Annotated in this window: 39 protein-coding genes (2 of these 39 running past the window's edge); 26 read left to right on the forward strand and 13 right to left on the reverse strand. The window is 71.5% G+C overall.

What is annotated here, in order from left to right:
- The 4 genes from WMF46_RS16675 to WMF46_RS16690 all read left to right on the forward strand — a co-directional run.
- Positions 1 to 922, forward strand: the 3' portion of a protein-coding gene (locus WMF46_RS16675) for an O-antigen ligase family protein (RefSeq protein ID WP_437986510.1). Its footprint begins 608 nt before the window's first position; the window shows 922 of its 1,530 coding nt (coding positions 609-1,530); the start codon falls outside the window, past its left edge; its stop codon occupies positions 920 to 922.
- Between the two features lie 96 nt (positions 923 to 1,018).
- Positions 1,019 to 1,984: a Uma2 family endonuclease gene (locus WMF46_RS16680; protein WP_437986511.1), complete on the forward strand. Its 966-nt coding sequence runs from the start codon at positions 1,019 to 1,021 to the stop codon at positions 1,982 to 1,984.
- A 220-nt stretch (positions 1,985 to 2,204) separates the two neighbouring features.
- Complete coding sequence (locus tag WMF46_RS16685; RefSeq protein ID WP_437986512.1) at positions 2,205 to 3,338, forward strand: UTP--glucose-1-phosphate uridylyltransferase; 1,134 nt, start codon at positions 2,205 to 2,207, stop codon at positions 3,336 to 3,338.
- Positions 3,339 to 3,477: 139 nt separating this feature from the next.
- On the forward strand, positions 3,478 to 4,008 hold the full coding sequence (locus tag WMF46_RS16690; RefSeq protein ID WP_437986513.1) for a GNAT family N-acetyltransferase: 531 nt from the start codon (positions 3,478 to 3,480) through the stop codon (positions 4,006 to 4,008).
- 16 nt (positions 4,009 to 4,024) lie between these two features.
- On the opposite strand, the gene WMF46_RS16695 is transcribed toward WMF46_RS16690, so the two are convergent.
- On the reverse strand, positions 4,025 to 4,567 hold the full coding sequence (locus WMF46_RS16695) for a PadR family transcriptional regulator (RefSeq protein WP_231864867.1): 543 nt from the start codon (positions 4,565 to 4,567) through the stop codon (positions 4,025 to 4,027).
- 430 nt (positions 4,568 to 4,997) lie between these two features.
- Here WMF46_RS16695 and WMF46_RS16700 point away from each other — a divergent pair, with 430 nt between their 5' ends.
- Together WMF46_RS16700 and rpsD are read left to right on the forward strand one after the other, a co-directional pair.
- Complete coding sequence (locus tag WMF46_RS16700; protein ID WP_437986514.1) at positions 4,998 to 5,780, forward strand: class I SAM-dependent methyltransferase; 783 nt, start codon at positions 4,998 to 5,000, stop codon at positions 5,778 to 5,780.
- A gap of 156 nt (positions 5,781 to 5,936) precedes the next feature.
- Entirely contained in the window at positions 5,937 to 6,548 is a 612-nt protein-coding gene (gene rpsD, locus WMF46_RS16705; protein ID WP_437986515.1) for a 30S ribosomal protein S4, read from the forward strand.
- Between the two features lie 213 nt (positions 6,549 to 6,761).
- Here the strand turns inward: rpsD and WMF46_RS16710 are convergent, their stop codons facing one another.
- Positions 6,762 to 7,073, reverse strand: coding sequence for a transposase (locus WMF46_RS16710; protein ID WP_437987900.1), 312 nt, complete (start codon positions 7,071 to 7,073; stop codon positions 6,762 to 6,764).
- 491 nt (positions 7,074 to 7,564) lie between these two features.
- Here WMF46_RS16710 and WMF46_RS16715 point away from each other — a divergent pair, with 491 nt between their 5' ends.
- On the forward strand, positions 7,565 to 8,842 hold the full coding sequence (locus WMF46_RS16715) for a PAS domain S-box protein (RefSeq protein ID WP_437986516.1): 1,278 nt from the start codon (positions 7,565 to 7,567) through the stop codon (positions 8,840 to 8,842).
- 256 nt (positions 8,843 to 9,098) lie between these two features.
- A complete protein-coding gene (locus WMF46_RS16720; protein ID WP_437986517.1) occupies positions 9,099 to 11,798 on the forward strand; it encodes a hypothetical protein in 2,700 nt (899 codons plus the stop codon).
- 132 nt (positions 11,799 to 11,930) lie between these two features.
- Here WMF46_RS16720 and WMF46_RS16725 read toward each other — a convergent pair whose 3' ends face one another.
- Both WMF46_RS16725 and WMF46_RS16730 read right to left on the reverse strand, forming a co-directional pair.
- Positions 11,931 to 12,359, reverse strand: coding sequence for a VOC family protein (locus WMF46_RS16725; RefSeq protein ID WP_437986518.1), 429 nt, complete (start codon positions 12,357 to 12,359; stop codon positions 11,931 to 11,933).
- Positions 12,360 to 12,463: 104 nt separating this feature from the next.
- A complete protein-coding gene (locus WMF46_RS16730) occupies positions 12,464 to 13,849 on the reverse strand; it encodes an aldehyde dehydrogenase family protein (RefSeq protein ID WP_437986519.1) in 1,386 nt (461 codons plus the stop codon).
- A 57-nt stretch (positions 13,850 to 13,906) separates the two neighbouring features.
- Between WMF46_RS16730 and WMF46_RS16735 the strand changes: the two genes are divergently transcribed.
- Together WMF46_RS16735 and WMF46_RS16740 are read left to right on the forward strand one after the other, a co-directional pair.
- Positions 13,907 to 14,698, forward strand: coding sequence for a Stp1/IreP family PP2C-type Ser/Thr phosphatase (locus WMF46_RS16735; RefSeq protein WP_437909473.1), 792 nt, complete (start codon positions 13,907 to 13,909; stop codon positions 14,696 to 14,698).
- Positions 14,699 to 14,805: 107 nt separating this feature from the next.
- Positions 14,806 to 15,066 (forward strand): hypothetical protein, encoded by a 261-nt coding sequence (locus WMF46_RS16740; protein WP_437986520.1) that lies wholly within the window; start codon positions 14,806 to 14,808, stop codon positions 15,064 to 15,066.
- A gap of 41 nt (positions 15,067 to 15,107) precedes the next feature.
- On the opposite strand, the gene WMF46_RS16745 is transcribed toward WMF46_RS16740, so the two are convergent.
- Positions 15,108 to 16,184, reverse strand: coding sequence for a glycosyltransferase family protein (locus tag WMF46_RS16745; protein WP_437986521.1), 1,077 nt, complete (start codon positions 16,182 to 16,184; stop codon positions 15,108 to 15,110).
- Positions 16,185 to 16,298: 114 nt separating this feature from the next.
- On the opposite strand from WMF46_RS16745, the gene WMF46_RS16750 reads away from it, so the two are divergent.
- A complete protein-coding gene (locus tag WMF46_RS16750; RefSeq protein ID WP_437986522.1) occupies positions 16,299 to 17,291 on the forward strand; it encodes a hypothetical protein in 993 nt (330 codons plus the stop codon).
- Positions 17,292 to 17,573: 282 nt separating this feature from the next.
- Here the strand turns inward: WMF46_RS16750 and WMF46_RS16755 are convergent, their stop codons facing one another.
- The 3 genes from WMF46_RS16755 to WMF46_RS16765 are packed head-to-tail and all read right to left on the reverse strand — an operon-like array spanning position 17,574 to position 21,237.
- A complete protein-coding gene (locus WMF46_RS16755) occupies positions 17,574 to 18,689 on the reverse strand; it encodes an ABC transporter permease (RefSeq protein WP_437986523.1) in 1,116 nt (371 codons plus the stop codon).
- On the reverse strand, positions 18,686 to 20,188 hold the full coding sequence (locus tag WMF46_RS16760) for a sugar ABC transporter ATP-binding protein (protein ID WP_437987901.1): 1,503 nt from the start codon (positions 20,186 to 20,188) through the stop codon (positions 18,686 to 18,688). The genes WMF46_RS16755 and WMF46_RS16760 overlap by 4 nt, the downstream gene beginning before the upstream one ends.
- Positions 20,189 to 20,220: 32 nt before the next feature.
- A complete protein-coding gene (locus WMF46_RS16765; protein ID WP_437986524.1) occupies positions 20,221 to 21,237 on the reverse strand; it encodes a sugar-binding protein in 1,017 nt (338 codons plus the stop codon).
- A 351-nt stretch (positions 21,238 to 21,588) separates the two neighbouring features.
- Between WMF46_RS16765 and WMF46_RS16770 the strand changes: the two genes are divergently transcribed.
- The 11 genes from WMF46_RS16770 to WMF46_RS16820 all read left to right on the forward strand — a co-directional run bounded on the left by WMF46_RS16770 (position 21,589) and on the right by WMF46_RS16820 (position 46,650).
- Positions 21,589 to 22,869 (forward strand): DUF1566 domain-containing protein, encoded by a 1,281-nt coding sequence (locus WMF46_RS16770; RefSeq protein WP_437986525.1) that lies wholly within the window; start codon positions 21,589 to 21,591, stop codon positions 22,867 to 22,869.
- 112 nt (positions 22,870 to 22,981) lie between these two features.
- Positions 22,982 to 24,472, forward strand: a complete 1,491-nt coding sequence (locus WMF46_RS16775) for a YkgJ family cysteine cluster protein (RefSeq protein WP_437986526.1) — start codon at positions 22,982 to 22,984, stop codon at positions 24,470 to 24,472.
- A gap of 63 nt (positions 24,473 to 24,535) precedes the next feature.
- Entirely contained in the window at positions 24,536 to 25,567 is a 1,032-nt protein-coding gene (locus WMF46_RS16780; RefSeq protein WP_437986527.1) for a DUF2169 family type VI secretion system accessory protein, read from the forward strand.
- Entirely contained in the window at positions 25,564 to 26,625 is a 1,062-nt protein-coding gene (locus WMF46_RS16785; RefSeq protein ID WP_437986528.1) for a beta-ketoacyl synthase N-terminal-like domain-containing protein, read from the forward strand. Before WMF46_RS16780 ends, WMF46_RS16785 begins: the two co-directional genes overlap by 4 nt.
- Positions 26,626 to 27,737: 1,112 nt before the next feature.
- Positions 27,738 to 32,534 (forward strand): hypothetical protein, encoded by a 4,797-nt coding sequence (locus WMF46_RS16790; RefSeq protein ID WP_437986529.1) that lies wholly within the window; start codon positions 27,738 to 27,740, stop codon positions 32,532 to 32,534.
- Between the two features lie 334 nt (positions 32,535 to 32,868).
- A complete protein-coding gene (locus WMF46_RS16795) occupies positions 32,869 to 34,083 on the forward strand; it encodes a cytochrome P450 (RefSeq protein ID WP_437986530.1) in 1,215 nt (404 codons plus the stop codon).
- A 319-nt stretch (positions 34,084 to 34,402) separates the two neighbouring features.
- Positions 34,403 to 36,628 (forward strand): type VI secretion system Vgr family protein, encoded by a 2,226-nt coding sequence (locus WMF46_RS16800; RefSeq protein WP_437986531.1) that lies wholly within the window; start codon positions 34,403 to 34,405, stop codon positions 36,626 to 36,628.
- Positions 36,629 to 36,668: 40 nt separating this feature from the next.
- Positions 36,669 to 38,942, forward strand: a complete 2,274-nt coding sequence (locus tag WMF46_RS16805) for a type VI secretion system Vgr family protein (protein ID WP_437986532.1) — start codon at positions 36,669 to 36,671, stop codon at positions 38,940 to 38,942.
- 13 nt (positions 38,943 to 38,955) lie between these two features.
- Positions 38,956 to 41,721 (forward strand): type VI secretion system Vgr family protein, encoded by a 2,766-nt coding sequence (locus WMF46_RS16810; RefSeq protein WP_437986533.1) that lies wholly within the window; start codon positions 38,956 to 38,958, stop codon positions 41,719 to 41,721.
- Positions 41,721 to 42,293 (forward strand): hypothetical protein, encoded by a 573-nt coding sequence (locus WMF46_RS16815; protein ID WP_437986534.1) that lies wholly within the window; start codon positions 41,721 to 41,723, stop codon positions 42,291 to 42,293. Before WMF46_RS16810 ends, WMF46_RS16815 begins: the two co-directional genes overlap by 1 nt.
- 70 nt (positions 42,294 to 42,363) lie before the next feature.
- Positions 42,364 to 46,650 (forward strand): RHS repeat-associated core domain-containing protein, encoded by a 4,287-nt coding sequence (locus WMF46_RS16820; RefSeq protein WP_437986535.1) that lies wholly within the window; start codon positions 42,364 to 42,366, stop codon positions 46,648 to 46,650.
- A 698-nt stretch (positions 46,651 to 47,348) separates the two neighbouring features.
- Here WMF46_RS16820 and WMF46_RS16825 read toward each other — a convergent pair.
- A complete protein-coding gene (locus WMF46_RS16825) occupies positions 47,349 to 47,966 on the reverse strand; it encodes a hypothetical protein (RefSeq protein WP_437986536.1) in 618 nt (205 codons plus the stop codon).
- Positions 47,967 to 48,215: 249 nt separating this feature from the next.
- On the opposite strand from WMF46_RS16825, the gene WMF46_RS16830 reads away from it, so the two are divergent.
- Positions 48,216 to 49,631 carry a hypothetical protein gene (locus tag WMF46_RS16830; protein ID WP_437986537.1) on the forward strand — a complete coding sequence of 472 codons (1,416 nt, stop codon included), beginning with the start codon at positions 48,216 to 48,218 and terminating at the stop codon, positions 49,629 to 49,631.
- 47 nt (positions 49,632 to 49,678) lie between these two features.
- Here WMF46_RS16830 and WMF46_RS16835 read toward each other — a convergent pair whose 3' ends face one another.
- Positions 49,679 to 51,394 carry a glycoside hydrolase family 43 protein gene (locus WMF46_RS16835; RefSeq protein ID WP_437986538.1) on the reverse strand — a complete coding sequence of 572 codons (1,716 nt, stop codon included), beginning with the start codon at positions 51,392 to 51,394 and terminating at the stop codon, positions 49,679 to 49,681.
- Positions 51,395 to 51,419: 25 nt separating this feature from the next.
- Between WMF46_RS16835 and WMF46_RS16840 the strand changes: the two genes are divergently transcribed.
- Positions 51,420 to 51,557, forward strand: a complete 138-nt coding sequence (locus WMF46_RS16840; RefSeq protein ID WP_437986539.1) for a hypothetical protein — start codon at positions 51,420 to 51,422, stop codon at positions 51,555 to 51,557.
- Positions 51,558 to 51,853: 296 nt separating this feature from the next.
- Here the strand turns inward: WMF46_RS16840 and WMF46_RS16845 are convergent, their stop codons facing one another.
- Together WMF46_RS16845 and WMF46_RS16850 are read right to left on the reverse strand one after the other, a co-directional pair.
- A complete protein-coding gene (locus WMF46_RS16845; RefSeq protein ID WP_437986540.1) occupies positions 51,854 to 53,539 on the reverse strand; it encodes a hypothetical protein in 1,686 nt (561 codons plus the stop codon).
- Between the two features lie 67 nt (positions 53,540 to 53,606).
- Positions 53,607 to 54,059 (reverse strand): hypothetical protein, encoded by a 453-nt coding sequence (locus WMF46_RS16850; RefSeq protein WP_437986541.1) that lies wholly within the window; start codon positions 54,057 to 54,059, stop codon positions 53,607 to 53,609.
- 64 nt (positions 54,060 to 54,123) lie between these two features.
- Here WMF46_RS16850 and WMF46_RS16855 point away from each other — a divergent pair, with 64 nt between their 5' ends.
- Positions 54,124 to 56,235 (forward strand): hypothetical protein, encoded by a 2,112-nt coding sequence (locus tag WMF46_RS16855; RefSeq protein ID WP_437986542.1) that lies wholly within the window; start codon positions 54,124 to 54,126, stop codon positions 56,233 to 56,235.
- Between the two features lie 63 nt (positions 56,236 to 56,298).
- Entirely contained in the window at positions 56,299 to 57,393 is a 1,095-nt protein-coding gene (locus tag WMF46_RS16860) for a hypothetical protein (RefSeq protein WP_437986543.1), read from the forward strand.
- A 30-nt stretch (positions 57,394 to 57,423) separates the two neighbouring features.
- On the opposite strand, the gene WMF46_RS16865 is transcribed toward WMF46_RS16860, so the two are convergent.
- Positions 57,424 to 57,671: the end of a hypothetical protein gene (locus WMF46_RS16865; protein ID WP_437986544.1), read on the reverse strand. Its footprint extends 934 nt past the window's final position; 248 of the gene's 1,182 nt are visible here — the last part of the coding sequence; the start codon falls outside the window, past its right edge — the gene reads right to left on this strand; the stop codon is at positions 57,424 to 57,426.

Here is a 57,671-nt window from a genome sequence, read left to right on the forward strand (position 1 = left end):
GCTGATGGCCGGAATGTCGATCCCGCTCGCGATCGCGCTCGCCGAGCGGCGCTTCGGCCCGCGCCGGCCGCGCAGGTCCGTCCGCGGGGGCTCACCCTCGTCGGCTGGCGCGCCGCCCGGCGGCGCTGCGCCAGGGCCCGCGCGGGCCTGCGGGGCGCGCCGCGCGCTGACGCTGCCCGTCCTGCTCACGGATCGGCTGATCTCGCGCGTGGCCGGGGGGCTCCGCGCGCTCCCCGTGACGGCCGTCATCGCGGCGATCGGCGCGATGGTCGTCCTGTCGCGCTCGCGCTCGGGCGTCATCGTGTACCTGGCGGTCCTCGGCATCAGCTTCATCCGGCGGAGCGGGACCCTCGGCGTCATCGCCGCCTGCTTCGTCGGGCCGCCCATGCTCCTGCTCGGGGGCCGGAGCGGCGATGAGGCGAGCGAGAGCTCGGGCGAGCGCGTCGAGCTGCTCCGGGAAGCGTTCGAGATGATCCGCCGGACGAAGGGGATCGGCGTCGGCGCAGGGCAGTTCGGCGACGAGTCGTCGCTCGGCTTGACGGCCCACAACTCGTATCTCCTCGCCGCGGCCGAGACGGGCTTGCTCGGGATGTGCCTGTTCGCGCTCGTCCTGTACGCGTCGATCAAGGTGCCGCTGTCGATCTGGCTGGGCGACGTCGATGTCGGCCCCATGGCGAGGCGGTTCGCGCCGGCGATCTTCGTGAGCCTGTGCGGCGCGCTGATCGGCATCTTCTTCCTCTCGTGGGCCTACAAGGACATTCTCTACATGGTGTTCGGCGCCTCCGCCGCGCTCTACGGCGCCGCGCGGGCCGAGGACAGCCGCGTCGTGGTGCGCGTGTCCGGGAGGGAGGTCGCGCTCGTGTGCGGCGGGATGTCCCTGGTGCTCGTGCTGCTCAACGTCCTGCTCCGGTTCCTCGGGTGAGCGCGCCCGCGAGCGCCGGGCGCTCCGGGACGGCGGCGGCGCGGCCTGGCAGGTCGTCCGACGGGAGCGCCCTGGAATGGTGGTATGCTGGGCGGGATGTCGGCTCCCATCCGCAAGCCTGTCGACCCCGCCGCGGCGCCGATCCCGGCCGAGGCGCCGCGCGCCCCGACGGAGGCCGAGTGGGCCGCGATGTCGCCCGCTCAGCGCCAGCAGGCGATCGCGGCGCTCGTCGACTCCATGTCCCAGGAGGAGATCGACGAGCGCCTGGCCATGGCCGACGGGGACCCGCACTTCGACGCCAAGGTGGAAGCCCGCGACGCGCTCCGCGCCTGGTTCGGCCGGCGCGGGCGGCGCGTTTATGTCGGCGCCGACATGAAGGCCCACTATCCGGGCGAGAAGGGCTTCACGCCCGACGTGATCGCGGTGACCGACGTCGATCCCACCCCGCGCCTCTGCTGGATGGTCAGCGCCGAGGGCAAGGGGATCGATCTCGCGATCGAGGTGCACTACGCCGGCAACTGGCGCAAGGACTTCGTCGACAACGTCGTGCGCTACGCGACCCTCGGGATCCGCGAGTACTTCATCTACGACATCCCGCGCGGACACCTCAAAGCTCACCGCTTACCGCCCACCGGCGTGCGGCGCTACGAGAGCATCCCCTCGCGCGCCGGGCGGTACCGATCGGAGGTCCTCGATCTGGATCTGGCGGTGGAGGCGGGGCGTCTCCGCTTTTACGCGGATACCGCTGAGCTGGTCACCGCCAGCGAGCTGGTGGGCAAGCTGGAGGGGATGATCGAGGCCGCCGAGGCTCGCATCGAGCAGGAGCAGGCGCGGGCAGAGCAGGCGGTGGGGCAGCTGTCGGCGGCGATCCTGATGGTGCTGAACGCGCGCGGCGTCCCGGCGAGCGAGGAGGCGCGGGGCCGGATCCTCCGCGAGACGGACGGTGGACGTCCTGGGACGCTGGCTCCAGCGCGCGGCGACCGCGGCGGCGGTGGAGGAGCTGTTCCTGGAGTCGACCGGCCGCTGACGGAAGCCGGACCGGGGGCTCCCGGGTCAGCGTGATTTCCTGGAGAGGGGCCATTCTCGGAATGGAACTGGCCATCTTCAGGCGAGCGACGCGGCATCAGGGAGCCACGTACGACGCATTCAGCGCGATCCGGATCTCGGGTGTGTGCGCAGGCGCGAGATGCCTCTCAAGCAGGAGGCGCGCCCATTCTGCATGGCGTCACGGTTGCACGACGCCGTTGCCTCGCGCATCGCCTCGTGGTCTTTTGAGGATACCGTGTCTTCCCTCACCCAGCAGATCGCCGCGCTCCCTGGCCCTCTCCTCGCTCGCCTCCGGGCTCGCGGGTTCGACCCCGATCGCGTCGCCCGGTGGGCCGCGTCCATCGGCAAGGACCGGGACGCCCGCAACCGCCTCCAGGGCACTGTCGAGCCGCCCGCGCCTGGCGATGTCGGCGACCTGCCCGCCGAGGGCACGCCCGAGCACGCCCGCTGCCGCGAGGCGGGCCTGGCCGCGCTGCGCCGGGGCGAGGTCGCCCTCTGCGTCCTCGCCGGCGGGATGGCCACCCGGATGGGCGGCGTGGTCAAGGCGCTCGTCGAGGTGCTGCCCGGTCGGACCTTCCTCGATCTGCGCCTCGCCGAGAGCGATCACCTCCGGCGCACTACGGGGGTCCCGGTCCCGCTGTGGCTGATGACCAGCGAGGCGACGAACGGGCCGATCCGCGAGGCGCTCGGCCCGCGCCTCGACGAGCCGGGCGATCTGTGCGCCACGTTCGAGCAGCACGTCTCGCTGCGCCTTACCCCGGAAGGCGGGCTGTTCCTGGACGAGGCGGGCGAGCCGAGCGTCTACGCCACCGGTCACGGCGATCTCCCGGATGCCCTCCGCGAGAGCGGCCTCCTCGGCCGCTTCATCGCCCGCGGCGGGAAGATCGTCTGGATCGCGAACCTCGACAACCTCGGCGCGACCGTCGATCCGGTCCTCCTGGGCTGGCACCTCGGCCACGGCGGGCCGCTCTCCGTCGAGGTGGTCGACAAGGGCGGCGACAAGGGCGGCGGGCCGCTGCGGTGGAACGGCCGACCGGTGATGGCAGAGGACTTCCGGCTGCCGGTCGGGTTCGATCCGAAGGTCGTGCCCGTCTTCAACACAAACACCTTCCTGGCGAGCGCCGAGGCGCTCAACGCGCTCGCGCTGGACTGGATCTATGTGGAGGTCGAGAAGAAGGTGGACGACCGCAAGGCGATCCAGTTCGAGCGCATCCTGAACGAGGTCACGTTCGGGCTGCCGGCCCGGTTCGTTCGCGTCCCGCGCGAGGGCCTCGCGGCCCGGTTCCTTCCCGTCAAGGACGTCGAGGAGCTGGAGCGGCGGAGGCCGGCGATCGAGGCGATCGCCCGCGCGCGCGGCTTTCTCGGCTGAGCCGCGGGGCCCAGGCCGCGTCGCGCGGCGCGCGACTGGCGAGCGAAGGTGCCTGTTGTCGTGAATCGACGCGTGCCACGAGGCGCTGCGCGCCGTTGAGGAGCGCCCGAGCGCGCGCTGGAGGATGGGAGAGCTGGATATGGCAGATGCGCAGACGGTCTCTCTGGACGCGGCGACGCCGGCGGATGCGGTGATCCTGTCCAATCTTCTCGAGCTGTACATTCACGACCTCAGCGATGTGTTCCCCGCTATCGAGCTGGGGCAGGACGGGCGCTTCGGCTACCCCAAGCTCCCTCTCTACTGGTCGGAGCGGGAGCGGCGGCTCGCGTTCCTCATTCGATGCGGCGGGCGCGTCGCGGGGTTTGTCCTGGCGACGCGCGGTTCGCCGGCGGTGGAGGACCCGGACGCCCTCGATGTGGCCGAGTTCTTCGTCCTTCGCCGCTATCGCCGCTCTGGCGTGGGCCGCCAGGCGGCGTGCCTCCTATGGAACGGCCTTCCCGGGAAGTGGACCGTGCGCGTCGCCGAGGGGAACCGGGGCGCTCTGGCGTTCTGGCGCGGCGTCGTCGCGGAGTTCACGAGCGGCGCTGTGACGGAGCTCGTGCGTCCTGGCCAGCCACACGCCTGGCGGGTGTTCTGCTTCGAGAGCGTGCCTGAGCGCGTCGCGCCCTGATTCACGGCGGCGAGGATCACGGGCGCCGGCCGGCGCGCCCCTCCGGATCTTCGGCGAGCAGCTCCTCGATCTCGGCCGCCGCCTTGTCGAGCACCTTCACGGTGCGCGCGAGCACGGCCGGCGTGATGCGCCCCCGGCGCATCGCGTGGCGCAGCATCTTCATGAGCGAGCCGATGCGCTTCATGACGTCGCCGAAATCCTCGGCGAAGCGCTCCCACGAGGTCTCGACGAAGCGCTCGTAGAACTCGTCGACGTACTCGCGGTTCGCCTTGAGGTCCTCGCGCCCCGCGTCGGTGATCTCGTAGATCTTGCGCCCCTCGGCCTCGATGACGCGCGCGTGGCCGAGCTCCTCGAGCATCTGCAGCGTCGGATAGATGACGCCGGGGCTCGGCCGGTAGGTGTCGCCGCTGCGCTGCTCGATCGCCTGGATGACCTCGTAGCCATGGCGAGCTCGCTCGGCGAGCACGTCGAGCACGAGGTAGCGCACGCCGCCGCGATCGGCGCGGAGCGGCGGCCCTCCAAACCAGTCGCCCCACCAGCCCGGCGGGCCGCCACCCATGCCGGGCCGACCCCTCCCGAACGGACCCCCCCTCGGCCCTCGCGGGCCTGCGCAGTGATGGTGTTCGTATCCCCAGAACATAGACAAAATCCCTCTCTGGCTCGGCGGTGGACCGCCACGGCGGCGAACACTCAGCTGCCGCGCGCTCGTGCGCAGACCACCCCGGCTCCACGGCCCGGCTGCCCTGTGGCGGCCGGGTCGATATTCTAAAAGATATATCTAAAAGATAGCTCTCGACTGTCGGCTGTCAAGAGGCGGGGCGGGTGGGGTCGCAGGCTCAACCTGGGTGGGGTCCGCGGGCTCAACCTGGGTGGGTTCCGCGGGCTCAACCTGGGTGGGGTCGCGCGGGCTCAACCTGGGTGGGGTCGAGGCTGTTCGCCGGCTGTTCGCTGCTTGACACAGGACGCACGTCCCTGTAATGAAAGTGAAAATGATTTTCAGTATCGACGCTGCCCCTTCGTTTGCTCGACGCGAGCTCGCGGGAGTCGCCGCGTGCGCGTACGCCTCCGACGCGTTTCCCGACCTCGGGCTCCACGACGAGGAAGCGCGTCAGCTCGCCCGCGTGCTCGAGGTCGAGCGCGCCGGCTTCACGGAACAGGAGCTCCGCCCCCTCGCGACTCGCACGCGGCTGGTCGACGATGTCGTGGGCGACTTCTTCCGCCGTCACCCGGACGGGCTGGCCATCGGGCTCTTCTCCGGGCCGTGCACCCGGTTCTCGCGCGTCGACAACGGGCAGCTCCACTGGATCGACATCGACGTTCCCCGCGTGGTCGCGTGGAAGTCCCGGCGCGCCCCGCAGACGTCACGGTATGCGCTGGCCACGGCGTCCCCCGGCTGCGATCACTGGATCGATCAGCTCGCCGACGCGCAGGACTGGCCCACGTTGATCCTCGGCCTCGGCCTCTTCTCCCATCTCGGCCCCGAGCGGATCGGCGCCTTCTTGACCCAGGTCTCCCTGCGCCTCGCCAAGGACGTGGAGCTCCTGCTCGACGCGAGCCCGTGCCTCCAGCTCCGTCCCACCGCGGCGAGGGGCGCGCGTCACGTCGAGCTCCACCGAGAGGGAGGCGTCGTCGAGACGTTTCCATGGCTTCGCGTCCTGGGCGATAACGACTATCCCGAGCCGCTCGGCGCCCGCATCCGGACCACGAATGGACTCGCGCGCTTCTTTCGCAAAGCGCAGTTCCCGATCCTCCGCCACCTCCGGCGCGTGTGAGCCCTCGATGGCACCCTCGATGACAAACAACAGCAAGACCCTTGAACAAGGACAGAGACGCTCGATGAACATCCAGGACTACGTTGACGCACCGGCGCCCTGCGGCGCCGCGCTCCACCATCGCGACGCGCGCGCGTCCCTGGGGAGGGCCCGGGCATGAGCCGTTACACCGGACCTCGCGTCAAGGTCATGCGCGCGCTCGGGGTCGAGCTCCCCGGGCTGTCGGCCAGGAAGACGGAGCGGAGGCCTTACCCCCCCGGGCAGCACGGACAGGCCCGCAAGAAGCTCAGCGAGTTCGCCCTGCGGCTCCGCGAGAAGCAGAAGGTCAGGCTCAACTATGGCCTCACCGACACGCAGCTGAAGACGCTCATGCTCGAGGCGCGCAGGAGCGATCTCGCCGCCGGGACGAAGCTCATCGAGCTGCTCGAGCGGCGGCTCGACAACGTCATCTTCCGCGCGGGGTTCGCGCGCACCATCCCGGCCGCGCGGCAGCTGGTGGCGCACGGGCACGTGCTCATCGACGGAAAGCGCGTCGATATCCCGTCCTACCGCGTCACCACCGGAGAGACGGTGAGCGTGAGCGAGAAGCGCCGTGACCACCGGACCGTCGTGGAGGGCCTCGCGAGGACGGACATGGAAGCCCCCACGTGGCTCGCTGTCGACAAGGACGCGCGCCAGGCGCGCGTGGCCGCGCTGCCGGACGAGACGAGCATCCCGTTCCCCATCGCGGTTCAGCTGATCATCGAGTACTACTCGCAGCGGCTGTGACGAGGACCAGGGCTCGCCGCGCTGGCGAGCCCACCTCCCCCGACGGGCGCGAGGTTCAGGCTCTACCCCGAGAAGTCCGCCCGCTCGATTCAGGCGCGCCTGCGAAAGTCCGGCGAGGTGCCGGCGAGCGTGTAGGTGGCCGGGTGGAGGCATCGCCCGCCCCTGGACCGGGTGTCCAGATCTGGGTCTGCCGCAGGTGGTGTCCGATCGCCATTAGGTCCTCAATGCCACGGTCCGGCTGCCGCGGGCGCCGCATTCAGAGCAGAAAAGGACGTATTTACAGGAATGCTGGAGCTGCTCCTTCAACAGGTAAGCACAGACTGTGGCGAGATTGATTCGGACCAGCTCTCGAAGGCGAGCACGCCGCTTCGGCGCAAGGTTCGCACGGTGCTTGAGGAGGATCCAGCGTGTCGTTGTGAGCGCGGTATGCTTCCCAGTCTTGCGAAGAGCACGGGCCTCGTCGCGGCGCACATTCCAAGCGAGCTCGTCGACGCCGATGGAGCGGATATCTTCAAGGCTGCACATGCAACCGCGCTTGCCCAGCAGGTGAGGCACGGCGCGGCGGGTATGACCGTCGCGCAGCTTCGCGGTCAGTGGACCCCTGGTCGCTATGCTCTTGACCGGCCCCTGCGCCCACAGATTCTGCCGGAGAGCCCGTTTTTTTTCTCGTGCTGGGAAGCACGAAGCAGAAACACAAACGATTTCAATAATTCCGGCTCGCTCCTCCGCCGGATCCTCTTCCGGTGTGGGCCAACACGGACCCAACCGGCGCCCCTCGGCCACCACACCTCACGCACCTGGGCGCGGAGGACGCGGCGGCGCGCTTCACGAACCCGGGCCCCGCGAGCGCATGAAGGGGCGGCAGCTCCAGGGAGAAAGAGGTCCAAGCGCTTCGGAAGCGTCAAGCACCAGCTGCGGGACCGCCTTCTCCACAGCCTGCAGCATTGAAAGGGCCGCTTTCGGTCCACAGCCAGCCTGCGGGCTCATTGCGACGAGACCACGCCTTCGTCGCTCCCGTGTTCGCCGACTTTTACCTTGACACTGGAAGACGGCGCCGTGCACGATGGCCATCTAGCGCAGCCTCGTGGGGGACGCGGTTCGCAATGATCATGGGGATGTCTTCGCTCAAACGACTGTGGCCGCTGAGCTGCGGTCCGCTGTTCACATTTCTCGTCGTTCTCGCCGTCATGCTGGCGAAGAAGGCTTTGCTGGGAATACCCAACCCGCCGGCTATTCTGGTCCTCGCGCTCGTCTACTCGGCTTATGTCGGAGGGATCATCCCCGGGTTGATCAGCGCGACGTTCAGCTGGCTCTATATCGCGCTGTTCTTCTCGATTTCCGGTCAGCCGTTTCATTACACGGACGAGAACCTCCAGCGCGTCATCGTGTGGGCCATCACCCTGCCGGCGACGGCGCTGATGGTCGGCAGATTGAAGCGCCAGACAATGCGGCAGATGTCCGCGCTGCAGGAGAGCGAGCTTCGGCTCCGGAGCGTCATCGACAACATGGTGGACGCGGTGTTCACCTTTGACCAGCATGGCGCCATCAAATACCTCAATCCGGCCGCCGAGCTCCTCTTTGGGTTCGGGGAGCGAGAGGTGGCTCGCCGGGACGTCTCCACGTTCCTGGTCACGTCCAGCGCGCCCGCGCCTGGCGGCGACGCGAAAGACGCGTCCCAGCTGAAGTGCCAGCCGCTGGGCTTCTTGGATCTGCCCGTCAATCGCCGCGAGATGCTCTGCCGGCATCGGGACGGGGGCGAGTTTCCGGTGGAGGTTAGCGTCGCCGAGATGGCCTTCGGCGCGGAGAGGCTCTTCATCGGCACCACGCGCGACATCAGGGAGCGCAAGCTTGCTGAGGAGGAGAGGCGTCGGGCAGAGGAGGAGCGGAGCCGATTCCAAGAAGAGCTCATCCGGGTGCAGGCGAACGCCATCGCGGAGATCTCCACGCCGCTCATACCCGTCCGCCGCAGGGTCCTGGTGATGCCGCTCGTCGGATCGATGGACTCGCAGCGCGTGGTGCGCGTGATCGACGTCCTGCTGAAGGGCATCTCTGTGCACAGCGCGCACAGCGCCATCCTCGACATCACGGGGGTCCCCGTGGTCGACACCCTGGTGGCCTCCGGGCTCGTCCAAGCCGCCCATGCGGCGCGGTTGCTCGGGGCGCGGGTGGTGCTCACCGGGATCCGGCCCGAGGTCGCGATGACCCTCGTGACGCTCGGCGCCGAGTTCCACGGGGTCGTCACATGCAGGACCCTGGAGCAGGGGATCACCTACGCGGAGGCTCAGGAGCGGTAGCCGCGGGCGGAGGTCCGTGCCGATGAGGAGCGCCCGTCTCCCTGTAGCTGTCCGTCAAGGAGTCAGCGCTCGCCGCAAGTGGAGTGTCCACGGCGCCGCCCGCCCTCGCTCACCCGAGCCGCGTCCCCCCTGGCGGGTGCGTCCCGGGGTGACGCGCCCGTGAGCACGCGCCTTGCCGTGCGGGGGCGGAGCGCCGCCGCGCGCGCCCTCCGCGCCGCGCGGCGCCGGACGCGCTGCCCGCGGGGCGAGGAACACCATGGCCAGCCTGAGCACGGAGAGCACACCCCGGGAGCGCCTGGATCGCGCGATCAGCGTCCTCGGCCGGGTCCGGATGTACTGGCGCGGAGCGGCCGCGATGCTGGCCGTCGGACTCGCGATCTCCTTCGCCCTGGCGCTCGCCACGAAGCGGGCGTGGCGGAGCGAGGCCACGATCCTCTACCGCGACACCATCCAGACCGGCCGCGATCCCCAGAGCGGCACCGCGCGCGCGGCGCGCCTCGGGTCGAAGCTGAAGGACGCGCTCACGGCGCGCGGGACGCTCGCCGGCGTCGTCGAGGCGTTCGGGCTCTACCCGGAGAAGACCGCCCGCTCGATGGTCGAGGCCGTCGAGGAGATGAAGACCCACGTCGGCTTCCGCGCGCAGAGCAGCGATACGTACGTCGTCTCGTTCACCCACGACGATCCGCACGTGGCGCAGCAGGTCGCCGCCCGCCTCACGCAGATCCTGCTCGACGACTACCGCCGCGACAGCCTCGGCACGGCGACGATGACCCGCGATTTCCTGCGGAAGGAGCTCGCCGAGGCCAGCTCCAAGGTCGAGGCGGCGAGCCGCGCGCTGGCGACGTTCCTCGCCAGGAACCCGCAGTTCCAGTGGGGGCTCAACGACTCTCCCTATGCACCGGCGCCCCAGCAGCTCGGCTCGCCCGGCGCCCCCGCGCCCGCGGCCGGAGCGCGCGCTCTGTTGTCAGCGCAGCCTGTCCGCCCGGTCGACCCGCAGCTCGCGGCGCTCGAGCGGCAGCTCGCGCGGGTCGAGGCGCTGCTCGGGGCCGGGCGATCGCCAGCGGCGGCGCCGGGGCAGCCGCTGCCCCAGAGCGTCGTCGAGGCGCAGCGGGCCCGCTCCGCCGCCGTCGCCGCGGTCGCGGCGGCCGAGGCGGCGCTCGCCGAGAAGCTCACGACCGTGACCCCGATCCACCCGGACGCCGTCGCCGCGAAGCGCCGCGTCGAGGCGGCGAAGGGCCAGCTCACCGCGGCCGAGAGCGCGCTCGGGCTCGTGCGCGCGGGCGTCACCGAGGCGCCGGCCGGCGAGGCGCGCGCGCTCACCCCGTCGCGGCGCGCGGCGCTCGCGGCGGAGCGGACCGCGCTCCTCCGGCAGATCGCGGGGCTGCGCGCGCGCGCCGGAGGCGGCAGGATGGTGGCGGGGGGCGAGGCGCCGCGCGCGCCGGCGGAGAGCGCGGCCAGGGGCGAGGCGCCGCGCGCGCCGTCGTGGGCGGCCGACGGGGGCGCCGAGGAGCGCGTGATCGAGCTCGAGACCGAGTGGCACCGGCTCCGCCTCGATCTGGAGCGGGCGCGCGAGTACCTGAAGACCGTTCAGGCCAACGAGCGGGCCGCGGACCTGTCCGCGGACGCCGCCGAGAACAAGAGCGAGACCGAGCTCGACGTCCTCGACCAGGCCTACCTGCCGAGCCGCCCTGACCGGGGGCGGGGCCGCGTCTTCTTCGCGGGCGCCGCGGTGACGTTCTTCTTCGCGCTCGGCGTCGCCGGGGCCCGGGTGCTGCTCAACGACACGCTCTACGACAGCGGCGACATCCACGCGCTCGGCGGCCCCGCCCTGCTGGCCGCGATGCCGGAGCTCCCGGCGCGCCCGCCGCTCCGCGAGCGCACGATCGTGCCCGCGTACTACGCGGAGCCGCCCGTCGAGCCGAAGCGCGGCACGGAGCCGCCCGGCGGGCGCGGGCATGGCGCAGACCCGCCTGGCGCGGCTGGGCCCGGCACGGAGCCGCCCGGCGGGCGCGGGCATGGCGCAGAGCCATCCGGCGCGGCGGAAGAGGCCGCTCCGGCCGGCGCCGCCCCGGCCGGCGCCGCACCGGAGGACACGCTCCGGGACGGCCTCGATCTCGGCGACTGCGAGGTGGTCGACCGGTCGTCCTGGAGCGCGCCCGAGGCGCCGCTCGCCTGCATGGGCGTCCGCTCGTTCGCGCGCGCCGGCGGCCCCGCGTTCGATGGGCCCGAGGTGGAGATCATCGGCGCGGACCTCGATCCCGAGGGGCACGGCGTGTTCGAGCTGCTCCGGGGGGCGCCCGCGCCCGCGCTCGCGGCGCTCCGGGTCCTGCGGCACCGGCTCGATCAGCGGCGGGCGGGCGAGCCGCTCGCGGTCGCGGTGGTGAGCCCCGGCCGGGCCGAGGGCAAGACCGCGCTGGCGGTCCGCCTGGCGATGACGCTCGCCGAGGCCGAGCGCGCCCGGGTGCTGCTCGTCGACGGCCACCTCGCGTGCCCCCGCGTCGCGGCGACGCTCGGCCTGCGGCTGCCCGCGCACGCGAGCTTCTCGGATCAGCTCCGGCGGCGGATGGCGGGCGAGATCCGCCCGCTGGGCGTCATCGCCGTCAGCCAGTCGCTCTCGGTGCTCGCGGAGCCCTCGCTCGAGGCGAGCTACCCCGCGGCGCTCCACTCGGTCCACTTCGAGGCCGCGATGCGCACGCTGCGGCGCTACCACGATTACGTCGTCATCGACGGCCCTCCGGTCCTTGGCTCGGGCGACGCCAACGTCATCGAGGACGCCTCCGACGGCATCGTCCTCGTCGCGCGCGCCTCGCTGACCCGGGCGTCGTCGCTGACGAGGGCCGCCGAGCAGCTCGGCGATCGTCGCATCCTCGGGGTGGTCCTGAACGACGTCGCGCCGAGGCCCGTCGCCAGGAAGCGAGTCTGCATCGACGGTGCGCCAGCGGGGCAGTCCGTCTAAGGAGAGACCAGCAGGCGCCGAGAGGGGGAGAAGGGAAAGAAGCGCGGGAGGAGCAGCGGTGATGCGCTGGCGCCCGTGCCAATTCAATCGATTCTCTGTCGGTTCTTCGACGCTCTCGCGACATCTTCGCGATCAGAACGTGATCTTTACCGCGTCCGCCGACCTGTTCGCCTGGCCGTGGTGGACGACCTCGATGTTGTTCCCATCCGGGTCGAGCACGAACGCCGCGTAGTAGCCGGGGTGGTACGGGCGCTTGCCCGGAGCGCCGTTGTCCTTGCCGCCCGCGGCGACCGCGGCGGCGTGGAACCGATCGACCGTCGCGCGGTCGCTCGCCTGGAAGGCGAGGTGCGTCCGACCGGTGGTCACGCCGGCCGCGGCCGGCGAGTCCACGCTCGAGATGAAGAGCTCGTCGGCCCAGAAGTAATCGTCGCCCTCGCCTGCCATCGGGATCCCGATCGCTTCGAAGACGGCCCGATAGAACTTCTTGCTTGCCGCCAGGTCGGCCACGACGAGCTGAACGTGATCGATGAGGCGCCCGCGATAGATCTCTTGAATTTCCATCGCCTCGGGATACCGCACTTCGCCCCCGGCGCAAGCAGACTCATTCGAGCTCATCTGCTCGCGGGCTGCGCGAGGCGCGGTGTTAGCGCCGCGCGCCCGGGAGTTCAGCCGATCTTGAAGTTGATCGATTTCGGCCGCGTCAGGTGCAGGAACCCGAGCGTCGAGAGCGTCGCGCCCTTGCCGCTGTTCTTCGCGCCCGTCCACGGGAGCGCCGGATCCAGGGTGTCACACTGGTTCATGAAGACCGTGCCGACGTCGAGCTCGCGCGCGAGCCGCGCGGCGCGCTCGCGGTCGCGCGTCCAGACGGACGCGGTGAGCCCGAGATCGCTGTCGTTCATCAGCGCGAGCGCCTCCTCGTCGGACGAGACCGGCACGATGGGCAGCACCGGCCCGAACGACTCGATGCGCATCACGTCGAGATCGGGCGCCGTGTCCACGAGGAGCGTCGGCTCGAAGAAGCGGCCGCGGCCGTCGACCTGGGTCGCCCGACCGCCGCAGAGCGCCTTCGCGCCCCGGGAGAGCGCTTGCTTCACCTGCGCCTCCAGGAACGCCGGCGCGTGAGGCTGCGCCATCGGACCCAGGTTCGTCCGCTCGTCGGTCGGATCGCCGAGGACGTAACGCTTCATCAGCTCCAGCGCGGCCTCCACGAACTTCGGATAGAGGTCGCGGTGAACATACGCGCGCTCGACAGCGCAGCAGCTCTGTCCGGCGTTGTAACAGGCGCCGTCGACGATCCCGTCCACCGCCTTCTCCAGGTCCGCGTCGGCCGCGACGTAGGCGCCGTCCTTCCCGCCGAGCTCCAGGCCAGCGTCGACGGCCACCTTCTTCGATGTGGCCGCATAGATCCGGCGTCCGCCTTCGACGGAACCGGTGAAACCGACGAAGTTGACCCGCGGGTCCGACGCGATGCGCTCGGACGTGGCGTGGTCGCAGTGGAAGGCCTGGACGAGGCCGGGCGGCGCGCCGGCCTCCGCGAACGCCGTCGCGAAGTGCTCTCCGCAGAGCGGCGAGCGCGGCGAGTGCTTGAGCAGCACCACATTGCCCGAGAGCACCGCGGGGATGACCACGTTCACGGCGGTGAGGAGCGGATAATTCCAGGCGGGGAGATTGAAGACCACACCGAGCGGAGCGCGCACGATCCGCCGCTCGAGCCCGGGGAGCTCCGGCAGGATCACATCGGCGAGCGCGCCCTCGGCGATCGCGATCATGTGCCGGGCTCGCTTGGCCATCCCCGCGACTTCATTGCGGGATTGGCGCAGGGGCTTGCCCATCATGCGGGTGATGTCGGCGGCGATCGACGGGGTGTTGGCCTCGATGTGCTCGACCGCGCGCTGGCACAGGGCGGCGCGCTCGGCGATGGATGTGCGCGAGAAGCGCCGCGCGGCGGCGGTCGCCGTGTCGAGGAGCCGGTCGACGGCGGCCTCGTCTGCAAGAGGCCGGCGGACGGCTTCCTCGAGGGTATACGGGTTGTCGATCACGAGGTCGGACATGGCGGCGAGATTAACCCAGTTCCCTGGGGGGCCAAGCGTCGTCTAGACTCGGGGCGAATGCGCGCCACCGCGGCAGGTCTATCCGACGTCGGCAGGGAGCGGGTCCACAACGAGGACCGATACATCCTCCTCCCCGAGTTCAACGTCTACGTCGTCGCGGATGGCATGGGCGGGCACGAGGCCGGCGAGGTCGCGAGCCGCATCGCCGCGAGCGCCATCGCCGGCTACTTCCGCGAGGCGAACGGCAAGCGGCGCAAGGCGTCGACCGGCGACAGGCTGCGCGCCGCCGTGACGTACGCGAACGCGCGCATCTTCGCGCACGCCGACGACTCGCGGTTCTACCGCGGGATGGGGACCACGGTCGTCGCCGCGGCGTTCTCGCCGCGGGAGCGGAAGTTCTACGTCGCCCACGCCGGCGACAGCCGCTGCTACCTCCTCCGCAACGGCGATATCTCGCAGCTGACCCGCGACCACTCGCTCATCGCGGAGGCGCTCCTCGAGCGGCCCGACCTCACCGAGCGCGACCTCGCCTACCTGCCCCGCAACGTCATCACCCGGGCGCTCGGCATCGGCCCCAGCGTCGACATCGACCTGCGCGCGGAGCGCGTCGAGGCCGGCGACGTGTTCCTCCTCTGCTCCGACGGCCTCCACGGGCTCGTGGACGATCGCGAGATCGCGCGCATCGTCGAGGACAACGCCGTGCTCGCCGACGCGTGCGGCAAGCTCATCGACTGCGCCAACGAGAACGGTGGCCGCGACAACATCACCGCCGTGCTCATCCGGATCGAGGAGACGGCATCGGCGTCGTGGAGCCAGCGCCAGGGCGTCAAGAGCCGCAGCGCGCGGTAGCATCGGGCTGCGTGCGGAGGGGGCCGAGCGCGCGCCGCGTCATCACGTGAGCGGCGCCGCCGCGCCTCTGCCGCCTGCAGGTGGGCTGAAGACAAGGGAGGTCATGCATGCGAACCAGGTGGATCGGGACGGGGCTCTTCGTCGGCGCGCTGCTCGCGTGGGGCTGTGGCGGCGAGGCGGCGCTCGGCGAGGCATGCGACGAAGCGGGCGCGGACGGCGAGTGTGAGAGCGGGGCGGTCTGCGGCAAGCCCGACGACAGCGCGGCGCTCGAGTGCCTGAAGACGTGCGTCGAGCAGACGGACTGCCCCGCGGACCAGGAGTGCAACGGCGTCTCCGGCTCGGACCTCAAGGGCTGCAGGCCGAAGTAGGGGAGGGCGCCTGGCCGAGCGCGGCGCGCCGGCCGCCGCGCTCAGAGCACGCCGGCGTGCGCGCGATCGAGCAGGCCGTCCATCACCTCGAACAGCTTCCGGTTGCCGTCCTGGGAGTAGCCCGCGAGCTTCTCTTCACAGGCCGGGATGGCCTTCACGAAATCCGCGACGACGGCCGGTTCGTCCAGCGAATCGGCGCCGCGGCCGAAGCCCTCGCGCTCGAGGTAGCGGGCGTTGAGCACCTGCTCGAACTGGCGGCCGAGGGGGACGGCGAGCATCGGCTTGCGCAGGTAGACCGCCTCCCCCATCAGCGTGAACCCGCCGCCGGCGATGACGGCGCGGCACGACGCGAGGTCGTCGATGAAGCCCTCCTCGCTGAAGGGGCGGTAGCGGAGGTTGCCCTCGACCTGCTCCTCCGTGATGTTCCGGCGCATCCCGTAGATGCGGCACTCGAGCCCGGTCTTCGCGAGCGTCGCCGAGAGCGCGTCGTTCCCCTCGGCGGTCTGGTAGACGAGCAGGTGCTCCCCGGGGCGGCGGTTCGCGGCGATGATCTCGGGGCGGAGGATCGGCGGCACCAGCGTCGTCTCCTGCTTGCGGACCGGCGGGCGGAAGAACGTGGCGATGACGTAATGGTTGCAGAACGGCAGCTTGCTCTTCACGAACGCGCGCGTGAGCTGGAAACCCGCCTCGTGGCCGGCGAGGATCTCCGCGTCGTGGGTGCACCGGTTGATGATCTGCATGTTGTCGACCGAGAGGATCGGCAGCCGGTGGAGCTTGGCGTAGAGGTACGTCCACGACTCGAAGTCGCTGATGGTGAGCTCGGGGCGAAAGTCCTTGATGAGCTCGAAGTACGCGGCGATGTTCTTCGGCGTGCCCGTCGCGCCGGAGAGCACGTTGGACCAGAGCGTCTTGCCGCGACGCACCCGGTTCTCCTCGTAGATCATGTGGAGCCCGTGGATGCGGTTCACCCCCGCGAAGCGCTTGGACAGGAAGTCGGTCGCCCTGCCCGACGCCATGATCTCGAGCTCGTGTCCCTGCGCGAGCAGGTGTTCGATCACCACGCGCGAGCGCATGGCGTGCCCCATCCCTTCGCCGACGACGCCATAGAGGATCTTCATGACGCGCGAGTGTAGCGGGGGCTCTGGGGCGTTCGGAAGGAAACCGCGGCGCCGCGGCGCGGGCGGCGCGTGCGGCGACCGAGCGCAGGCGGCGCCGCGGCGCGGGCGGCGGGCATGACGCCCCGCCGCCGGATCTGGAGCGAGCTGCTGCCGCTCGAGGTGGTGCGGGCGCCCGGGACGCTCGCGCTGCTACGGCGGTATGCGCTGGAGCTCTCGATCGCGGTGCGGCCGGCGACCGCGGCGGGGCTGCCGGATCTCGCGGCGGCGTGCGCGGACGCGGGGGTGGCGGTCGCTGTGTGGCCGATGATCGCGGACGAGGACGGGCGCTGGGCGAGCGCCGGCAATGCGGCGGCGTTCGACGCGTTCGTCGCGCGGCTGCTGGACGCGCTCGACGCGCGGCGCCTGGCCGCGGCGGAGGTCGTGTTCGATCTCGAGCCGCCGATCGAGGCGGTGCGGCGGGCGCTCGCGGGGGGGCGCGGCGCGCTCGATCTGCTCGGCGGTGGGCCGCGGGGAGCCCCGCGGTGGGACGAGGCGCAGCGCGCGTACGCCGAGCTGGCGGGCGCGGTGCACGCGCGCGGGGTGGCGACCTCGGCCGCGATCGTGCCGCTCGTCCTGGCGGACGGGCCGGCGCGCGGCTGGGAGCAGCTGCTCGGGACGCCCGTGTCCGCGCCGCCGTGGGGGCGCGTCGGCGCGATGCTGTACACGTCGCTGTTCGAGGGGTATTCGCGCGGCGCGCTCGGCCGGGAGGACGCGCTCGCGCTGCTCGCCTGGGGGTGCCGCGCCGCCGCCCGGCGGTTCGGTCCGAAGGCGGGCGCCTCGCTGGGCGCCGTGGGCAAGGGCGCGCTCGGCGACGAGCCTGTCTACCGCTCGGTCGCCGAGCTCCGCGAGGACGTGGCCGCCGCGGAGGGGGCCGGGGTCTCGGATCTCTCGCTCTTCGACCTCGGCGGGGTGCTGGCGCGGCCGCCGGCCGAGGCCTGGCTGGAGGCATTCGTGGCGCCGCCGGAGGCGCGTTCGCCCCGGGATACGCTGCGGGCGCGCGGCGTGGTCGCGGCCGCCGCGCTCGTGGGTCGGGCGGCGGGTTATGCTCGCCGGCTCACCTCGCCATGACGCGATCACCCGTGGTGTGACTTGCCCTGGCCGCGGTAGCGCTTCCAGTGATGTCGCTTGTTCTTGTTCTTCGGCCTGCTGTTGCCGGACAGGCCGATAGACGTCTTCTTCGAGTGCACTGACATGGACCCGTCATGGCGCCGAGACGGTGCGGGCGACAGGGGTCTTAAGCTCCGACGCCGCTCAGCCCGGACCGCCGGGCTGAGGAGGCAACGACTTCTCTGAGGGTCAGGGCGGCGTGCTCCTGGCGATCTGGCGGTTCGTCCCCCGTCGCCGGAAAGCTCAGACGCCTTCGCGATCGGGCGCTCTCGCGGCGGGCGGCTCCGCTGCGCTGACCGCCGCGGCCGCCTGCAGGCTCGGCGCCGCCTCGGCGGCGCCCGCGGAGGCATGCCGGATGCGCCGTTTCGTCTGCACGATGTGCACGATCTGGTCGAGGATCACGGCGACGAGGATCACGGAGCCGATGATGATGAAGGTCCAGTTCGGGTCCAGGCGCCAGATGCGCTGGATGCGGTCGGCGTCCTCGTACGGCAGCTGAAACATGTTGATGCCGTTGTCGATGACGCGCATCACCGCGGAGCCGATGATGATGCCAAGCACCGTGCCTTCACCCCCGCGAAGCGAGCAGCCGCCGAGCACGGCCGCGGCGATCGCGTACATCTCGTACGCGATGCCGACCTGCTGCGACATCTGCCCGATGTACGACGCGTAGCAGACGCCAGCCACGCCGCCGAGGCCCGCCGAGATCACATAGGTCGACGTCTCCACCCGCCTCACGTTGATGCCGGAGTACTCGGCCGCGTCGCGGTTGCCGCCGATCGCGTAAACGTAACGACCGAACACCGTGAAGTGCAGCGCGTAGGCCGCCACGCCGCCCACGGCGAGGAACATCAGCAGCGGATACGGGACGAGCGCGTCGCTCCCGCTCTTGAGCAGCCCGCCGTTCGCGAGGGCGAGCAGCGGCGAGCCACCGAGGCTCAGCGTGCCCCCGCCGGCGATGGTCTGCGAGACGCCGCGCAAGAACAGCATGCCGCCGAGCGTGACGATGAACGGCTGCAGCTTGAGCCGCGTGATCAACAGGCCCTGGCCGAGGCCGATCAGCAGCGCCACGCCGAGCGCCACCGGAATGCCGATCCACAACGGGTAACCCAGGCCGCCGAGCTGGCTCGACGAGAGCTTGGCGATGAGGACGCCCGTCAGGCCGATCACGGACCCGATCGACAGATCGATGCCGCCGGCGATGATGACGAACCCGATGCCGATCGCGAAGATCCCGAGCATCGAGATCTGCCGCAGGGTGTTGATCGAGTTCGACTGCCCGAGAAAATCCGGGTTCGAGATGTAGAGGCCCAGACACATCACGACGAGCGCGATGGTCATCCCGAGCTCGCGCCTCACGACAGATCCTCCTTGTCGGCGTGCCCCGTCATCAAGGTCGCGATCCGCTCCTGGCTGAGCCGTTCCCGCGGCAGCACGCCCTTGATGCGTCGCTCGTGCATGACGGCGACGCGATCGCTCATTCCGATGATCTCTTCCATGTCCGAGCTGACCATCAAGATCGTGATGCCTTCATCCGCGAGGGCGGTCATGTGGCGGTAGATCTCGGCCTTGGCGCCGACGTCGATGCCCCGCGTCGGCTCGTCCAGGATGAGCACGCGCGGGTTCATGGCCAGCCATTTCCCGAGCACCACCTTCTGCTGGTTTCCGCCGGAGAGGTTCACGACGGGCTGACGGATGCCGGGCGTCTTCGTCCTCAAGCGCTCCACCTCCGATTCGGCGACCTGGCGCTCCGTCTCCCTGTTCAGGAAGCCCCAGCGGCTGTAGTTGCCGATGTCGGGCAGGGAGGTGTTCTCCGCGACGCTGAGCGGCAGCACGAGGCCGTGGCGCTTGCGATCCTCCGGCGCCAGGTAGACGCCGCGGTCGATGGCGTCCCTGGGTTTTCGAGGAGCAAACTCCTTGCCTTCGAGCGTCATGCGTCCCCCGAGCGCCGGCGTGACCCCGAAGATCGTCTGCATGAGCTCCGTGCGGCCCGAGCCGACAAGGCCGGCGAAGCCGAGGATCTCCCCGCGTCCGGCCGAAAAAGAGATCTGCGCGGGCGCGCCGGGCACGACGAGCCCTTCGACCACCAGCACGGGCTCGGTCGATGTACGGGGCCGTTTCTCCGGGAAGTAGTGCGCGCTGAGCTCGCGGCCCACCATCATGGAGACGATCCGTTCGCGCGTCGCTCCCGCGCGCGTGAGGTCCCCGACGTGGCGGCCGTCGCGCAGGACCGTCACGCGGTCGGCCAGCGTCATGACCTCTTCCATGCGGTGCGAGATGTAGACGATGCCGATGCCGTCCGCCCGGAGCTTGCGGATGATCCCGAAGAGATGCTCGGACTCACCGCTCGTGAGCGACGAAGTCGGCTCGTCCATGATGAGGATGCGCGCGCTCAGGGCGAGCGCCTTGGCGATCTCGACCATCTGCATCTGACCGGCGGTCAACGCGGACACCGGGGTCGAGGGCGGGAGCCGCAAGCCCACGCGCAGGAGCAGCTCACTGGCGCGGGCGGCCATGTCGCCCTTCGGCAGCGGACGGAGGAGCAGCCCTGTCGCGCCGCCTTCGTTGCCGAGGAAGATGTTGGCCGCGATGTCCAGGTTCGGCGCCAGCATCAGCTCCTGATGGATGAGCGCGATGCCGAGGCGCTTGGCGGCGCGCACGCTCTCGATGGCGACGTTCTTCCCGTCGATGCGGATCTCGCCTTCGTCGGGTTGCAGGGCGCCCCCGAGGATCTTCATGAGCGTGCTCTTGCCGGCGCCGTTCTCGCCCATGAGGGCGAGCACCTCGCCCGGCTTCAGCGAGAGAGAGACGCCCTGGAGCGCGACCACCCCGGCGAACCGCTTGGTGATCGCGCGCATCGCGAGCAGATCCGGAGCCGACGCTGTCACGCTCACTTCTTCATTTCGGCGAGCTGCTGCTTGAAGGTCGCCACGTTGCTCTTTTCGATCAGGTCGATGCCGGTGTCGATGCTCTTGTTGGCCGGGATCTGCCCTGCCGTGCCGGGCTTGACCGAGAGCTCATGCGCCCACTTGCTCGCCAGGTAACCGAACTGAAACGGCTTCTGGACGACCGTGGCCGAGATCGTGCCATTCTCGATGGCCGTGAGCGTCTCCTCTTCCTCGTCGAACACCGCCGCGAGGACCTTGCCCTTCTTCCCGAGCGCCTCGATGGCCGCCGCGATGGCGGGGCCGTTGTAAGACCACAGGCCTGCGACGAGCTTCAGGTCCGGGTGCGCGTTGATGATGTCCTCCACGTTGGAGCGCGCCTTCGCGCGGTCGGTGTTGTCCTCCCGCTTGTCGACGATCTCGATGTTCTTGCCGGCGATCGCGTCCTGGATGCCTTGCAGGCGCTGCTTCGCGTTGTCCGCGGAGAGCGTGCCGACGAACACGGCCATCTTGCCGCCCTCCGGGAGGAGCTTCACGATATGGGCGCCGAGCGCCTTGCCGGCCTCGTGGTTGTTGGTGCCGATGTAGAGAAGGCGGCTCGACGCCGGGGCGTCCGAGTCGAACGTGATGAGCTTGCTCTTCCCGGCCACCTTGTTGAGCACCGGGACCTGATCGGCCGGCGCGATGGCGCTCACGGCGATGGCGTCGTAGCCCTGACTCGAAAGGTTCTCGAGGATCTGGTTCTGCTCCTCCGTGGTGCCGTTCGACGGCATCTTCACGTCGACTTGAACCTTGCTCTCTTGCTCATATTTCCGGACGCCCGCCTGGGCGATCTTCCAGAACTCGGACGCGTTGTTGGTGACGAAGGCGAGCTTGACGATCTTCGGCTTCGCGCCGCCGCCCTCGGCAGGCGCGGCGCCCGTCCCCTCGCTCTTCTCGTTGCACCCCGTCATCGCGAGCAGCGCCAACACGAAGGGCGCCACGACCGCCCAACCCTTGCGCCAGGACTTCGTCTCTTTCACGGCTGGTCTCCTTGCTGATTCACATTCAAGAACGTGTTGACATCACGCGCGGCGTCGCCCTTACCCGGCCGTTGTCCCCGTGATCTGCCGCAAAGCTGGCGGCGCGTTCTTCCCACAGTGCGCCCCCGGTGGCAGGGGTCTACCCTCCGCGTCCCTGGAGCCCGACCCGCTCCTTGGTCTCCACCATCGGAATGGATCTGGAGGACAAAGGACACCCGCAGGAATGCACTGTGAACGTTCACATTTTCGGTGTCAACTCCGATCGGCGGGTGCTGTGCGCAGCGTGTGATAGGTTGGTGCGGTTCGAACATATTTGTCTTGTGGCATTGGCTTGAGTGCGCAGAGGTGCCTGTGAATCGAAGCAAGCGGTGGGTCGTCGACGCGACCTGGGTGATGGCCGTCCCAGCGGCGCGCGCCCGGACGGGGATCGCGCTCGGCGTGGTGCTCGCGGCCGCGGCGTGCGGCCAGGAGGGCGGCGACCGCGATGCGATCGCGGGGAGCGGCGGGTGGGGGATGGGCGGCGCGCCCGCGACAGGCGGAGCCTCGGAGACGGGCGCCGGGGTCGGCGGAGCGGAGAGCACCGCGAGCGGCGGCGCGCCGGGGGACGGCGGAGCGGAGAGCACCGCGAGCGGCGGCGCGCCGGGGGACGGCGGCGCGGCCGGGGAGGGCGGTGGTCCGGGCAGCGGCGGCGCGGGCGGAGCGCCCGAACGATGCAGCAGGGCCGCGGCCTGCGGGACGCACAAGTGGGCGTGCTGGCCCATGCCCAACCCGGCGGGCAGCGGCCTGCCCAACCCCGCGAGTTATACCGATGTGGGGGGCGGCGTTGTGCGCGACGACCTCACATGCCTCGAATGGCAACAGAACCCTCCTTCCGAGGCGTACACGTGGGAGCAGGCGATCCGCTATTGCGACGACCTGACGCTCGGCGGCTTCTCCGACTGGCGCCTTCCCACGCGCATCGAGATGACGTCGATCGTCGACTTCACCCGGAGCCCGGCCATCGACAGGGGCGCTTTCCCGGGGGCGCGCGGGGGCTTCCACAAGACGTCGTCCGACTGGATCCTCACCATCCGGCAGGCCGGCGCCGGCGCGGGGCGCGACTATGCCTGGGCCTTCAACCTGAGCGACGGGATCGTCAGCAACGCCTACTCCAAGGCGACCGCGGCGAGCCTGCGCTGCGTGCGAGGCAACGGCGAGGGGGAGGCGCCGAGCAGCCCGGCCGTGGCCCCTCCCGACCAGTACGCCGTCGCGTCGCCCGGCGAGGTGATGGACAGGTACACAGGCCTCGTCTGGCAGCAGGGGTATTCGCCGGCCACGCTCGCCTGGGCCGAGGCGGAGAGCTACTGCGCGACGCTCGATCTCAACGGCCACACGTGGCGCTTGCCCAGCATCCGGGAGCTCGCGACCCTCGTCGACGAGGCGCAGGTGGCGCCGTCGATCAACCGCACGATGTTCCCCGACACGCAGTACGGCGCCCGCAGCAACGACTGGTACTGGAGCTCCCACGCGGCCGTGGGGAACGCGGCGGCGGCCTGGGCGCTCAACTTCGACGACGGCTTCACCGGGTTCAACGCCGGAGAGAGCGGCAAGTGGAACTATTTCACCGCCGCGTGGGTGAAGTGCGTGCGCTGAGGGCGCAGCCGTGGCTGAGGCGGCCCGCCCCGGGAGCTCGGCGGCGATGGCCGGCGCCGCCGCGCCTCGTTTCGGTGGCGGGCTGCCGCCGGCGTCGGATAGCGTGCCTCGAGTGAGCCCGAGCACTCCGCCGGCGCGCCCTCGCCTCGCCGCCCACGTGCTCGCGCGGCGCCACGTGGTCGGCGAGGAGGAACGCGTCATCCTCCACGATGTCCGCACAGGGCAGCTGCTCCAGCTCGGCCCACGGGAATGGGTCCTGCTCTCCGCGGCCGACGGGACGCGCGACGTCGAGGGCATCGTCATCGCGGCGGCCCGCGAGGGCGCACACGCGCGTGTGCCCGCGGCGCAGGCGTTCTTCGCCGAGCTCCACGCCGCGGGGCTGCTGGGAGCGGACGACGCCGGCGACGACGCGGCGCGCTCCGGGGCCACGGCGACCGCGACGCCCGCGACGCCCGCGGCGCCCGCGGCGCCCGCGCTCGACCCGGGGGAGCGCGATCCCCGCGAGCGCCCGCTGGAGGTGCTGCCCGACTTCAGCCTGCACTGCGACGGCCGCGGGAGCTGCTGCCGCATCTACGCCTCGATCCTCTTCGATCCCGAGGAGGCCGCGCGGGCGCGGGCGCTGCGCCCCGACGTGCTGAGCGGGGGCGCGCGCCACGAGCGGGCCTTCACGCCGGAGCGCGGGACGTGGCCGTGCGCGGCCTCCGTCGTGGCGATGCGGGATGGCCGGTGCGCTTACCTCGAGGGCGAGGGGCGCTGCTCGCTCCACGCGAAGGGCGGGCCCGAGGCCAAGCCGCTCGGGTGCCGCACTTTCCCGACCAGCTTCATCGACGACGGCGAGTCGGTGCGCGTCTCGGTCGCCGTGGAGTGCGCCTGCGTGCTGGCCAGCGTGGGCCGCCCCGGCGGCGCGCCGCTGCTCGATCCGCGCCTCGTCACGCGGGGAGATCTGGACGAGCGCATCGATGTCGCCCGGCTGCCGGAGCGCGCGCAGGTGGCGCCCGGCGTGACCGCCTCCCGCGCCGAGGTGGTCGCCTGGTCGCGGCGCCTCGCCGCGGCTGCGCCCCCGCCCGACGTCGCCGCGGGCCTCTTCTCGCTCGCCGCCGCGCTCGAGGCCGAGGGCCTCGTCGAGGGGGCAATCGCGCGCTTCGAGCGGCCCGATCCCCTGGATCCCGCGGCGCTTGCGCCCTGGCTCGCCGCGCTCCACGGCCGCGCGGCGCGGCGGGCGCGCGAGGACGCCGCCTGGCGGAGCGAACGGGACCTCGCCCGGAGGGCCACGCAGTGGATCGCGGACGCGACCCTGGCGCTGGCCGAGCCGGACCTGCTCGCCGCGCTGCTCCTCTCGCCCGTGCGCGCGCGCGTCGGCGACCGCGAGCGCTTCACCCTCCGCGCGGCCTTGCACGGCCACCGCCTGCTCGGGGCGCTGCCGCTCTCGCTGGCGCTCCGCGATCGCGCCGTGCGGCTCGTCGTTGCCCGCGCGCTGCCGGCGGTCGTCGACGGGGAGGGGCCGGACGACCCGGCCTGCGCCGAGCCGATCGCGCTCGTGGAGGCGACGCTGCGCGGCCACGGCCTCGACGCGTACGCCGCCGACGTGGCCATGGCCGGATGATCGCGCACGTCTCCTCGAACTCGGAGAGACATCGCCTCCGATCCTGTCGATAATGCGCCCGCGATGAGCCAGCCCCCGCTCGACAACAAGACGGACTTCGCCGCGCACCCACAGCTGCTCGTCGACCGGGACGGCGAGCAGCTGGTCACGATCGTCAAGGCGAGCTTCGAGCTCCAGGGCGACGGCAGCCTCGAGCTCGCGCCCCCCGAGCGCACGCGCGGGGTCCGCCTCGCCGACCTGCCCTGGGAGGAGAAGAAGCCCGAGAGCGTCGCGTACCCCGCCGACATCTGCCTGTTCAAGCCGGCGACCGACGTGATCTTCGTGGCCACGGCGTACGCGCCGAACGGCAAGGCCGTGCCGTCCTTCGACGTGCGCGTCGAGGTGGGCCCGCTCAGGAAATCGCTCGTCGTGTTCGGCAAGCGGCTCTGGGTGGACAAGGGCGGCGGCCTCACCGCGCCGGCGCCCATCGAGCAGATCGACATGCGCTACGACCACGCCTGGGGCGGGCTGGACGACGACGATCCCGCGGCGCCGCTCGAGGAGCCGCGCAACCCGATCGGCACGGGCGTCACGCGCGCGCCGGCCTCGCTCACCCACCAGCCGGCGCCAGCCATCGAGGATCCCTCGTACCCGATCCGGACCGCGAAGACCGCGCCGCCGCCCGCGGGGATCGGGGCCGTCGGCCGGCACTGGGAGCCGCGCCGCGGGTATGCCGGGACGTACGACGTCGCGTGGCGGGAGAACCGCGCGCCGCTCCTGCCCGAGGACTTCGACCACCGCTTCAACCTGTGCGCCTCGCCGGGCCTCATCGCGGATCCGCCGCTCGCGGGCGGCGAGCCGGTGCGGGCGCTCAACCTCACGCCCGAGGGGGCGCTCAGCTTCGAGCTCCCGAAGGTGCAGGTCGAGATCGAGTTCCACGTGAAGGATCGCGCGCCGGTCGCCTTCGCGCCGCACCTCGACACCGTGCTCGTCGACCTCTACGCCACCGGCCCGCAGAAGCCGGTGGCCGTCGAGATGGTCTGGCGCGCGCACGTCAAGGCGCCCCGGCGGATGAAGGACGCGCGCGTGATCGTGCGCGAGCGGGGGCGAGCGTGAGGCCCCTCGCCGTCATGGTGGCCGCGGGCGCGGTAACGCCCGTCGGGCTGCGCTCGATCGACACCGCGTTCTCGCACCGCGCCTCGGCCGCGGCGATGCGCGAGTCGCCGCTCGTGGACGGGCAGGGCGAGCGCGTCACGATGTGCTTCCTGCCCACGCTCGATCCGCGCGTCACGGGCGCGGCGCGCGCCGTCCTGCTCGCGGAGCGCGCGCTCGGCGAGGCGCTGGAGAAGCTCGGCCCCGCGGCGCGGGGGCTTCGCATGCAGATGGGCCTGTGCCTCGACGAGCACCTCGGGCAGCGGCCGCCGGGCGGCGAGGCCCCGGCGCAGCGGGTCGCCGCCGAGCTCGCCGCGCGGGCGCAGTCGTACGGGTGCGCGCCGGAGATCGCCGTCAAGGTCTCGACGCGAGGCCCCGCCGCGCCGGGGTATTTGCTGCCGGAGCTGTGCGACGCGCTCGCGCGAGGCGCCATCGACGCGGCGCTGCTCGGCGGCGTGCACACCGACTACGACCCCGCGCGCATCGCCGCGCTCGACGCCGCGGGCCGGCTCTTCCGGCCGGACAACCTCGACGCCCTCGTCCCCGGCGAGTGCGCGGCCTTCCTGGTCCTCATGCGCCCCGACGTCGCGCGGCGCGCGCTGCTCCGCGAGCTCGGGCAGATCGTCGGCCTCTCCACCGCGCACGAGCGGGCCCGCCCGGACAACGACGAGTCCGCGTTCCAGGCCACGGGCCTCACCGCCGCGCTGCGCGCCGCGCTCGCACCGCTCGCGGAGCGCGGGCTGCGCGCCGGCTGGGTGCTCACCGACATCACCTTCGAGACCTTCCGCCATTTCGAGCTCCAGGCCGCGTCGGTGCGCACGCAGCAGCTCTTCTGCGATCCGCAGCAGCTGGAGTGCCCCGCCCAGCGGATCGGCGCGCTCGGCGCCGCGGCCATGCCGCTGCACCTCGTCATCGCGTCGGAGGCGTTCACGCGCGGCTTCGCGCCGCACCCGTGCGCCGTCTCCCTCGCCGGGAGCGACGGCGGAGAGCGCGCGGCGATGGTGGTCGTGGCGCCGGGGTGATGGCGAGAGAGGGCGAACCAGGTCCAGGGGCAGCCGCCGAACGGGACGACCGCCGAGCTGCGGCGCCCACGAGGGATGCGGCGGTGGTGGGGTACTTTGGCTGAAGGTGGGGTCATTTGAACCGCCAAGTCGCCATAAGACGCCAAGATTTCAGAGGATTTCTTCGCGTCTTACGGCGACTTGGCGGTTCCATCATTCCGGCGCGGAAAATTCTCTCGCCACCTGTCGACGCCGCCTCGGAGAATTGAGATGCAGCCGTAGGTTGTCGGCACGATAAGCCGACACCAGGCCTACCGGTAGCGACCGGGCCAGCTGTCCGCCCAATGGGTATCAGCGAGCTCGGCGCATTGCGTTTCGACCTCCGCTGTTGTGCAGTTCCCCCTGGCAGGCTGAGCTCGACCGTGTTGCTTCTCGCACGCGTACGCAGCCGTAAAGAAGTTCCGCCAGTAGAGGGGACCACGATTATCGGAGCACGACGTGGAGCGCGCCCGGCTGATTATCGATTCTGGGGCGGTATCCTCGCACATCTGCAGGACACACCCAGCCTGGCAGGCTTCTCCCAGCTCTGCCGGCACGTGTACGCAGGGCGACAGCTCCTTTCCGGGGGCGCACCACTCGAGGGTCCGTGCCAGCTCTTTCGTGCTGCATGGCGGACCGTAGATGGTTCCCTTGGGTTCGTCGCGGCACCCGGGCGTGCAGGCGACGAGCAGGAGCACGAGCGCGATGGTCGATGCGTTCATGCCTCTTGCTTAGCATAGGCATGAGGCGCGGATCGACGCCGCGCAGCGTTCGCGCGGCTCGCCGCGAGAGCACGAAAGCCCCCTGCATGAGAGTAGTTGTCGTTGCTCGGGGATCCGCTCACCGACCCGACCGCAAAATAGTGGGGTCGTTTGCGCCCACAAAAGTGGGGTCAATTCAAGGCAAGCGGGGTAATTACCCCACTACCTGTCGACTCCATCCCCGGAGAATTGAAATTCAGCCCGGAGGAGGTCGACACCCTCCCCGGAGCCCGTCGCCAGATGGCGAGTCGGCCCGATCGCGCGCCGCGCCGGCCCCCCAGGGCGGCCGTGCAACGCAGGAACCTGCTCCCCTTGGCGGTGTCAAAAGGCACCATGCCCAGGCCTTCCCTTCCGCTCGCTGGCCTCCTCCTCGTCGCCGTCCTCGGCGCCGCCGCGACCTCCGACGCGGCCACGGACGGCCGCGACGCGGTTGCCCGCGGCCTCGACCTCTTCGTTCACGCGCCCGACCGCGGCGCGCCCGGCGCCACCCTGCCGGTCCAGGTCCTCGCGCTCGGCTTCCCCACGGCGATCACGCTCCGGCCGCTCGAGGCGGTCACCGTGGAGGCGACCTGGGATCCCGAGCACCTCGGCAAGGTCAGCGCCGTCCCGCCGCCCGTGCGGGTCACCACCGACGCGAAGGGGCGCGCTCACCTCGACGTCCCGATCCCGGAGGGGCCCGAGCGCGAGCTCCGGCTGCTGCTCGGCGTGCGCGCCGGCGACCGGCAGCGGACGCGGACGCTCACAGTGCACCGACTGGCGCCGCTCCAGGTCGACCTGCACGTCCCTGACACGCGCGTGGTGCCGGGCAGCGCGATGTCGGCGTGGATCACGGTGCAGAGCCAGGCCTCGGGGCAGCCGGCCCCGCGGGTCCCCGTGGAGGTCAGCCTGCTCGAGGGCGGCGTCGCCCGGCACACGGCCGTGGTCACGACCGACGCGGCCGGCGTCGCCATGACGCGCGTTCCCGTCCCCTGGATCGACGAGCCCGGCTGGCGCTGGATCCTCCGCGCCCGCGCGCGGAGCGCGGCGGGGGCCTCGTCGAACGCCGCGGAGATCTCCCTCTCGCCGCGCGAGGAGACGCCCGGCGCCCCGCAGATGCTGGCCGAGTGGTCCGAGCAGGATCTGCGCGCCGGGGATCGCGCCACTTACGTGATCCGGATCCGCGATGGCGCCGGCCAGCCCGTGGCCGGGCTGCCGGTGCGGACCTGGACCGGGCCGAAGGGCACGAGCCCTCCCGAGGACAGCGCCGCTTGGGAGAAGCTCACCACGCCCGCGCGCACCGACGCGGCCGGCGAGGTCCGCGGCGCGGCCGTGGCGCCCACCACCGTGGTGCAGGGCGCAGGGACCACGCTGCGCGTCGTCGCGCGCGCGACATTCGAGGGGCACGAGCTCGAGCGCGAGGCCACCGTCTCCGTGGAGAGCCCCACCTCGGAGGCGACGCTGCTGCCCGAGGCGGGCGCGATCGTTCCGGGCGCCGCTCAGCGCATGCTCCTGCGCGTCCGCGATGCGCGGCGGAAGCCTGTGCAGGGCGCGTTCACCGTCGAGGGCGACGGGCTCCAGGCCGCCGTGACCACCGACGCGTACGGCGAGGCCGAGGTGATCTGGGACGCGCCCGTCGAGCTCGGGGCCTTCCGCAGCGTCGGGCCGTGCGCCGGCGGCGTCGCGGCGGCGGTGCGCGTGCGGCCATCCGGCGAGCTCCCGGCGCTCGGGTCGCGGCGCGAGCCGTTCGCGCTGTGCGTCTCCGTCGATCGCGACGCCTCGGCGCTGCTCCGGCCCGAGCGGCTCCTCGCTCGCGCCGGCGACGCGCTCGCGCTCCACGTGATCGACGCCAGTGGCGCGGGTCCGCGCGCTGGCCGGCGGCCGGAGGGCGGCAGCGCAGCGGACGGCGCCGATTGGAGCGTGATCGTCCAGGCGGACAACGCGGCCCGCGCTGCGAGCGCCTGGATCGCCGGGGGTCCGGAGGGCGGCGCGCTCGGCCTGCCCGACGGCGCCGCCGGCGTCTGGACGCTCAGCGCCGCCGCTCCCCGGACGGGCGCCGCCGCGCGGCAGGCGGGCGGCGCGGTGCTCGTCACGCCGCGCGTCCTCCCTCGGATCGAGGCCCGCATCACGGGCGGCCGCGCGGCCCCGCGCGGCGCCGTCGACGTGGATCTCGCGCTCACCGACGGGGGCAACCGCGGCCTGCCCGGGACCGTCGCGGCCGTCGTCGTGGACCTGCACGGCGGGGGCAGCGCCGGCGGCCTCGCGGCGCTCGACACGCGCGCGCGGCTCTGCCAGGGCATGGTCGAGCCCGAGCGCTGCGGCGCCTTCCTGCAGGGCGATCCCGCGCTCGAACCGCTCCGGCGCGCGGAGCTCGGCGCGCGGGCGCGCGAGGCGATCGCGCCGGCGAACGATCCGGCCGGCTCCGCGCGGGCGGCGCTCGACGAGGCGTTCGGCCAGGTGCTTCGCTCGCTCGAGGGGGCGGTCTTCGAGGCCACCAGCGATCCGGAGCGGCTGCGCGACGTGCGCCGCCGCGGGCCGGGCGGCGCCCATGCATGGAACCCCGAGCTGATGACCCTGGTCACGGCCGCCATGGACGCGCCCCCCGAGACGCCCGGTGGCGAGCCGCTCTCGCTCACGGACCTCCTGGCGGTGGACCCGCAGGTCACGTTCGATCACGTCGCTCGCCGCGTCACCCGCCTCAAGCTCTTCCGCGTCCTCGCCGCGGCGCGCGCGTTCCGGCGCGAGCGGCTGCTCGACCCGGACGAGCCGGCGCTCCGCGATCCGAACGCGCTGCTCCGCCGCCTGGTGCGCGACGCGCAGCTCGAGGAGTCGCTCCTGCTCGATCCCTGGGGCGGCACGATCCAGTTCACCCCGACGACCGCGCCGCCCGCGCCGTTCCTCACGGTGCGGCGCGGCTTCGCCCTGCACGCGCCCGGGCCCGACGGCCGGATCGGCACGGGCGACGACGTGCGCGATCCGTTCGAGCGCGTGCTGCGCTCGGGCACGCCGTACGCCAGGGCGGTCGGCGAGGATCGCCTTGTCGACGCGAAGTTCGACATGGAGGTCGGCGACGCCACCGTGTCGGCGTGGGAGAGCCTCCTGGAGGAGTTCACGGGCACGTCGCTGGGCGAGGGGCTCGGCCTGAGCGGCATCGGCACCGGCGGCGGGGGCACGGGCTCCGGTGTCGGGTTCGGTGCAGGCCACGGCAGGCTGGGCGGCGCCCACCGCGCCTCGTTCGGCGCGCCGCGGGGTGTGTTCTTCTGGTCGCCGCCCCAGCGCACGGACGGGAACGGTCGGCTGCGGATGCGCGTCCCGCTCGGCGACATCGAGACGACCTTCCGGCTCGTCTTCGTGGGCGTGCCGGACGGCGCCACGCCGGCCACGGCCACGCTCGACGTGCCCACCGCGCAGCTGCTCTCGGCGCGCGTGGAGGCGGGCGCCGCGTGGGTCGAGGGCGACGAGGTCGACGTCGAGATCTCGGTCCGGAACCGCTCATCGAAGCCGCTCCGCGCGATCGTGGAGCTCACGGCGCGCGGCGTGGCCGCCCTCGCGGACCCTCGGCGCCGGGCGGTGGCGGTCGACGTGCCCGCGGGGGGCGCGGCCCCGGTGCGCGCGCGGGTGCGGGCGCTGCGCGCGGGGCGGGCGGAGCTCGCGGTCGCCCTGAAGGCGCAGGGGACCCCGGGCGACACGCTCGTGCACACGTGGGAGGTGCGCCCCGCGGGCGAGCCCACCGACCTGAACATCGCCCAGGTCGTCGAGGGCGGCGCCACGGCCACGCTGCGCGTCGCGGCGGACGCGCAGCGCTACCAGCCCACCGGCCGCCCGCGGCTCGTCGTCGAGCGCGGCCTCGCGGGCGCGCTCACCGCGGCGCTCGAGGCGATGGATCCCGATCGGCTCTCGTCCGCAGGCGCGATGGCGGACGCGGTGGAGGTCGCGGCGCTCGTGCGCCGCTGGGCCACGGCGCGCGGGGGCGAGGGCGCGTCGCTCGCCGCGCGCGCGGAGGACCTCGGCCGCCGCGCCGTGGGCCGGCTGCTCGCGTACAAGGGCAGCAGGAAGGACCTGGTCTCCTGGCCCCCGGCGCTCCGGGCGCGCGCCTTCGCGCCCGCGTCCGTGGCGGAGGAGCTGCCGGCGATCGACGCGCGCTGCCCGCCCGAGCCCCTGCAGCTCACGCCAGCGCTCGACGTGCTCGACGTCGAGCCCTCGCCGGCGGGGGGCGCGGTGAACGCGTGCTGGGACGCGTTCGTCACGAGGACGCTGGACGAGGTGCTCCGGAGCGGCGATCGCGTGGCCCTCGCCCGGGTCCTGCTCGCGCTCGCGGAGCGGCCGCACCGGGCGGCGCTGGCCGCGAACGTGGCGGACCGGCTGCGCGTCTGGGTGGCGCTGCTCCCGACCGGCGGCATCACCTTGCCGCCGGGTCAGGCCGAGGATCGAAGCGCGCGCGCGGTGGTCTACGCGGCGCTCCTCCGCGCCGCCGGGCTCGGCCCGAGCGCGGCGCCGCCCGCGAAGCTCCTCGGCTGGGTGGGCGTGCAGCGGGACGTGCGCGGCGGCTACGGCGCGCCGGCCAGCACGCGCGCGGTGGTGCGCGCGCTCCTGGCCCACGGGGGCGAGGGCCGAGGGGCGGCCCGGGTCACGGTGACGTCGGGCGGCGTGCGCCGCGACGTGGAGGTCGGGCCGTCGGGGCGGCTCGTGCTGCCGCTCGACGCCGGCGCGACGGAGGCGGCGGTCGAGGTAGCGGGGCCCGCGGTCGTGGCGCGCCTTGAGCGCCCGGCGCTCCGGCGCTGGAGCCGGCCGCCGGCCGCGGCGGCGAGCCCCGTGCAGGCGGAGATCTCCTGGCCGAAGCGCCCGCGCGCGGGAACGACGGGGAAGCTCGCGGTCTCGCTGCGCCACACGCTGGGCCGCCCGGTCGAGGTCGACGTGCGCATCCCGCTCCCTCCAGGGGTGTCGCTGGCCGCGCCGCTCGGGGGCGTGCGGCAGGTGAACGGCGTACTCGCGGTGCGGGCTTCCCTGGAGGCGAGCCGGCTCGCGACGCTTGTGGAGATCCCGGTGCGCTTCGCGCTCGCCGGGAAGGTGACGGCGCCCGAGGCGCAGGCCCGGGTGGCGCAGGAGGAGCTGCCGCGCGCGGTGGTCCCGGCGCGGCCGATCGTGATCGAGTGAGCGCCGGCGAGCTTGCCCGCTGTCGCCTCCGTCCCGTAGAGCTTCTCGAGCTGATCCCGCAGCCACCTCCGGGTTCGTGGGTCTGCGCGAAGTGCAACCGATTTCGATACGCAGCGGATCGTCCGGATCGCAGGCTGGCAGAGCGCTCGGCATGCTCCGGATCCTTGAGCACCGATCACGTTGAAACCCGGAGAATTTTCACGGGGAGGCGGGGAGGAAGAAGAAAATGAATTTCTCCCTCTTGCCGTCTCTCGCTCCCCGCCTCCCCGCCTCCCTGTGAAATTCCTGCTCTTTCTTGTGGTTTCAACCCGTCTGTCGCAGGAGAGCTATTCGCATGAGCCAAGAGCTGCGGAAGTTTGATTTGTTCGCCCCCCATTTCCAGGCGGACCCGTTCCCCACCTATGCCGAGATGCGCCGCTCCGGACCGGTGTGCGTGCTCGAGCCGCTGGGCGCCTGGGCGGTGAGCCGGTACGCCGATGTCATCGCCGTCCTCAAGAACCCTCAACAATTCTCGTCCGCTGGCAACGTCGACGCCTTTCACCCGCCTTGGCTCCCGAGGCAGCCGGGGGCGCATTCCCTGCTCGCCATGGACCCGCCGGAGCACACGAAGCTCCGGAACCTCGTCAGCCGCGCCCTGGGTCCCGGGATCATCACGAGCATCGAGCCCATGGTCCGCGCCATCGCCGAGCGCCTCTCCGACACCCTGCAATCCAGGGGTGAGTCGGATTTCGTCGCCGACTACGCCGTCCCGATGACAGCGGGCGTCATCGGCGAGCTCCTCACCCTGGATCCTTCCCTCCATGCCAATTTTAAACGGTGGACGGACGATATCCTCAGCGTCACGCCCGTCCCGCGGAGCCCCGAGCACGCCGAGCGCGTCCGCGCGTCCGTCGCCGAGATGGAGCGCTACCTCGGCGACGTCCTTGAGGCGCGGCGGCGCGCGCCCGGCGATGATCTCGTGAGCGCGCTCCTCCAGGCCGAAATCGACGGCCATAAGCTCACCCCGGAAGAGCTCATGTCCTTCATCTTCGTCCTGGTCCCAGCGGGGTTCGATACAACATCCACATTGATAAGCAAATCAATCATTACCCTCGCCAAGCGCCCCGCGGACACCGAGCGGCTGCGCGAAAACCCGGCGCTCATCCCTCGCTTCATTGAAGAAATGCTCCGGTGGGACCCGCCTACCCATAACATCTTCCGTAAGGCGATGCCCGGAGCGGAGGTGGGCGGCGTCAAGGTGCCCGCCGGCGCTCCAGTGACGGTCATCCTCGCGTCCGCCAACCGCGACGAGGCCGTGTTTCCCGATCCCGACGAGTTCGATATGGACCGCGATGTGCCAAAGACCGGGACGGGGGCGTCGGTCGCGTTCGGGCACGGCGTCCATTTCTGCGTCGCCCACCTTCTCGCGCGCCTGGAGGCGAGGGTGGCGCTCGAATCCTTGCTCGCTCGATTCAAGCGAATCGATCTGGTCAACCCCACCATCGAGTGGAGCACGATGGTCTTCGTGCGAACCCCATCGCGGCTGCCGGTCCGCGGCGTCTTGCCCTAGAGCGGCGGTCACCCGCTTCGGATACGGGCCCATCTCGACGTTTTCGGTGCTCAGCGCACGGGAGTGCGCTTCCGCGCCGAAAACGCCGATCTGGACCCGTCTCCTGTGCGGGTGACCGCCGCTCTGCGGCGCTCGTACCAGGCTCAGCTGAATACCGCTCTGGAGCGACAAACGGGTTGAAATCACGATAAAACCAGGGATTTTACAGGGAGGCGGGGCGCGAGATCCGCCCGCCCACGCCCCTCTCCCCGCGTCGGCGCCGCGTCGGGTTCCAGCGACGGGGCTTGGCGCCGTCCGCCGATCGCCTACCATGCCCCCAATGGCCGCTACCTTCGCCACCTTCTCCCTGGAGGGCGACAAGCTCCCCGCGGACGTCTCCGTGACCCGCTTCGAGGCCGTCGAGGCGATCTCCACGCCCTACACGGTCGAGGTGCGCTTCGCGACGCTGGACACGTCGTTCCGGGTCGAGGACTGCCTGCGCAGCCGCCTCTGCCTGCGCGTCGTCGACACGTCGGGCCAGGAGCGGCTGTACGACGGCATCGTGGACCGCGCCGGCTTCGCGCACATCGTGGGCGAGAGCCGCCAGTTCGACGTCCGCCTTCGGCCCGCGCTGGCCGCGCTCGCGCACCGCGAGGGGTGCCGCATCTTCCAGGAGAAGACCATCGTCCAGGTCGCGCAGTCGGTCTTCGAGGACGCCGGCTTCGGCGACAAGGTCGAGTGGCGCATCGCGAAGGAGTACGAGCCGCGCGAGTTCATCGTCCAGTACCGCGAGTCGCACCTCAACTTCGTCTCGCGGCTCCTCGAGGACAACGGCCTCTTCTACTACTTCCGGCACGAGGCCGCCGGGCACACGATGATCATCACCGACGACCCCGCCGCCTTCGAGGTGGAGGAGGGGCTGCCGGTGAACTTCCGCATGGCGCAGGGCGGCCTGCCCGGGAGCCTGCCGCTCTCCAAGCTCACGAGGACGCGCGCGCTGCGCACGAGCCTCGTCCACCTCCGGGACCACGATTTCGAGAAGCCCGACGTGAAGCCGGAGTCCGCGCTGCCCCGCAAGGAGGCCATCGCGGCGCCCTACTTCGAGTACCCCGCCGGCTTCACGAAGGGGAGCGTGGGCGGCCGCCGCGCCGAGGCCCGCATGCGCGAGCTCTCCGCCGACGCCGACGTGTGCGAGGGCGAGAGCCGCGCGGCCGGGCTCAAGGTGGGCGAGCCGTTCGTCGTCGAGGGCGCCGCGGAGCCGTGCCTGAACGGCGAGTTCGTGGTCACCCACCTCGTCTCGCGCGGCAACCAGACGCTCACCGGCGGCGCGGCGAACTACGACGTCGAGAACCACTTCCGCGGCGTCCCCAAGGGCGCGCCCTTCGCGGCCGAGCGCCGCGCGCGGCGGCCGCGCATCCGCGGCGTCCAGACGGCCGTCGTCACGGGGTCGAGCACCCAGGAGCAGGCGCTCCACGTCGACAAGTACGGCCGCATCAAGGTCCGCTTCTTCTGGGACCGGCAGGGCCAGCAGGACCACACCTCGAGCTGCTGGCTGCGGGTCTCGCAGGTCGCGATGGGCGGCTCGATGATCCTCCCCCGCGTCGGCTGGGAGGTCTCGGTCGCGTTCCTCGACGGCGACCCGGACCGGCCGCTCGTGCTCGGGCGCACCTACAACGCGGAGAAGACGCCGCCCGACGCGCTCCCCGCCGCCAAGGCGTCCGGCACGCTGAAGAGCATGTCGTCGCCCGGCGCAGGCGGCCACAACCAGATCGGCATGTCCGACACCGCGGGGAGCCAGGGGTTCGGCATCCACGCCCAGAAGGACCTCAACGTCACCATCAAGAACGACAAGGTCGAGGAGGTCACGGTCAACGAGGAGCAGCACATCAGCGTGAACGGCTCCCGATCGGTGAAGGTCGACGACTCGACCTCCGTGGCCGGCAACCAGTCGCTCGACGTCGGCGCGGTGCTCTCGCACAAGATCACCGGCAACCAGAGCATCTCGATCGGCGGCAACGACACGACCAACGCGATCAGCAACCACGTCGAGAAGGTCACCGGCAACCGCTCCTACACGGTGAGCGGCAATCAGATCACGATCTCGAACGGCGTCAGGCACTCCATCACCGGGGACATGAGCCGCAAGGTCGGCGCGCTGCAGCTCTCCGGCAGCTTGGGCTCGATCAACGACAACGTCCTCGGCGGGATGACGGAGACGGTGGGCGCCGTGAAGGCGCAGATCATCAACGGCAGCCACGGAGAGCAGATCACGGCCAACAAGGACCAGACCTCGCTGGCGGCGGAGCTCCACCTCACGAAGGGCTCCCTCTCCCACGTGGCGCTCGGCGTCACCAACATGGTCGGCGGCCTCCATTACCAGAAGCTGGACGGCGATCTCGTGGTGCAGGCGCCGCTCATCACCCTCCTCGGCGCCGTCGGCGCCTTCAAGGGCGGCGGCAGCGAGCTCAAGCTCGGCGGCGGGCCGATCGTGATCAAGGGGTCGAAGATCGCGGTCAAGGGCGCGCTCGTCGTCAAGATGGGCGCGTCGATGAAGCTCGGATCGTGAGGGCCCATGAGCGCTAGTGACGTGAAGAGAGAGGTGAAGAGTGGCTGATCATCATGTCCTCGCGATCCCCTCCCTCAGCGTGGAGGGCAAGATCTACCGGGTGCTGCGCTTCGAGCTCACGGAGCAGCTCTCGGAGCTCACCCGCCTCGAGTGCGAGCTGCTCGACGACGAGGCGGCGCTGCCGAGGCCGAAGGAGGTCCTCGGCAAGCGCGCCGTCTTCACGCTGTCGCGCAGCGACGACACGCAGACGCGCTCGTTCGCCGGGACCATCGTCCTCGCCGAGCTCGTGCCCGATCTCGACGACGTGCCCACGCTGCGGATCGAGGTCGCGCCGGCGCTCTGGAACCTCGGGCAGCGCTCCGACTGCCGGATCTTCCAGGACAAGAGCGCTGTCGACATCGTGAAGGAGGTCCTCGAGGGCGCGGGCGTGCCCGCGGGCCAGCAGGACTGGCGCGTGACCGAGCCCCACCCGACGCGGGTCTACACGGTCCAGTACCGCGAGCGGGACCTCGATTTCGTGCACCGCCTCCTCGCCGAGGAGGGGATCTACTTCGCGATCCACATGAAGGACGACGAGGACGTCCTCGTCTTCGGCGACTCGCCGACCGGCCTCGAGGACATCGAGGGCGCGACCTCGCTGCCGTTCTTCCAGGACTTCGGCGTCGAGGGCTTCGCGGATCGCGTCGTCCGCCTCTCGCGGGAGGTCTCCGTGCGGAGCGACAAGGTGTTCGTCCGCGACTACGACCCGGAGAAGCCCTCGACGAAGCCGGAGGCGTCGGCCGAGGGGAGCGATCCCGGGGACCACGTGCTCGAGATCTACGAGCACCCGGCGCGCACCGCCGACGCGAGCGTCGCGGAGCGGCTCGCCAAGGTGCTGCTCGACTCGGTGCAGGCGGAGCGCGACGTCGTGCACGGCGAGACCGGCTCGCTCGCGCTGCTCCCGGGCCGGCGCTTCTCGGTCGATGGCCACCCCTACGACCCGCTCAACCAGGAGTACCTCGTGGTCCGCGCGCGCATCGCCGGCAGCCGGCCGCGGAACTTCGAGCTCTCCGGCCGCGCGGGCGCGGAGGACGGCGCGCGCGACCTCCGGTCGAGCTGCGAGTTCTGGGGCGTGCCGACCGGGACCACGCGCTACCGGCCCCCGCGGCGCGCCCGCGAGCAGGTGATCCCGGGCACGCAGACCGCGATGACCACCGGGGCCTCGGGGCAGGAGATCCACACGGACGCGAGCGGGCAGGTGAAGGTCTCCTTCCACTGGGATCGCTCCGGAAAGAAGGACGACACATCGAGCCGCTGGATCCGCACGAGCCAGGTGCCGACGGGCGGCTCCATGTTGCTGCCGCGCGTCGGGTGGGAGGTCACCGTGCGCCACGTCGAGGGCGACGCGGATCGGCCGTTCGTGATGGGCCGCATGTACAACGCGCTCACGCCGCCGCCCTACGCGCTCCCGAAGGAGGCGGGGAAGAGCTCCCTCCAGACCGCGACGTCGCCGGGCGGGGGCAGCACCAACGAGCTCCGGATGTCGGACACGAAGGGCGGCGAGGAGATGTTCATCAACGCCTCGAAGGACATGTCCACCGAGGTGAAGAACAACGCGACCGAGTCGATCGGCAACAACCACAAGAAGAAGATCGGCGCGGACCAGACGACGAACGTCACGGACAGCATGACGACCAGCATCGGGTCGAACCAGACGCTCTCGGTGTCCGGCAACCAGTCGATGAAGATCGAGACCTTCCACGTCGACGACATGGGCGGCGATCACTCGCTCTCGATCGGCGGGAACCGCGACATGAAGATCGGCGGGGATCACAAGCGCGACGTCACCGGCAACAGCTCGCTCACGGTGTCCGGCAACCAGATCGATCTCGTGGTCGGCTCGGTCACGGATCAGACCCTGGCCGGCTTCAACCACGAGGTCGGCGCGGCGCTGATCGAGCTCGCGCTGGGGCACCGCTCCGTGACGGTCCAGGGCGACCGGAGCGAGACGGCCACCGGCGCGAAGGTGATCGCGGTCAAGTCGGGCCGCGGCGTCCAGGTCGGCGGATCGATGAACGTGAAGGTCGGCGGCGCGATCGTCAACGTGGCGAACGGGAACCGCGTGGAGAGCTCGCTCGGCACGTACACCGAGCTCGCCGGGGGCGCGCAGATCGTGAAGGCGAACAACGCCGTCTTCGAGGCGACCGGCGCGCTCACGCTGGTCATGGGGGCGTCGATCCTCTCGCTGACGCCCGCGAGCGTCGCGATCATCGGCGTCTCCGCGAAGCTCGACGGCGACGTCTCCGACACCGCCGCGCTGGTGCTCGACAACTGAGGAGGAGGCGAACGTGGCACGCGAGATGATTGCGCACTTCACGATCGACGAGGTCCCCGCGGCCCGGGTGCTCCGCTTCGAGTCGACCCACGAGGCCGGCAGGCCGCTCGTCCTCGACGTCGAGGTGTACCTCCACACGTACCAGGAGCTCGAGGCGATGATCGGCAAGCCCGCGGCGCTCTCCTTCGGCGTGCCCGGGGAGGTGCCGCGCGTCATCGCGGGCACGGTGGAGGCCGCGACCTCGATCGGCACCACCGAGCTCGGCGTCGAGGGGCTGCTGGGCGTCCGCTACGCCGTCCGCGTCGTCTCCTCGCTCGCGCTCCTCGCGCGCAGCGTCGACTCGCGGATCTTCCAGGACATGAGCGCCAAGGAGATCGTGGCGAAGGTCCTCGAGGATCACGGGATCACCAAGGTCGCGTGGCGGCTGAGCGGCGACTGTCCGAAGCGCGAGTACTGCGTGCAGTACCAGGAGAGCGCGCTCGCGTTCATCTCGCGGCTCATGGAGCACGAGGGCATCTACAGCTTCGTCGAGGTGGACGCGGACGGCGAGCTCCTCGTCTTCGACGACGACAGCACCGTCGCCGGGCCGATCCCGGGCGACCCCGCGCTGCCGTTCCGCCGGCGCACCGGGCTCAGCGCGGCCGACGAGCGCGACGCGATCTACGCGATCCGCGAGCTCGATCGGGTGCGCTCCGGCAAGTTCGTCCTCCGCGATTTCGACTTCAAGCGGCCGAAGCTCGATCTCACGGCGACCGCGACGTCGGGCGAGAACGACGCGCTGGAACGCTACGACTACCCGGGCGGCTACTTCGAGCCGAGCGAGGGGCAGCGGCTCGCGCAGATCCGCCTGGAGGAAGAGCAGGTCGAGCGGCACACGATCGAGATCGACACCATCTGCTCGCGCCTCGCGGTCGGCCAGAAGCTCACGATCACGGACGCCGGCGAGCTCGACGGCGAGTACTTCCTCTTCGCGGTGAAGCACACCTACGTCCACGAGGAGGACGACGCGCTCGGCGGCAGCGAGCGCACGACGCCGCGCTCGAGGGCCCGGGCGCGCCTCGTGCCGGCTTCCGTGAAGTACAGGCCGCGGCGCATCACGCCGATCCCGCTCATCGAGGGGCCGCAGACAGCGACGGTGGTGGCGCCCGCCGGCTCCCAGACCGAGGCGATCCACACCGATGAATTCGGCCGCTGCAAGGTGAAGTTCCACTGGGATCGCAGCGACGTGATCGACGACAAGGCGTCGTGCTGGATGCGGGTCGCGCAGCTCCAGACCTCCGGCTCGATGATGCTCCCGCGCATCGGCTGGGAGGTGATCGTCGAGTTCCTCGAGGGGAACCCGGATCGGCCGATCGTCACCGGGCGCCTCTACAACGGCGTCTACATGCCGCCGTACGCGCTGCCGGAGGGCAAGACCCGCACGGCGATCCAGACCTCGAGCACGCCGGGCGGCGGCGGGGCCAACGAGATCCGCTTCGAGGACAAGGCGGGCTCCGAGGAGATCATGGTGCACGCCCAGCGCGACATGAAGACGGTCGCGGCGAACAACGCCAAGCGGAACATCGGCAACAACGAGACGTCCGTCGTCGGGAACAACGCGTCGCTCGAGGTCGGCGGCAACCAGACGACGAAGATCACGAAGGGCTCGCAGAACACGGTGGGCGCGAACCAGACGATCAGCGTCGGAGGCAACCGCAACGTCGAGGTGAACGCGGTGTCGGCGCTGACGGCGAAGGGCAACGCGACGACCACCGTGGGCGGCAACCAGTTCGAGATGGACGGCAACCCCCTCGAGGCGATGCTCGCGCTCGCGGCGCAGGCGGCTGTGCAGTTCGCGAGCGTGATGGCCAACAACGCGATCGCGGCGGTCCAGGGGCAGGTCGACGGCGCCATCAACCAGGTGATGGCGCCGATCAACGGGCTGACCCAGAAGGCGGCGGGGGTGTCGGGCGCGATGAAGGCCGTCGCCGGCGGGGACATGAGCCGCATGCCCGGCATGATCGCGGGCGCGTCGGGCATCCCCGGCGCGAGCCAGCTTGCGGCCTCGATGGGCGGAGGCGGGGGCGGCGCTGCCGGCGGCGCGCCAGGCGCGGCCGGCCCGCCCAACATGCTCGCCTCGATCGCGTCGAACGTGGCGCAGAGCAGCCTCGCCGGGAAGGTCTTCGTGAAGCCGGAGGCGCTCGCCTCGGCCCTCGGCATGGACGGGGGCGGCGGCGGCGGTGGGTCGACGGCCAACGTCGGCGGGCCGGACGGCGCCGTCGATGGCATTGACGCCACCGACCGCGAGAAGGGCCCCGGGCACACGACCGCCAAGGTCACGGGCACCCACAAGGAGGACGTGGGCTCGATGAAGGTCCTGGGCGCGATCCAGGACATCGACAACAACGTGACAGGCAAGAAGACGATCGACGTCGGCGCCGCGACGGTGCAGGTGGCGTTCGGCAGCTACGCGGAGAGCGTCACGGGCTCGAAGAACGAGAAGGCGACGGGCCTCGTCGTCCTCAGCAATGGGGGCGAGAGCGAGACGGTCACCGGCTCGCGCACCGCGATGGTGGGCGGGGCGATCGTGGACAAGCTCAAGGGGTCTCACGTGGTGCAGGCCGTGGGGCCCGCGACGTTCATCGGGGCCTTCCACAAGGTGGAGGCGAAGGGCGCGATCGTCTTCAAGTGCGGCGCCAGCGAGGTGGTGATCGACGGCGCCGGCGTCACCATCACGTCCCCGCTCGTGACCATCCTGGCGCCGAAGATCCAGCTGCCGAAGAAGGTCTCGGAGGTCTGATGGCGACTCCTTTCGACGGTGGCTCGCGGGCGGCTTCTGCGTCGCTCTCGCTGGAGGAGCCGGACGCCGGGGCCACGGCGGAGGAGGCGTCCGAGTCGCCGCGCGTGACCCTGGACGACGTGCTCGCCGAGCCGGCCGCGGCGCCGCTCCCGGCGCGGAAGGCGCAGCCGCTCGGCGCGGCCATGCGGACCGCGCGCGTCGCCTCGATCGCGGGGCGGAAGGCGTCGATCCACGTTCGTGGCGCCGAGGGGCCCGTCGAGGCCCAGATCGCGCCCGACGTCGATCCCGAGGTGATCGCCGACGCCCGCGCCCGCGGCGACGCCGTGCTCGTCGAGCTCTGCGAGGGCGAGCCCCCGCTGATCGTCGCGGCCCTGACGACGCAGCGGCCGCAGACGCTCCACCTCAAGGCGACCACCGTCGCCATCGAGGCGGAGCAAGAACTGCTGCTCCGCTCCGGCCGAGGCGCGGTCCGCATTCGCCAGGACGGCGACATCGAGGTCGTGGGCAGCCGCATCAGCGCCGCGTCGCGGGGGCTGTTCCGGATCGTCGGGAGGCTCTTGCGGTTGAATTGACGGCACGCACCGCGTGTCCGCTGGAAGGCTCGGCTGTCATAGCTTTCACTCAGGGAGCGTCGAAACAGCAATGCGAACGGCACCTGTCCCCAACATCCCGGCCATCCCGGGGATGAACCCCGGAGTCTTCGTTCTCGGCGGCGGCGGTGACGGCGGCGGGGCCGGCGGCCGCGGAGGCGGCGCGGGCAAGGACAAGCAAGGCGCGAACGGCAAGAACGGGGGCGACAACGCGTCGGGGGGCGGCAAAGGCGCCTGCGGCTCCGGCCAGAACGGCGGGGCGTGCCCCAACCATCACGGCAAGAAGGGGAGCGGCAAAGGCTCCAAGGGAGACCCTGTCGACATCGTTACAGGCCGTGTCTTCACGATCCCCGTCACCGACGTGCACTTGCCGGGCCCGCTGCCGCTGACGCTGACCCGCAGCTACACGAGCGCCGCGCGCGACCGCGACGTCGGGCTCGGGCGCGGCTGGTACCACTCGTACGCGTGGGAGGTGGAGGTGCACCGCGGCCGGACGAGGCTCTGGACCGGGAACGGCATGTACGTCGACTTCACGCCCATGCGCGTCGGCGAGTCGGCGGTGGGCCCCTCCGGGTGGCTGCTCGTCCGCGGCCAGACAGGCTTCGTGCTCGATCGGGGCGACGGCCGGTGGCTCGTCTTCGAGCACGCCTGGCAAGACCGGTACCTCCTGTCGGCGGAGACCGACTCTCACGACAACCGCATCTCGTTCTTCTACAAGGAAGGTGTCCTGGCGCAGATCGTCGATTCGGTCGGGCGCAAGGTCGAGGTCCGCTCCACGAGGGAAGGGCGCATCGCGTCGTTCGAGGTGAAGAACGCGGCGCACCGGGGCCAGCTGGTCCCGTTCGCGCGGTATCGTTACGACGACGCGGGGGACCTGGTGCTCGCCGAGGACGCGATGGGCGCGGCGACCAGGTACACGTACACGGACCATCTCCTGACGTGCCAGGAGCACCCGACCGGCCTTTGCTTCTATTTCGTCTATGACGGGGAGGGGCGATGCGTCGAGACCTGGGGCGCGTTCCCGGGGCGCGAGGACGAGAGCCTCGCCGCCGATGTCCCGGCGGTGCTCGCCGACGGGACCACGGCCGCCAAGGGCATCTTTCACACGAAGCTCGAGTACGGGCCTGACAACTACGTGGAGGCGGCCGACTCGATCTCGGTCGAGCGCTTCTTCGGCAACGACTTCGGGAGCGTCGACAAGGCGGTCACGGCCGCCGGCGTCTTCTGCCGCACGTACGACGCGTGGGGAAACCTGCTGTCGTTCACCGACGCGACGGGGGCGACGACCCGCTGGGAGCGGGACGCCCGCGGGCGGGAGCTCCGGATCACGGATGCTCTCGGCCGGGTGACCACGTTCGAGCGGGACGCCGACGGACACATCCGGAGGGCGGTCGATCCTGCAGGGGGCGTCATCGAGACGGGGCGCCTCACGGGCGGGCTCGTGTGGCGCGACGCCATCGGCGCCACCTTCGAAGTGCACTTCGATCGCCGCGGGCTCACCACGCGGACCGTCGCGCCGAACGGCGGGCAGACGCTGTACCGGTACGACGATCACGGGAACCTCATCGAGCGGACCGACCCAACGGGCGCGGTGACGCAGTACACGTACGACTACTGGGGCCGCCGCCAGAGCATGCTCGACGCGTCGGGGGCGATGGTCACGTACGCCCACGACGACGCCGGCCGCCTCCGATCCGAGCGAACGCCGGACGGCGGCGTCACGCGCTACGAGTACGACCCGTCGGGAAACTGCACGTCGATCTGGCACCCGAACGGCCACACCACCACGCACCGCTATGCCGGGTACAACCGCATCGTCGAGACGCGGGAGCCCGACGGGCGGATCAGCAAATATCGATACAACCGCGAAGGGCGCCTCGTCGAGGTGCACAACAGCCATGGAGAGGTGCACCGCATCCGGCTGAACGCCGCCAGGCTCGTCTCGGAGGAGGTCACCTTCGACGGCCGCACCCTTCGCTATCGTTACGACGCCATGGGGCGTGTCGTGCAGTTCGAGAACGGCCTCGGCGAGAAGACGGGGTACGTGTACGATCCCGTCGGTCGCGTCGTGGAGCATCAGTATCCCGACGGCGGCGTCGAGACGTTCGAGTACGACGAGCTGGACTACATCATCGCCGCGCACGGCCCCTCGGGCGACATCTTTTTCGAGCGCAATCTCCTGGGCTGGGTGACGTGCGAGCGGCAGGTGAGCGGCGGCGAGACGTTCTCGGTGGAGACGAAACATGACCTGATGGGCAATGTCGTCGAGCGAAAGACCTCCCGCGGACACCACCAGACCTGGGTGCGCGACGTCGCCGGCCGCGCGCTGCGGGTGACGCTCGATGGCAACGAGGAGCTCGGCGTCGTCCGCGACGCGCTCGGGCGAGAGACCGCTCGTTATTTGCCCGGCGGCGGGCGTGTGGATGTCGTCTATGACGGGCTCGACCGCATGGTCCAGCGCACCGTGTCGCGCGGGGTCGCAGGCCCCGTGGTGGCCGCAGGTCAGCCCGACTGGATCGGGGCGCTCCCCCATGACCTCACCCTCCGGCAATCGGTTCACTACACGCCGCAGGGCGATGTGGCCGCGATCGACGACGATCGCTCGGGCGCCGAGCGATGGGAGCACGATCCGCGCGGGCAGGTGCTGGCGCGCACCGACGTCCACGGGCAGGGCGAGCACTTCCGGTACGACGCGGAGGGGAACGTGCGCGAGCTCGGCGCCGGCGCGCCGGAGCGCGAGTACGGGCGCGGCAACGTGCTGCTCCGGCGCGGCCCCGTGTCGTACGTGTGGGACGGCGACGGGAGGCTGATCAAGCGCCGCGTGGTCATGCCGAGCGGTCAGGAAGCCACGACGAGCTACGAATGGAACGGCGCGGGTCTCCTGAGCGCCGTGGTGCGCCCCGATGGCGTCCGGATCGAGCATGCCTACGATCCCTTTGCCCGGCGCCTCGAGAAGCGCGTGCTCAGGCGAGACGAAGGCGGGCGCATGGACACGCTGTCCACGACGCGGTTCATCTGGGACGGGGACACGCTCGTTCATGAGATCAAGCGTGAGTCGGGCCCGGAGGGTGATCGGGTCACCCAGGAGAGGACGTACTGCACCGACGAGGAGACGTCGGCGCCGTGGGCGCAGAAGGACGCCAGGAGCGGCGGCGATGCGGTGTCGGCCGAGTGGTACTATTACCTGAACGACCCTGTCGGCAGACCGGAACGCCTGCTCGACGCCGCCGGGAATGTCGCTTGCGAGCTCGACCGCACGGTGTGGGGCGCCGCGCGCCCACGGGAAGGAGCGCGCACGGAGACGCCGCTGCGGTTCCTCGGGCAGTACTACGATGACGAGACGGGCCTCGCGTACAACCGTTATCGCTACTACGACCCCGCGGTAGGACGGTACATCAGCGTCGACCCGGTCGGGCTGCTCGGCGGGCAGAACGGGTTCTCGTATGCCGGCAATCGGCCCACGAAGATGGTGGACCCGACGGGGTTGATGTTCTCGACCACCACGGGGCGGAAGGACGCGAATGGCAATCCGCTGCCGGACATCCAGGGGAAGAGCTCGACCGTCCAGAGCGACGACGACCTCGACCCGGCGCTGAGGGACGCGGTATCGAACTCCCGCGAGAAATTCAAGGACCCCAGCAAGCCCGACAGCGATCCTCGCAACCTGGACGCCGACAACAAGGTCAAGCCGAACGCGTCCAGCAAGGCGGGCAGGTGCGCCGAGATCGACGGGTTAAACCAGCAGGCCAAGGACATCCGGCAGCGCATGAGCAAGGATGCGAACGGCAAGGATTGTGAGAAGTGGGCGAAGATGTCCGAGGCCGAGCGGAACGCCCGAGTCCGGAACGAGCTGCGCGAAGAGTACCGTCGCGGCGCGAAGATCGAGGCGCACTCGAAGAAAGGGAAACCCAAGAATTCCTCGGAGAAGCCTTGCCCGTTCTGCGCGCAGGTCTTCCGCGAGCTGGGCATCCATCCGGACAATATCAATGCTGATCCGAACAAGGATGTGTCCGACGAGGCCAAGAAGAGAGCTGGGCTCACCACGGGTGACGCCAAGGGCGGCGTCATGTACAATGGGAAGAAGTGGGATCACAAGACGGACGGCGTCTACGATCCGGACAGGAATGATCCGGGGAAGAACGTGGCGCGGGAAAATCCCTCCGCGACCAACGTCGTCCCCAAGCTGAACCCGGACGGCTCGCAGCAGAAGAACTCGCGCGATCCGAACGCATTCCAGGACGAGCAAGGCAATTACAGGCGACCGGACAAGCCGCCGCCGCCGCCGGAGCCGAAGTTCGTGCCGCCCGAGGACGACAACACCGACCCGACCGGGAAGTAGAGATGGCAGACATCGGCGAAGAAGCTGCGATTTCGGGCTTGCTCGGGGGGCTGGAGCGCGCGCCGGACGGGGTCTGGCAGGCCACGCGGGCCCTCCTCGCCTCTCCGGCGGTGGCGGCCTGGCTTCATGGCGAGCCGCGTGCTCCCGACTCGCCCGAGCAGCGCCCGTGGTCAGCGCTGGAAGCGCTCTGGGCGAGCTCCCGCCCAGGCGATAGGGCCTTGATCAGAGCTCTTCCGGGCTCTGGCGCGAGCTCTTTGCTCGGTGCGTTCTGTCTTCATCTCACGCGGCGAGGGCTGGCCCGCGTGGCGTTCATCCCGATCTCGGTGCACTGTGGCATGGCGGATCCGTCGATATGGGTCGCCGCGCTGCATGCGCGGCTCGGAGCGTTGACCTCCAGGAAGGCATCCGAGCGCGCGCTCGCTCCGCGCGTGGCCGATGACGTCCGACCGATCCTCGACGGTGACGAGAACCCCGAGACGCCGCTGCTGCTCGTCCTCGACGGTGCCCACGAGAACGATGATCCGGCGGTATGGTCGCGCATCGGATGGTCTGCGGGGCTGCCCGGGAACGTCCGGGTGTGGGTGTCTGCGGACAACGACCCCGGTGTCACGGCCGCCCGATGGGGTGAGGCCTTTCATTGGTTAAACGGTTGGTCGGATGTCATCCTGGAGGCGCCGTCGGAGCGCTCCGTCACGGCGCTACCTGGTGACGTTGACGCAGCTACCGTGTGCGTCTTGAGCGCTGCCAGCGGGCCGATAGCGGAGGCAGAGCTGGTCCAGATCGTGGGAGGCGATCAGGCCGAGACCCGGGTGTCTGCCACGTTGCGGAAGCTCGAACCCTGGATCTGTCACACAACGCATGGCGCCGCGTTCCGTCATATAGCTCTCGGGAAAGAGCTTGCCCTCCGCTTGAGCAGCCTGGGCGACGCCCGTGGGCGGGCGCTCTTGAGCGCACATGTTCGGGCGCTTCTCGATAGCTGCTCCGAAGGGAGCATCGCCCCTGGCGCTCGATCGGAGTACGTCATTCGATACGGGGCGATGCACTTCGTGCGACACGATGCCACGGCGGGAGAGCTCGATCGCGTGATCGCCGAGCCGATGCGCGCCGCCTGGGAACCCCTGGATGGCGGTTCGTTCGGCTTTCGTGCGCTCGTCGTCGCCGCGTGGCGGCGAAGCCACGCGGCGTTCGGCGAGGCGAAGTCGGAAGCCGCGCGCGGTCGGTGCATGGTGCAGGCGCTGCGGTTGCGCACGATCTTCGAGCAGATCATCAGTTTGCTCGTGCATGCGCTCCCGGACGTGGTTGCCGGTGCCATCCACGAGGGGATCTTTCGGCCGGACGCAGGCATCGAGCTCGCCAAGCCGCTGAACGAGAAAGACAGGCTTCGGCTGTGGCGGGCGGTTCGACCCGCCGTGTCCGAGGCGGATGTAGCATGGCCAACGCCGTTGCTGCACGAAGCAGACCGCGCCGTCGGAGGGCTCGAGGCCGCCGGCGCGACCGAGCCCCCGTCGGCATACCAGCTAGACCGCAGACGCTTCGTACTGGGCGGGCTGAAATCACGTCGTGTCGTGAAGGCGCTCGTGATCGGCGCGCTCCGGCGGATCGCCGAGCGGCTGCGCTTCCCCGCGCGGGAGGAGGTTCTGCTGCTGGCGGCCAGGCGCCTCGCCGGGCTCCATCCAGAGCGCCGTGCGTTCTGGGCTGCCCTGCTGGCGCCGCTCTACCCCGAGGAGCGCCGCGCCGAGCGACTCGAAGACGTGGACGCGCAGATCTCCGCCTTGCCGGAGCTCGGAGATCGCCTTGAAGTCTTGACGGAGCGGCTCCTGGCGACCTCAGAGGGAGCGAGCGCGATCGTTCAACGAGCCATTGGATGGCTGCTGTCCTCCGAACGATTTCCGCTCACGGCGCAGCGCTTTCTTTTTCATGTTCCCGAGAGTGAATGGAACCGGTGTCTTCCCGAGGCGGCCCGAGCGCTCGTCCGTCGCTGGCAAGGCGAATCGCGAGGATCCGCGGATTCGCTCGGGCCGCTCCGCTGCGGGCAGCTGCCTCCGTGGCTCGCGGCCGAGGTGCAGGATGCTCCCCTCGCGGAGGTGAAAGCGCGGACGGACGTCTCTGACCGCAACTACGTCGCCTCCGAGCTCGTCTCCTTCGTCACGGCGGACGTCCGTGCGGAACTGGCACGCATGTTCTTCTCGGAGCCGCCAGAGACCTTTCGCAGCGAGGACCGCACCATCAAGAATTGGGCGGAATCGGCGACGCTGGAGGAGCTCCGCACCATTCACCAGAAGGTGTTGCCGTGCATGGGCTCTCAGATTGACGACGCGCTCGTGGCGCTCTCCCGCCGTGCAGTGGCGCTCGGCGACAGAGACCTCGCGACAAGCTTTTGCGCCGCGATGGAAGGGGACGACGACCGACATCAGGCCGAGCTGGAGATCGCGCTCGCGCTGGGCCCGTTTTCCGACGTGGAGCGCCTCGTGCGCCCGGACCTGGACGACGAGGAAGCGTCTGGAATGCTCGAGATGGTAGGGAAGGCGCTGAAGGGCGAGGAGCACGCGGAGCGTTTCGCGGAGCTCGTGCGTGGCGCTGCCCGAGCGTCGAACAGGCTGTCCGCGTGGGCGACCGTGTTCCCGTCGCTCTCCCTGGAAGCGAGGGAGAGGTTGTCCGCCGCCGTCGCCGACACGGTGAAGGAGGCGCTCCGCGAGCCCCCCGAGGAGTCCGACGGCTCGCTCTGCCGCATGTTCCCGTGGATGTCAGAAGAGAGCCTGTGCGACGTATGGCGAGAGCGCGCCTCACCCGAGGCGTGGCGCCCCACGATCGCCGAGATCACGCCTCTCTTCACGTACGATCGACGCTATGACAACGGCGCGTGCCTGGACACGCTCCTCCTGCGTCTGGGAGGTGAAGCCGCCCTCGTGGCCTGGGCCAGGACCCTCGCCGAGCTCGACGATTGGTTCTCGGAGATCGGGCCCGGACCCGAAGAGGGCTGACCCCACGCGTCCGCGGCGATGTGGCCATCGCCGCCCGGGTTACCGATTCAGCTCGTCACTCCCGGACGACGCCCCCTCCGGCCGCGCTGCCGGAGCCCCAGGGACGCCGCGAGCAGCGCTGTCAGCGCGAGGGCACCTCCGGATGGAGCGCGGCTCGCCGCGCGACAGCTACAACCGGCTGGATCGCCCGACTGCTCGCCGGAGGTGCCCCCCGACGACGCCTGGGCGGCGGACGTTGAGCTGGGGGACCCACCACCCGTGGCCGCACCCGTCGAGGGCGCTCCTCCGGAGCCGGAGCCGGAGCTGGCGCTGACACCGCCGCCGCTGCCGACGCCACTGCCGCTGCCGTCGCCACCGCCGCTCGTGCTTCCCCCCGCGCCACCCCCGCCGGCGGCTGCGCCCCCGACGGGCGAAAATTGCCAGAAGTTCACGTTGAAGAGGTTCGACCCGCCGCCGGTGAAGACGAGATAGAGGTCGTGCACGCCTGTGGCGCCGTCGACCGCACACGACACGTCGCTCCACTTCTGCCAGCCCCCCGTCGCCCCGACCGCGCAGGTGCCCACGAGCGTGCCGTCGCGCGCATCCAGGCGGAGCTCGATGCTGCCACCCTCCGCGCCGCTCGCGACGCGCGCGCGGAAGCTCTCCGCCCCTTCGCCGAAGTCGACCCCGCGGAGGCGCACCCAGTCGCCGCCGTTGATGAACGAGAGGTCCATCCCGCCCTCCTCGCAGGGCTCGGTCTCGATCCCGCTCTGCGCGTTGAAGGTCTCGGCCTCGACGCGGGCGTAGGGATCGAGGTTCCCGATCTGTTTGACCCCGTCCGTCGTGTAGGTCACCGGCACGATCGAGCCGTCGTCCTTGTAGGTGAGCGGCTCGAGCGCGATGGTCCGGCGATAGCCCGTGGGCTCTCCGGCATCGGTGGCGACAGCGCGGTTGTGGTAGGCGTGGTACCAGGAGCCGCCATACTCGAAGATCGCAGCGTGGTTGTTGTTGTTGTTCTTCGGCGGCTGGGGCCCCGCCGTGCCACGGTGGGTGAAGCCGGACGTGGGGCTCGTGCTCGTGAGGTAGTCGATCCGCATGTCGTTGGCGGGGTTCGTCGAGTACGACAGGTAGTAGAGGCCGTTGCGCTTGTGCATCCAGGAGGCCTCGAAGAAGTACGGGACCGTGAGCGCGATGGCCGAGCCCGAGACGCTCACCATGTCGTTGTTCAGCTTGATGATGCGCGCGTTCTGCTCGCCATTGCCGCCGAAGTAGAGGTACGCTTGGCCGTCGTCGTCGACGAAGACGCCCGGATCGAAGAGCCACATGTTCGGGCCCGAGGCGCCGGGCGTGCTCGAGGTCACCAGGGCGCTGCCCTTCGCGTCCTTGAACGGTCCGGTCGGGCTGTCGCTCGAGGCCACGCCGATACCGTTCCCATTGTTGCCGAAGTACATGTAGATGGTGCCGTTGCGCTCAACCATCGCCGGGGCCCAGGAGTGGTTCGCCCAGGAGACGTCACGGGGCACGCGCAGCACTTCCCCGTGATCGGTCCAGTTCTTCAGGTCGCTGCTCGAGACGGCCACGATCGAGGCCATCTTGTAGCCGTCGTCCGAGCCGTCCGCTTTGACGTTGTCGTCGTCGTTCGAGCAGTAGAGGTAGACACGCCCGTCGTGCACCAGCGAGGCCGGGTCGGCGAGGTAGCGGTGCGAGGCGATGGGGTAATCGGCCAGCGCGGAGGGGCTCGCGACGAGCCCGACCGACGCGAGGGCGACCCCGCAACAAGCCATTCTCGCCAATGTACGTGAGCGATGCATGTTCACCTTACCTGTTGGTCCAGAGCCGTTGATCACCGCCGCGCGGGCGGCAGAGGCCGATTCCTTCATGGTCGAGCCGGGCGCGCTGGAGACCGTCTCTCTGGCGTCGCGGTTCGCTGTGTCGATCGAGGGGTAGACGTCGCCGCCGTCTCCATCGGTGGTGGCGGCGACGTCTGCCGCCGTTCCGCCGTCCGCGAATCCCGCTCCCGTCGAGGGATCGGAAGAGGCTCCGCCCATGGCGCCGCTTCGCCCCCGAAGTGCAGAAGGCGAGGTCACGAGCGCAGGCTGTCCAGGGCGAAGCAAAAGGATGCCCCGGGACCGCACTGTGAACGTTCACATGACCGATGTCAATCGAAATGGACCCGCGCGAGGCGAGCGTCGACCCCTCTCGACGCCAGCGCGGAGTGGCGCCGGACTCGAGCGCTGGTGTCCTCAGCTCTGGGCGCTCTGGTCGACGAGCGCTTGCCACTGCTCCTTGAGCGCCGGATCGGACTCGAAGCGATCGTGCCATAGCCTGTGGAGCGCGATCCAGCTCTGTGGGGTCAACCCATAGTGGCTCTGGATCTGCGGGATGTGATTCGGATGGTCGCGCAGGTCGGCGCACAGGCGCGCGTACCGCGCGAGGGAGATCCGCTCCACGCGGCGCATCGTCTCCTCGTCATCCACGCCGGCGTGCGCTTGCGCGGCGGGCTCCGCGGGCGAGGGGCTTGCGGACGGCTCGACGGCGCCTGGCTGAAGGAAGGGCAGGGCCCAGCTCCCCGTCGGGATCTGGGGCGGCTGCGGAGCGATCTCTCCCCTGGCGGGCCGCGATGGCGCGGGCGATTGGCCCGGACGAGCGAAGGGCAGCGCGTTGTCGGCGGGCGGCGAGGGGGTCGGTCGCGAGAACGGCAAGGCGTTATCGGCCGGCGGCGCGGAGGCCGGTCGCGAGAAGGGCAGGGGATTGGTGGCCGGCGGCGAGGAGGCCGGTTGAGAGAAGGGCAAGGGATTGGCGGCCGGCGGCGAGGAGGCCGGGCGAGAGAACGGCAGGGCGTTATCGGCCGGGGGCGCGGGGGCCGGCCGCGAGAAGGGCAGGGGATTGGTGGCCGGCGGCGAGGAGGCCGGTTGAGAGAAGGGCAAGGGATTGGCGGCCGGCGGCGAGGAGGCCGGTTGAGAGAAGGGCAAGGGATTGGCGGCCGGCGGCGAGGAGGCCGGGCGGGAGAAGGGCAAGGCGTTGTCGGCCGGAGGCAAAGGGGCCGGGCGAGAGAAGGGCAAGGCGTTGTCGGCGGGAGGCACAGGGGCTGGGCGAGAGAAGGGCAGAGCGGCGTCGAGCGGAGGTAGAGGGGCCGTGCCGGAGAAGGGCAAGGCTCTGTCGGCCGCCAGCACGCCGACCGTGCCGATGCTCGTCATCTCCATCTCCGGGCTGTCTGCCGGTGACGCCGCTGCACCCTCGACCGCGGGCGCGTTCGACACGTCTTGGCGGAACGGCAGCGCATCCCGGCTCGGGAGAGACGTCGTGCCGAGGAGCGTCATGCGGGCTCGCGGTGCCGTGGACGGCCGCTCCAGGCTCGGCATGGGCAGTGACGACGGCACCGTCGGGAGCAGCGACGGCAACGGCACGGCTGGTGGCAACGGCACGGCCGGCGGCAACGGCGAAGGCTGTACGACCCCGGCCGGCGGCAACGGCGAAGGCTGCACGACCCCGGGCGGCGGCGGGGCGGCGCTCCGCCTGGCCCAGGGAGATCGCGCGGCCCCCTCGTCGCTCACGCCCGCGGCAGGCGGCGGCGTCGTCCCATCCCGAGGCGCCCCCTGCAGCGGGGCGATGCGCGCTGCGGGCGCGACCGGCATCGGCCCTTCCAGCTTCCTGCGCGCGCCCCGCGCCGTCTCCTCGGCGCGGCGCTTCTGCGCGGCGACGAGCTCCAGGTACCGGCGGCTCGATCGCAGCTGCCCGCGCGCGGCCTGCGCGGCGAGCCTGGACATCCACCGCTCCCGCTCCGCCTCCCACGCCGCGGCCGAGAGCCCCGCGTCCGCGAGCACCTCGTCGCGCGGCAGGCCCGCCTCGAGGGCCCCGGCCACGGCGGCGAGCTCCTCGAGCCGGATCGATTGGACCTCCTCGTCGCGCTCCACCATGTCCACGAACATACCCCCTCGTCACCGTCGGACGGCGCGCTGCGGCGGCCCGGCCGATGTCGCCCCGCGGCCGTGCCGGTTACCTCATCGCCCGCTGAAACCGCGCCATGAGCGCCTCGTCCTCGAGCATCGCCGTGGTCCATCGCTGCTGCGCGCTCAGGTAGTCCTCGAGCGTCAGGTCCAGGCGGCTCAGCACCGTCGCCATGTCGGTGCCCCGCTTCAACCCGCGCGCGGCCTCGAGGAAGCGCTCGAACGACAGCTCGCTCTTCGCTCGGGCGCGCTGCACCCGCGCGAACGTCTCGGCGTAGGCGACGACGAGCGGCGGCACGCCCACCTCCTCGTCGTCGTCGTCGTCCGCCTCGGAGAGCCGCGCCTGCCATGCGTCGTCGAGCGCCTCCCAGCCGGCCTCGTCGAGCCCGTGCGCCGCGAGGAGCGCCGCGCGGTCGGCGCTCGGGTCCGCGAGCTGGGCGGCCAGCGTCGCGTACGCCTCGACGTCGTCGACGTTCTGCGCGCTCTGCGGAGGATCCTTCATCGTCCGGGCAGGCTACCTCAGCGCGCGTCTTGGGGCCTCCTTCGCGCAGGTGTATTCATGGCGCGTGTCCTTCTCATACCTGCCCTTCGTCGCGCCCGGCGGTCAGGAGGGGCAGCCCTCCGCGCCCGCCGGCACGGACGTGCTCGCCCACGACAAGCTCGAGAACGCGCACGCAGCGCTCCGCCGCGCAGCGCTGTCGCTCGAGCACGACGTCGAGCCGGTGACCGACCTGACCGGGCCGGCGCGCGCCCTGGAGCGGGCCCTCGGCGCGATCTACGACGCCTTCGACGGCCGCGCCGAACCCCTCGGCGCCGTGCGTGCCGCCCTGGCGGAAACCGACAACATCGCCGCTCGGATCGAGCAGGCGATCGGGCTCGACGCGGGTTTCGCCGCGGTGGACGAGCTGCTCGGGAGCGCGCGCGGCTGGCTCGAGCAAGCGGCGGCGCGGCTCGCCCTCGTGCCGCCGGCGCCGCTGCTCGACCTGCCGCCGATCCTGGCGAGCCGCGACCGGCCGCGGCTGCACGCGGTCCAGCGGGCGTCGCTCGCGCCGCTCCTCAAGGTCCCGGAGCCGCCCCCGGCCGAGCTCGTCGCGAAGCCCCCGCCGCCGATCCCGCCGCCGCGGACGTTCGAGGAGCTCAAGGCCGCCGTCGAGGCGCTGAAGCAGCAGGCGCCCGCGCCCGGCGCGCTCCCCGCGGCGGCGGAGGTGCGGCCGCCCGCGGCGCGCCCGGACGAGGGAGCTGCGCGCCCCGTGCCGCCGGGCTTCGCGCCCGAGATCGGCGACGCGATCGACGATCTCGCCTTCCTCCGCGCCCGCGCCCGCGAGTGCTTCGAGGAGGTCGCGATGGTCGGCATGCAGCGGGCGCCGCTGCTCGGCGATCCCTTCCGCGGGGCGCTGATCCTCGAGCGGCGCATGCTCGCGGCCATCGACGTGATCGCGGCGATCGGGGCGCCGGCGCTCGAGCACGTGCCGCGGCTCGTGGCCGACGCGCCCGTGAAGGACGCGAGCGTCGCGTTCGCGAGCGCGATGGTGCTCGGCTGCTTCGCCGGCCGCGACGCGCTCGCCGCGGCCGAGCTCGCGCTGCTCCGGAGCGGCAAGGACAGGGCGTTCATCGACGCGATCGGCGCTGCCCTGAAGCTGGTCCCGCACGAGCTCCTGCCGCTCGCGCTCCGCAGCCTGCTCCGCGAGCCCGAGCCGCTGGTCCGCGCGATGGCGATCGACGTCCTCGCCTACCGCGGCTTCGCGACCGAGGACGAGCTCGTCGCGGCGGCGTCGGACGACGAGGCCCCCGTGGCGGCGTGCGCGCTCCACCACCTCGGCTGCACGCCGGGCCCCCGCTTGCCCGAGCTGATCCAGCGGGCGCTCGCGTCGACCGGGGCGCCGGACCCGGCGCTGCGCGAGGCCGCCTGGACGGCCATGGCGCTCTCGGATCACCCGCACGCCCCGCTCGCGCTGCGCGGCGCGCTGGAGGAGGCCGACGGCGCCGACGCCGCAGCGCTCCTGCTCGCGCTCGCGGGCGACGACGCCGACGCGCGGCTGCTCGCCTCGCGCGTCGCCGAGGCGCCGCGCCGCGGCCTGATCTTCGCCGTGGGCTGGGCCGGCGCGGCCGCCGCGGTGCCGCTGCTCATCGACCTGCTCGAGCGCGACGTGGACGGGGAAGTGAAGCTCGCCGCGGCCTACGCGCTGGAGCGGATCACCGGCGCGGGGATGTGGGAGGAGGTCGCGGTGGAGGACGAGGAGATCTTCGTCGCCGATCCGCCCGAGCCCGACGTGGGCGAGCCTCGCGAGCTCAAGCTCGCGCAGCTGGTCAGCGATCCCAACGACCTGCCCGAGGCGCCGGCGCCGGAGATGGCGGAGCAGCCCACGGTGGACGCCGCGCGCTGGCGGGCCTTCTGGCGCGAGCGCTGCCAGGGCTGGGACATGAGCGCGCGCTACCGCCGCGGGCGCCCCTACACGCCCGACGTCGTGCTCGACGAGCTGGATACGGGGCGGGTCACCCCGGGCGAGCGCCGGCTGCTCCAGCGCGAGCTGATCCTCCGCACCGGGCACTTCGTGCGCTTCGATCCGCACGACTTCGTGGTGGCGCAGGAGGAGGCGATCCGGGCCTGGCGGCCGATCGCGGCGCGCGCCTCCGGCGCCCCGGGCCGCTGGACGCGGCCCCGCCGGCGCGTAGGGTAAACGGCGCGCGGACGTCAGCGAGCCGAGCGCGAAGAGGGGCGCGGTGCCCGGCAGGGGGGATGCATGGAGCGACGCGGACTTCGGACGAGCTGCTGGCGGCGGGTCATCGCGGCCTCGGCGCTCGGCGCCGCGCTGATCGCGCCGCCCTCGGCGCGGGCCCAGTCCAAGGAGGAGCTCGCGGAGGCGCGGGCGCTCTTCCAGGAGGGGGTCGCGCTGAGCGCGGCGAACCACTGCGCCGCGGCGCTCGCGAAGTTCCACGCGGTCGCGAGCGTGCGGCGCACGCCGCAGGTGCTGTTCAACATCGCGGAGTGCGAGGCGCGGCTCGGCAAGCTCGTCTCGGCGCTCGGCAACTACCGCATCGCCGCGGCCGCGGCCGACGGGGACCCCCGGGCGAACGACGTCAGCGCGAACGTCGGCGCGCGGATCGAGGACCTCGAGGCGCGCATCCCGAGGCTCGCGATCCGCCGGGGCGCGGGGGCGCTCACCGCGACGATCCTGCTCGACGGCGCCGCGCTCGGCGCCTCGGAGATCAGCGCCGACATCCCGGTCGATCCAGGGCCCCACGTGGTCTCGGCCTGGGTCGGCGATCGCGAGGCGGCGCGGGAGACCGTCACGCTCGCGGAGCGGGACGCGAAGACCGTGGAGATCGCGATCGCCGAGGCGCCGGCGGCGCCGCGGCCGACGAGCGCGTCGCCGGGAGGCGCGCCCGTGGACGTGCCGCCGAGGGCCGCGCTGGCGCGCCTGCCGGCGACGCGTCCGTCGAAGGTGCCGGGCCTCGCCGTGCTCGGCGCGGGGATCGCGAGCGGCGCCGTGGGTGCGGTCTTCCTCGGCCTCCGCGCCGGCACGCTGAGCGATCTCGACGCGCTGTGCGGCGGCGACAGGAGTTGCCCTCCTTCCGCCAGGCCCGTCGCCGATCGAGGCCGGCTCTACACGGGCGTCGCCGAGGCGGCGATCGGGCTCGGTGTCGTCGGCGTCGCCGCGGGGATCACGCTGCTCGTGATGAGCGGCAGCGCGGCCGCGGACGAGCCGGACGCGAGCGCCCGCGCAGCCGCTGCCGCGGCCGGGCGGCGCGCCCGCGCGGGCGTCCGCCGCGCGGAGGTCCTGCCGCAGGCGCCTGGCGCCGACCTCGCGGGCCTCAGCGTCGCCGGCAGCTTCTGAGGCCGGGCGCCCTCCGGGCCGGCGGGCGCATCAGGTGCGGCAGCAGAACGTCCGCGGGCTCGCGCCGCGGACCTCGCCGCTGGGCGTGCCGCCGCTCGGCCGGCACGCGCCGCCGGTGGGCGCGCCGAGCGACGTCACCTTGCGGCCCACGACGGAAGGGTTGTCCTCGAGGTCCACGCAGCTTCCCGCGGGCAGCTCCGTCACCTGCATCGAGCAGGTGTGCAGCTGCGCGTCGGAGTAGAGGGCGACGGTCGTCGGGCACGTCCCACCCGACGGCG

The organism is Sorangium sp. So ce117 (assembly GCF_051524395.1).
Lineage (GTDB): Bacteria > Myxococcota_A > Polyangia > Polyangiales > Polyangiaceae > Sorangium > Sorangium cellulosum_B.

Coding starts and splice junctions, on each gene's coding strand:
- WMF46_RS16680 (WP_437986511.1), top strand. CDS start 1,019: ATGTCGGCTCCCATCCGCAAGCCTGTCGACCCCGCCGCGGCGCCGATC.
- WMF46_RS16690 (WP_437986513.1), top strand. CDS start 3,478: ATGGCAGATGCGCAGACGGTCTCTCTGGACGCGGCGACGCCGGCGGAT.
- WMF46_RS16695 (WP_231864867.1), bottom strand. CDS start 4,567: ATGGGTGGCGGCCCGCCGGGCTGGTGGGGCGACTGGTTTGGAGGGCCG.
- WMF46_RS16700 (WP_437986514.1), top strand. CDS start 4,998: ATGATTTTCAGTATCGACGCTGCCCCTTCGTTTGCTCGACGCGAGCTC.
- rpsD (WP_437986515.1), top strand. CDS start 5,937: ATGAGCCGTTACACCGGACCTCGCGTCAAGGTCATGCGCGCGCTCGGG.
- WMF46_RS16710 (WP_437987900.1), bottom strand. CDS start 7,073: ATGTGCAGCCTTGAAGATATCCGCTCCATCGGCGTCGACGAGCTCGCT.
- WMF46_RS16720 (WP_437986517.1), top strand. CDS start 9,099: ATGGCCAGCCTGAGCACGGAGAGCACACCCCGGGAGCGCCTGGATCGC.
- WMF46_RS16725 (WP_437986518.1), bottom strand. CDS start 12,359: ATGGAAATTCAAGAGATCTATCGCGGGCGCCTCATCGATCACGTTCAG.
- WMF46_RS16730 (WP_437986519.1), bottom strand. CDS start 13,849: ATGTCCGACCTCGTGATCGACAACCCGTATACCCTCGAGGAAGCCGTC.
- WMF46_RS16735 (WP_437909473.1), top strand. CDS start 13,907: ATGCGCGCCACCGCGGCAGGTCTATCCGACGTCGGCAGGGAGCGGGTC.
- WMF46_RS16740 (WP_437986520.1), top strand. CDS start 14,806: ATGCGAACCAGGTGGATCGGGACGGGGCTCTTCGTCGGCGCGCTGCTC.
- WMF46_RS16745 (WP_437986521.1), bottom strand. CDS start 16,184: ATGAAGATCCTCTATGGCGTCGTCGGCGAAGGGATGGGGCACGCCATG.
- WMF46_RS16750 (WP_437986522.1), top strand. CDS start 16,299: ATGACGCCCCGCCGCCGGATCTGGAGCGAGCTGCTGCCGCTCGAGGTG.
- WMF46_RS16760 (WP_437987901.1), bottom strand. CDS start 20,188: ATGCGCGCGATCACCAAGCGGTTCGCCGGGGTGGTCGCGCTCCAGGGC.
- WMF46_RS16780 (WP_437986527.1), top strand. CDS start 24,536: ATGAGCCAGCCCCCGCTCGACAACAAGACGGACTTCGCCGCGCACCCA.
- WMF46_RS16790 (WP_437986529.1), top strand. CDS start 27,738: ATGCCCAGGCCTTCCCTTCCGCTCGCTGGCCTCCTCCTCGTCGCCGTC.
- WMF46_RS16795 (WP_437986530.1), top strand. CDS start 32,869: ATGAGCCAAGAGCTGCGGAAGTTTGATTTGTTCGCCCCCCATTTCCAG.
- WMF46_RS16800 (WP_437986531.1), top strand. CDS start 34,403: ATGGCCGCTACCTTCGCCACCTTCTCCCTGGAGGGCGACAAGCTCCCC.
- WMF46_RS16815 (WP_437986534.1), top strand. CDS start 41,721: ATGGCGACTCCTTTCGACGGTGGCTCGCGGGCGGCTTCTGCGTCGCTC.
- WMF46_RS16820 (WP_437986535.1), top strand. CDS start 42,364: ATGCGAACGGCACCTGTCCCCAACATCCCGGCCATCCCGGGGATGAAC.
- WMF46_RS16835 (WP_437986538.1), bottom strand. CDS start 51,394: ATGGCTTGTTGCGGGGTCGCCCTCGCGTCGGTCGGGCTCGTCGCGAGC.
- WMF46_RS16840 (WP_437986539.1), top strand. CDS start 51,420: ATGTTCACCTTACCTGTTGGTCCAGAGCCGTTGATCACCGCCGCGCGG.
- WMF46_RS16845 (WP_437986540.1), bottom strand. CDS start 53,539: ATGTTCGTGGACATGGTGGAGCGCGACGAGGAGGTCCAATCGATCCGG.
- WMF46_RS16850 (WP_437986541.1), bottom strand. CDS start 54,059: ATGAAGGATCCTCCGCAGAGCGCGCAGAACGTCGACGACGTCGAGGCG.
- WMF46_RS16860 (WP_437986543.1), top strand. CDS start 56,299: ATGGAGCGACGCGGACTTCGGACGAGCTGCTGGCGGCGGGTCATCGCG.